The following is a 41,216-nucleotide window of genomic DNA, read 5'->3' as shown; positions in this document are numbered from 1 at the left end:
ATCGAGGATCTGTTCGTCCTCGTAGACTCTATTCTGGGCCCTACCAGAGTCGAACTCGCCGAAGGCGTGCCTTCGGGCGAGTTCGACGATCTTGTTCCCCTGCTTTCGAATGTGTTCGCGTGTTACGGTTGGTTCATCACGGTCTTCTTCGATATCGTCTTCATCTGGGATGAGTGGAACTCGTGCTTCCAAGATGACGCCGCGGTCAACGGCTTCTTGTGCGATACCTGTAGCTGCCGCGTTGAGCGTCAGTTTGGTCTGTTCACTGAACTGCTTCCATGCGTACGAGATTGATTGCTGGCTCGGTGCCTTGTCCAAATCAAGCGTCTTCAGGAGTGATGGGCGATCTTCGAGGCGATCTGCGACCTCGCTCTGGGCGAGGTCGTAGATCTCCTGATAGAGATACACCCGAGCCATCGGTTCGGTGCCGTTTGCGGCCTTGTGTTGCTGGCGGTCGTCGGTAAGTCCGTCAACTGGAATCGATACCTCTCCAAGAACACGCCAGAGATGATCCACTGATTCACAGACTTCCCCAGCGTGATAGACGATCGCCCCCGCGAGCGCGGGGGCGTCGTCATCAACCGCCGACATCCGTTTTGAAGTCATCGTAGTTCTGAGCGCGGCGGCGAGCGGTTTCAAGTCGTCACATTAGTCGCCAGATCAACTGTTTCACATCTCTATTGAACTCATAGCTGTCTTGTCAATCGATACCGCCACGCAAAGAAATTATCAGCAATCTAGTGGTTGGTAGAATTTGAGATCCCGAAAACGTGAACTACACAGTCAAATTTGGATATAGCGCTATACAGTTTATTCCCGTGGTGTATTATTGTGACGAGTATTGTCCGGTTGCCGTTTTCTCACGTGGAAAACAGTAGAGGACAACCTATAAGTAAATCGAACGAAACGCTCTATCCACCGAAACCACCAGACTTAGAATCGCTACTGCACGGAGCACGTCCGCTCCCGCTGGCGATTTCCCTCGCGCTCACATTCGAGTCTCTCACCGACCGCGACGACTACACGAACACTATGACCGAGACGACCGACACTCCACGCTACAGCACGATGGACCTCGAGGACGCCGAGGCCTTCTACCACGACGAGATTACGCCGCAGATGCGCGCCGAGGGACTCGCTCCTGAGCACGAAACCCCCACCTACTCGTGGATCGAATCGCACTTTCCAGGGTTCATCAAACATCTCTCGCGGCGATTCGACCTCTCACCGGGTGACTTCTACGAGAAGATCGACGTTCCGGTTGAGTCCAAGCCGGAGGAGCGACCGTTTGACTTCGTCGACGACGAAGAGACGCGTGCAGCCCTTGAGGACTACCTCGTCGAGCTGCGCGATCGGCAGGGACGGGCGGAGTCGACGGTCGCCACACGCCGCTCTGCGCTCCGTCTGTACGTCCGGACATACAAGGACGTCAATGCCACCGATGATCTGCTCAGACCGCTACACGACGACGCTGCGCGGGCCGACGAGATGGATCGCGTCGCGGATACGTTCGACGTCCTACGTCGCCGCGAGGACACGCTGACAACGCACGCGTCGCGACGGAAGTACGTCCAGGAAGTTCGGCAATTCTACACCCATCAGGTGACGTTCAAAGGCGCACGTCACAACCCGACCGACCAGCTGGAACGTCGCTTTGGGTGGGATTCGACGCCTGAGTGGGACAATCAGGCTCTTGAGGCTGATCAGATACGAACACTCTATCAGACAGCCACCGATCCGGTCGACCGTCTCATCGTGATTGGGGTCTGCGGATGGGGGCTTCGACCGAGCGAGGTTGCGTCGCTACGCGTTGATCAGCTGGTTCTCGACCCACCAGAAGACGACACGGAGACCGGACCGTACATCGAATTCGGGAGTGAGCGGAAGAACGGACCCGGGACGGTCGCACTCCTCACGGGTGTTGAAGATGCAACCGCACGGATCGACACCGTCGTTGAGGAGGCGGGCGACGACTGGATGGGCGCTGTGTTCCCGTCTTCATCTGCGGAGAGCGGGCACCTATCGACGTCGACGGTTCGACGTCGATTCAAGAACCTCGCAGAACGCGCTGGAGTGACTGTCGATGGGGAGGTCCCGACGCCGAAGATGGGGCGACGATATTGGTACACGGCGTACGGAGAGGCGGTGCGTCGTGTGGCCGAGCGGTTTGCAGATGTCGCTGAGGAGCAGGGGTCGAAGTCAGCGGAGGTCGTGTTGGATAACTACCTCTCAGAAGCGGAGAAGCGCCGGCATCGCCGTGAGGAGATCCGAGAGGATCTTGAGGGCTTATTCGGAGAAGAACCCGGTGTCCAGTGACGTAGGGTTCGGATACGCTAAGACCTGAAACAGAGGAATACGAGCTCCTTCTCTCGAATTTTGGGGAATAGATTCGACGAGAGCAGTCAGTCGATCTCGAGTTCTTCTTTCAGCTGAGGGCTCTGAAGCCCAGCCCGAAAGACGGCGTTGAAGAAGTCCTTGTTCTTCGAGAGATCTTCACCGTGTGTGGCGAAATACTCGGTATCGAGTTCCTTGTACTTCACACGCATCTCCTGATAGACGCTCTCGTAGAGGTAGACGTTCACGTTGTGAAGGTCGCGAACAACAAGGCCCTTCGCGTCTGCGTCGAGTGCCATCTGCCGGACGGTCTCTCCGTCGGCTTCAACAGCGGTGTCGTCGATCTCATCTGACGTGTCTGATGTATCTGACGTATATGCTGTGTCTTCGTCGCTACCGCTATCGGACGTAGTGGACGCGGGTTCGTCACCAGATATATCTGAGGTGTCTCCCATTTCTGAGGTATCTGAGATATCTGCGGGTTCTGCGGTGTCGGACGTAGTGGATGCCGATTCTTCGTCGGCTGTATCTGAGGTATCTTCTGTGTCTTTCGTCTCTGTACCGCCGCCTCGAACTTCGTCCATACTCCAAACGTCGCTTTTCCGCTCCTCGAGGTCATCGTCGCCGTCGTTGCTGCTCATGCTTCCACCTCCGTAGTATGACGTTCGAGCATTTTCGCTATCTCGGTGTAGGCTTCGCGTGCGTCCTCGGTCTTCGCGTCGTCCTCGTGGAGGAAGATGGAGACGCCGTTGTTCCATGCACGCCGGATGGCGACGCGCTCAGGCACCTGAAAGACGTCATATGGAGCGTCATTGAAGAACTCGATCATCTGCTTAGTATCGTTGTTCTGGACGCTCTCGACGGCGTTAATGACAATCCCGAGGATATCGATGGTGTCAATTTGGCCCGGGAAACTGTTTGAGAGGTAGGCAATCTCCTCGTTCATCTTCTCGATCGCACGGATGGAACGTCGGGTTGGCTCGACGGGGATGAGGACTTGTTCGGCGGTGAGGAGGGCATTATCAAGGATTTGGCTGAGATCAGGCGGGCAGTCAATGAGGATGAAATCATAGTCGTGGTCAAGCTCGTCGACGGCAATTTTAAGTCGCATTTCGCTGTTTGCGACCTGAGTGACGAGCATATCTTTGAGCCCGTCCATTGCTTTGTTGGACGGAATGACGTCGAATTCGTCGTGATGCTCGATAATCTCATTGATCTCCTCAGTGCGTGTTGGTTCGACCATCACTTGGTGGAGAGATGGGATCTTCTGATCGTAGAGGTCACGGAAGCCCGTGCCTTCGGTGAGGGTTCCCTGCGGGTCGGCATCGATGAGGAGGACATCGTGGCCTTGGTTCGCGAGCGCACCACCGAGGTTGATTGTGGTAGTGGTCTTTCCGACCCCACCTGCTTGATTTGAGATGGCGATTATCTGCGTCATATGACCTATGTATCTGAGGCGTCTGATATAATTGTTTGTCAGACGTACCTGCTGTTTCTGACGTATCTGAGAAGACTGATCGAGGAATAAGACAGGTTGAGAAGTTCTCGAGAGAAACCTAGCTGGTGTATCTGAGATATCTGACGCATCTAATACTATTCCCGTAAACACGCCATCTCACTACGGTATCTGAGATAACTGATTGCTGGTCCGTAAGTAGTGTAACTGAGATAACTGATATATCTGAGGTATCTGAAAATGAGATAGATAGCTCAATGATGGCCGACTTCCCATACTGATATATCTGCTATATCTGAGATTGCTGATGTTCCCAACGTGACGGCTCTGTGGTGACTGCGATATCTGATGTATCTGAGGAGGGAAGAATGGGGTGTGTGAATAGTAGTCGGGTTAGAAATTCCAATTGATTGGAAATTTCTACCGATGGAACAAATAGGTGCATCCCGGGTTAGCATCCACGTATGACTGAACGAGAAGAGCTGCTACAGCAGGGGAATACCGTAGATCAATGGCCCTATAAATGGATATAACGGCGTCTTCAGCTCGGAAACAGCGTTCAAGTCGATATCCTCAAAGAAGTCTATACAACTAACCAAAACAAAGAGAATACACAACTATGTCGAACAGCCGAATTGAGGTCGCTCTTCAAGCATTAGGCAGTGACCGGTTTGAGCGGTTGATGCATGATTTATTGGAGCGGGAAGGGTACACAGTGGATCCAACGGGGACAAGCGGTCCCGATGGCGGTCGCGACGCCTTCCTCCTAGATGGTGACCGAGACGGGATCCTTCATTGCTCTGTGCAGAAAGACAATTGGGTCAGGAAAGCCCACGACGACATCGAAACAGCTGTTGAGAACTTCGATCGTGACTTTGACTTCTACATTTTCGCCACAACACAGGACCCCAGTACGACCAAACGGGATCGGGTTGAAGAGGAGCTCCACGAGGAATGGGGAATCCCCACGACGGTTTGGGACTTCTCAAAAATCCGGAACAGCTTGGTGGGCAATCGTGAGAACAACGATCTGATCCGGGAACACCTCCGTGTCGACCCCAATCGACCGTTCGTAGACATTGAGTCAGAAGTAGATGATCTCTATGAGGATTTGCTGGATCGTGTGAAGCGCCGACAAGCTCCCGATGGGACAATTGTCGAGGACCCTGCCTTAGTTGTCGTCCATGTCATTCCTCAGGAGGCCGTCGACGACCATCACGACCGATATGCAGGCGACCTCCCCCACCCACCTCAGTTCGAAAAACGTGATGCATACGCTGTAACACGACCGAAGGTGAAGATCACCGAAAATAATCGACGCTTCCATGATGGCACCGAGAGGGAGCGATACACTGCTATCCATCGGGACGGGTGGACTGAAGGTATCTTCACAGCTCTGTATCCCAGCAACAATCCCCAACTCCGGACATCTATTGATCGGCTCATAGCGAACTTCGTTCACACTGCTCTCGGGACGTTTGATGAAGCAGACATCTACCCGCCCTACTATGTGTACGTTAGCATACTGGGTGCCGAGGGGTACACACTTTCCCGACCAAGTGGATCAAACCGACCACCCAGCAATGTGCGACCTTTCACCGAGGACGAGATACGGTTGAATCGCGTCCAAATCGACAATCCAGATATCGATGTCCCGGATGTGATGCGGAAGACGTTCGATCAGCTCTGGCGACATGGTGGCTGGGACCACTCAGTCAATTATCAAGCCTCCGAGACAGATGATGGTGAAACTGTCTACGAGTGGAATCCATACCGATAACAGTATCCACAGTAACAGAGCGAGTCGAGCATAATTGCTCTCCTGAATTGGTTTCTCGATCAGTCACGGCATGGTCCCCATCGGAATTACGCCACGATGAAACCTATTGAGGACAGCCGCTGATCCCTTGGAGTAGGACCTTGAACAGATCGATAAGCTAGCTGAAGACTCGCCTTCGTCCGTCAGGATGGTTGTTATTGATGATAGAGACGCCAGAGCCAGCCGGGTGTTGAGGCAGTGATTTCGTCGATAACTGATGTCCACGGGTGGTTGCCGTGGAACGCCCGGGCATAGGGAGCCGAGATGTCCGCTGCCTCACTCACAAGGAGCAATGAGCCGAAAAGGACGTATTCGGGGAGGAATGCAACATCACTCCACAAGTACCGCGGACGAAGATATCCGAGAGGCCGCCACAAACGGTGAGATCGAAGCGCAGCCAGCTCCTCGTCGGTAACACCGAGTTCACGAACAGCTGCCGGTGTGATCCCGCCTCGACGCGTTCCGTGGGCAAGGACGCCCTCCAAGAGCGTCTTCGTATGCTGTCTCTCCGCGAGATGAGTCAAGAAGTCGTACTGTAGCTCAGTGGCGAAATGTGCTTGCGTACGGACTGACACTGCCTGCTCGAAACCTTCCTGCAAGTATGGGTGTTTCCACGTTGGTGAGTCGAACTGGTGCTGATACGCGTGGCACAACTCCGACGCTAAATACGTGTACGCCGTCGTCTCGGGGAGCTGGCGTGGACTCACGCCGATTCTGCCCGTCCGCGCGGAATATCGCCCTTCGATGAACACGAGCGTCAATGAGGCCGGCAGATCGCTCGTAAGGAGTGCGAGACGCTCCCTACGCGAACAGTCGTAAACGAGATGCTTGCGCCACATCTCGCGGTACGGTGTGGAATCGACATCGAGGAGGTCGTCGTAAAATCGCGTGAGTTCATCGAAGCGTTCGTGGAGGTCAGCCTCGCTCGCGAGGGGGGCATCGGAATTCTGTTGGAGTGACTCGGTCAGGGGTGGTGCGTCCGGGTACTCCACCCGGTACGACTCAACAGCATCTGAACAGATTGACCGTAGCTGTTCGAAGAACGTCTTGTCGTCCATCTGAATGGATATAATGGTGGAGGGAAGTAAACTTCGTTCGATAGGTTGGATTGGCTGTTTGAGCGTATCTAGGCAGGAGCTGACTCTGCGGGTTCGACGTACTGGTACTCCCACTCGCGTCGAGCCTCGATTTCACGACGCCCACGACGCGTAAGCGTATAGACATTCGTTCGCCGATCTTTCTCTCCTTTCTCGACAAGCCCTTTCTCAACAAGCGTGTCGAGGTTCGGGTAGAGTCGGCCGTGATGGATCTCTTTCTCGTAGTAGTTTTCGAGTTCTTCCTTGATCGCGAGGCCGTGGGGCTCATCAAGGCCAGCGATCACGTACAGGAGGTCCCGTTGGAATCCAGTCAGATCGTGCATCGTCCTACTACTTGATACGTAGTGCTATTGAATACGTCTGTTGCCCTGAAAGTGGCCGTGAACACTCCTAGAAGAACCGAGTCAGATATCTGTATGTTTATACAGAGGACGAGAGAACAACCCGAGCGTATGGCAGACCTGATTGTCAAATCGGCCGTGAAAGAAGCGCTCAATGACCACAACGTCTCGGCGGATTTCTACGAAGCACTGGACGACGAAGTAACTGAAATGCTCGAAGATGCAGCCCGGCGTGCCGAGGCAAACGATCGGAAAACTGTCCAGCCCCGCGACCTCTAGCTCGGTCAGAAAGTACTACCCCCATCGCTCGAATTCACCCACCTGTTTTTAAGACACTCGTGACTGGTAGATATCTCTATGAGTATGACAACGGAGTCAATTCAAGTCGAGAACGTCGTTGCCTCGTCCGATATCGGTCAAGAACTCGACCTCGAAACGCTCTCTGGGGATTTAGGAGCGACCGACTACGATCCCGATAACTTCCCGGGACTCGTCTATCGGATGCACGATCCCAAAGCTGCAGCACTCATCTTCCGCTCGGGAAAAGTCGTCTGTACGGGAGCGAACAGCGTTGACGACGTGACGACTGCGCTTAACCACGTCTTCGACGAACTCCGCAAGTTGGGGGTCGATGTCGTAGCCTCGCCAGAGATTGAAATCCAGAATATTGTCTCAAGTGGGGATCTCGACTATACCCTCAATTTGAACGCCATCGCGATCGGTCTGGGCCTCGAAAGCGTCGAATACGAACCTGAACAGTTCCCGGGGCTTGTCTACCGACTCGATGACCCGGACGTGGTCGCACTCCTCTTTGGAAGTGGGAAACTCGTCATCACTGGTGGAACACAACTCGATGACGCTGAAAAAGCCCTCGTAAACATCGAAGATCGGCTCAACGATCTTGGGTTACTGAGCTAATCTGAGTTCTCGATAGAATTCATCAAAGCGGTTTGCCGGAGACAGATGAGAATGAAGGCGGTAGATAATAGTGTTCAGACGTCAGCAGGAGATTGGGAGACTTCACTACTACTTGTAGCGTCCCCGCTGTTGTCATCCTCAGTCGCTTCGAAGTCCGTTGTATCGTCGCCTTCTACTCCGAGTGCGTTGCGCGCTACGGTCGAGTCGGTATCCATTTGGATATGATCGAAGCGAAGGGATTCCCTCTCGCAGAGCCAGCAGTCGCACGTCTTGAAGGGAATGTCTTCTTTGCTCGTCGGGTAGCCCTCGCCGATAATTGTGGCGGCGATGTGCTTACCTTTCTCGAGAAGGTCCTGGACACGCCCCGGGTCGGGACCGAAGGCATCAATGCCGGCACTCGCCGGTGGCCACGTCCGAACCTCAAGATCGGACTTCGCGAGGTACACAATCTGACCCTGAGACGCGCCAAGCGCCTTCATATATAGATAGATCTGATCCAGATGGCGCTCGATGGGTGGATTGAACCGATACCAGTTGGCTCGCGACTTGTAGTCGTAGGCAGTGTTGGTGCCGGGCTCGTACAGGTCGGCATGGCCGATGATCGTAAGCCCGTCCACCTCCATCTCGATTGCGACTTCGCGCTGGGTTTCGACGTCGAGGTCTGGGATGACCTCGTTTTCCATAAACTCGTGGATAGTGGTTCCCGTGTGGAAGGTGCCAAGCGCGTCGGTATGGTCGAGAAGACCGAGTTTTGAGTTGTAGCATTGGCGGGGGCACTTCGCGAGCTGACTCGGGTGGAAAGTGTAGGGGTCGAGCTCGGTGTGGCTATGCTCGTCGTTGAGCTGGATGAGTGTTGACTGGATTGCGGACTCGAAGTCGATCATAGTGAATCTCCTCTTCGAACGGCGTCGCAGCGATGGATGCGAGGCCCGTTCGTCGGTATGCGGGCGAAAAACAAGACTAATTCAATATTTTGAACTAGGATTCAAAACAGTAATGGTGCTGGAGATCCGAATACGTGTATGAGCGACTCTGGAACCACAGATCACACGGCAAAGGTCGTCCGGATTCGGGAGGTTGCGATGACGGTTCGTGAACCAAAAAATGCGGGAGAGATAGCTGAGGCTGCTGATGTTGCCCGAAACACGGCTGAAAAGTATCTCACGCAACTGGTCGAAGCGGATAAACTCGCGACGATCCAGCGGGGCCGCGAGACCCGCTACTATCCAGATCCAGTCACCCAGTATTTCGATCAGATCCGTGACCTCGTCAACGACCATCGAAAAGACGAACTCACGGCTGAACTAGATGCAATCCGGGACGATATCGACGAGTGGAAAGAGGAGTACGATGTGGAGTCCGCTGACGAACTTCGGGCGACCGTCGGTGATGATCTTCCGGCATCCGAACGCCAGCAGCGGCGCCACGACGCGGAGGATTGGGACTACTATGAGCACCAAGCGATGCTCATTAAGCAGGCGATTCAGCTCTATGATACGATTGAGGCGACTCGTGAGAGTCGTATTGCCTCCGCCAACTGACTCGGTGACAGTAAAATGGGAAATCCACCGATTTCTGGAGACACGCATCTCCACCGATACGAGGTCCACAAACGAGTCACAAATCGACTTCAACGGGAAGCTGGCGTGACGACCGTAGAAGCCAAACCAAGTCCGATGCGGCCAGTCCGTCTCGTATCGACCCTCGATCGCGCGGTCTTTTTTGACCAGAACACGGACGCTGGCGACGCGACACTTGAATTCGAGTGGCGCCCCAATTCCAAGCGCGATGAGTTCCGCATTCAGTATAATGAACCCGGGACCCCGTGGTCATGTGGCTGGCATCAGGACAAAACCCACGAAAAGCTCGGCCCAAGTCATTTCCAAGTTGACCACGATGCGTGGCCAGCACCGCACCGTGAGTCTGCATCCTTCACAGATTCGAATCCGATGGCAATCCTCGAAACCTGCCTCACTGAGCTTCGTGACCGTGTCCCGAGTCTCCCTGACAGCGTTCGCCCGAGTCCGTAGGTCGCTACGCGATGGGTTCGGCCACGACTATCTCGTGCTTGAGGCGGGGGATTTTACGTTGGCCGTCGGTATCGAACTCGATGATATCAGCCTCGATCAGTATCGCGTGTCGCGCGGTCGCCGCCCGCGAAGGCGGCCCGGTGTCTTCCCTGGCGGCTTCGGCGGCGGCGTGTTACGATCGACATGACTGTCCCAGTGCTCGACCGCGTACCGACCGTCGTGTGTCTCGTAGATGTAGCCTTTGTACGTCCGATAGGTCGGCGAGTAGAAAGTCTCTGTTCGCGTGAATCGGAACTTCGCGTTGGCGTTCGGCTTATCCTCTGGATCCTCGGTGATTCGCTTGTGCTTGTACGCGTAACTGTAGCTGTCTCGTTCGTGCTCGCGACACCACCCGTCGATGAACGCCTCGAGGGCGTCCTTTGGGGTATCGCCGATGAATCTGTCTCGTGGCATCTGTCTGTGTGTGGTTAGGCGGTGATTTGGTGGTCGTCGACGGTCGTCCAAGTGTCCTCCCTGGGCCCGCGGCGCTCGTGAACGACCTCGAAGCCGTCGCCGGGTTCGATAGGGCGAATAACGACCCGATGCTCGGTGTCGCTCCGGTAGCTCGCCATCGCGATCCCTCGGTCGTAGCGTGTTTTCACCCACGTACAGAGCGTAGTCGTGCTTCGGTGGACGAGTGGGTGAACTTCCTCGAGATCCGCTGTCTGCCAGTTGTCGCCTGCGCCAACGCGCTGTTCGTGGACGACGCCGACCTGGGGACGATCAGACCATTCGCAGATGACGACGCGATGGGACTGATCGTTCGAGTCGATGGCGACGTTGGTCGCAGTACCGACCATCGTCGATCAGTAGCAGAGGGTCCTCTTCGAGGGCTGTGTGCACATAGTTTCATCGCACCGGGCGATTCAGTGTGGACGAGGAGAAATCCGAGGAGAGGTGTGTTTTGGCCTACTCATTAATGCAGTTGTGGGGGAGAAACTCGACCATATATTCTCACAATCGGTATCGAGGACGGCCAGAAGTAGCGTCTTCGAGACGGTTGTCAACACGTAATGGATGGCCAGTAAGAGATAGCAACAAGACTCAACCATAATCTTCAGTCCTCTGGGTCTAGATTATAAGGAAGTATATAGTCGAAATCTATCTTCTTTTTGAAAGATTCGTCAATCAGATCCTCAAGCGTCATTCCCTCACTGAGTTCTGATTCAGCTTCCCACAGTTTGTTTCGAACGTGTTCTCCATTGATCATCTGATATTCGAAGAATACCCGATACGCAATTGTCTTGAAGTCTGATTCAACCATTTTGGCAGCAATCGAAGGGAAATCCGACGAGAGAATGTTGTTCGACTTGATTTCTCCGTGGAATAGTAGTTCGCCGGTGAATGGACGTGGTTCGCTATCCGATTGAAGTACACCGGTTTTGATGGCTCCGTTATTAGGGTTCTCTGGGCTCAACCGCACGCTCCCCTCGATAATTGGCTCCTCGGGTGGCCAATTCGCGTACATCACAATACGAGCAACTAGGTTCGTTGCCGGACCATTCCCCACATTTCGTAGATAGAAAGGCATCTCGTTGTCGCGCGCTTGCCATCGTTCGATGGTGACGTGAGGGCGGTAGCCTGCTTCCATCCACTCTTCTTGCTGCTCCATTATCTCCGCCTGCTGCTCTTGAATATCTACAACATCTTCCTGGAGTCCTCTTTGGCTCTTCATTTCATTGAGTTGATCCTGCTGGATTCTACCGAGGCCTTGATAGACGACGATGAGAGCGAACGTCAGGATAAGCGATGCGAAGATACTGGTCGCAGTAAGCCTATTTCCACCAGACTGAATAGGAATAATAGCATAAAAACCTGAGACTGAGACAACCAACCCAAGGAAGCGTGATACAGTCCAATACCTCTGCCACCATCGATCCGGAACGAGTTTCTTTTCGATGCAAAACATAACGGTAGAATAGACACAGGCATCAGGATAGTAATAAAGTTGATTTAGATGCCGAGACATTTTCGCTGTATGACCTCTGAAGAAGGACAAAGCCGGTATATTTTCAACCTGGATCGCGGCGAGGAGTCGGAGATCAGGGCCATAAGAGCGGGAGTCAAGTGGCTTTTACAAGAAATCGAAAATGGTGAATCCGATACTGGGTTTATAGGAATAGACGCGAAAAAGTACATTCAGGATTCAGTAGGCAAGGCACTGGAAGGCATCGGAGATACATTAAGAGAAAACCACTTGGCTGAGATCGACGGTAACAAAGTGTACCTTATTACAGAGCACAAAAACTACTCCACGTCGTATGAGACTGGTCCAGCAGTCGTGATTCGACCATCGGATAATCTTTTAGCAGATATGGAGGCAGACGACCGAATCAATGATATTCTAGTGATCTCGTGGCAGACTGGTGCGTATGACGACTGCGAGGTGTGGCGAGAGAAGTACGAACCACTACATACAGAACTCGCCGGAGGTGAGGATACATAGAATGTATTAGATGCTCGGTTGTAGTGGGGCCCGTCATCTCCGCAGGACCCGCTGATCTCAGTACCGGTTAGATGTTATATTCGCAACTTGTATTCAGTACGTAGTTCTTGAGATCGATCGCTTTTTCATCATACTTGACTTGTCTCGAATAATGCGTAATTTCTCACTTCGGTGGCATAGGGATGGTTCTACTCCACCCTCTGTTCAGAGTAAGAGTGTTAAGTAAGGGGACAGCACTATCTGAATAAGGCTGATGAGTTATGCCACCGGACAGCACGCGGGGAGGGATAGAGTACGATGTCATTACACTGTTCGCGACTGCGGAGGTAGACTCAGAACAGCGACCGGGAATTGCCGAGGCGTTACGCGAATCGCGCACGCAACTATCGAGCCAGACCGGCTATCTGATGCGCTTCGGAGACGCTTCGCATCGTGAACTGACTGTCTTCGACGTCGTTTCGCTCCCGATCAAGAGCTACCCGGTGTCTGAGTCCGCATATGCATCTCTCCCAGATCGCGTTCGCGAGCAGCTCCAAGACGTCGGTGCCGTGCAGATCGTCGCCGATTATGACTCGAAAGCAAGCGTCTTCCGCGATGTCGTGTGGCCGGGTGCGGAGTCACCAGAAGACACCTCGGACCCAGTCGAGACGACAGACGGCTCGTCAAAGGATGGTTCGACCGAACGGTCGGCAACGGCGGGCGATGGAGTGGGTACGGACACGATGGTTGAGGAGTACGACTCGGATGATTCGGCGCAGACGTATCGCCCGATCACACGTCGCGAGTTCGAGACGTTCCTTGAGGGTGTCAGCGTCGATTTTGAGCGGAAAACGTACGGCTGGACGGACGAATGGGTGTACGAATCGATTATGGATGACGGGGAGAAGTGCCTGCGGGTATACTCGTCGATCGACCGCGAAGACAACGCGAGTCGTGAAGCTGGTTCAGACGCGATAAAGTCGGTCCTCCTGCTGAACGTGGCCGACGCCGGCGAGGAGCCGACGTGGCGGCCGCTGCGGAAACCGAAGCGGACGTATCGGATACAGACGTGGCCACAGAATCTCCGTGAGAAACTCGAGAACGCGGTGGCAACGCAGGACGAACTAAAGGTCTGCTCGGATTGTGGTCGGCCCATGGTGCTCCAATCTCCGAAAGGGGAGAACCGCCAGTTCTGGGGGTGCTCAGGGTACTATGAGAAGACGGCAGGTAGTGACCGGGCGTGTGAGAATACCGCGCCCGTTCAGTAGGTCAATGGTTGACCGCGGGGTCAAATGAGCGACAAGCCCAATGTCGCCCATATCTCGGAGAGAATACGATGTATCAGATTTCCACCCGATAAATAACCTAATAACGATGACTTGTAGATGATCGAGTCATTTGGCTACCAACAATCAGGTCTACGGTGATTTCAGCACTCCGTAAACTGATGACCGAGTTGATATGTAGAGGCCAAACCCGAGTACTACGTATCGGTCTAAAGGAAGAATGATGCGGCGGTAATGTTATACCTCAAACTCCGTTTTCTATCTACAATGAGACAAGGGATCGAGCTGGTGGATGAGGATATTTTATCATTTGAACCGAAGCAAGCAGTCAAATTCTTTCGTGATCTAATCTGGGCTTCTGCGCCCGATGCGGGAATTCAATCGGAGACCCACGTGAATCTAAATATCTACACATCAGATGGAGGAATTGACGCTGAGGCAGAAAATGAATTTGAGGTAGAAGTGACCACTGCTGACAAAACAAATCTAATTCCGGAGGGAAGAACCGGATACCAAATAAAAACTGGCAGCAAGCCATCAACGTCAGATTGTCAAAATGAATTATTGAATAGTGATGGTCAGATTAAATCATATGTGAAGGATGTCGTGTCTTCTGGTGGGAATTATGTATTCGTCACGTTCTCTCAACTGACCTCTGAAGAGAGGGATGAACGCATCTCGGCGATTGAAAACCAGCTCAGTGAGAAGGGCTATGACAAGGGGAATGTACAGCTTTTCGCCACCAACCAATTGGTCGAATTTGCCAATCAGTTCCCCGGCCTCATTTTCAAATACACTTCTATTGAGGGGGGCGGTATTGATATTGGGACTTGGTCTGAACGGAGATCTAATCGAGTTCCAGAAACCTTTGTCGAAACCGATGATCGAAGAGAAGCCAAGGAGAAGCTAAGATCCCTTCTCAAAAGAACAGATGAGTTTGAAGACATTGACAAGTGCCCAGTTTGCAGAGTCCGAGGAACCTCTGGGTTGGGGAAAACCCGCTTAGTATACGAGTCTGTAAATCACGAACAATTTTCGAATCGGGTTATCTACGAAGACGCAGATGACTTTGAAGGATGCGAGTTAGCGACGACCCTGGAGATGGATGAGAGTCGGCAAGCAATCATTATCCTCGATAACTGTTCAAGAGAACAGCACCGGGCCTTCAACAATAGGTACGGTTCCTACGATCGATTGGCATTGATCACAATCTCGACTGACCGAAGCAAGGTCGCTTCTGATCTTACTTTGACGATTGATCGGTTGCAAAAGGATGATTTGAGGGAGATTTTAGAAAATGAGTATCCAGAGGTACCAAGCCACACCGTGGACCGCTTCGCAACAATTGCGGACGGGTACCCTGAGATGGCATTGCTTTTAGCGGGGCGGTACACCAGAGATGATACGGAAGAGAGCGTCGTTGAAGTCTCTGATTCGACGATCTTTGACCGTCTACTGGTGGGGGACGAGCAAGATGCGCCTGAGCTCAGAGCTGTAAAGCGGATCTTGACGCCCTTTGCATTCTTTGACCGGATTAATTGGTCAGATAACGAGAACCATCGAGAATGGATTGTCCGAGCGTTTAATCTGAAATCTGATTACTCCGATGAGGTCATTTCTGAAGTTGTTCAGTATGAGAAGAACCGGGGTGTGCTAAGCGGTGACGACGTACTCTCGCTGCGAACGATTCCATTGGCAACCTACCTGATGAGATCTGCGCTTGAAAGGGATGCTTCGATTCTTGATTCAATATTCCATGAGAGTTGTCCGCCGAGGCTGTTGTGGAGCTTTGCTGAGAGAATTCCCTATGCTAACACGATAGACCAAGCGGTAGAGTGGTCCACAATAACACTCCTCAGAACAGAGTGGTTTGGGAGCTCTGGATTCAAAGCGAACATTGGGCCAGTCTTCCGAGGTCTTGCCGAAGTGACTCCGGGAGAAGCTTTAGAGATACTAGAAAGGTTCTTGGGACCGATGGAGCGTGAAGAATTGGAGAATATTGAGGGACGGAGACCTATCCTGGAAAGCCTGCGTCGAATTGCGGTTTGGGAGACGCATTTCTTTGGTGCAGCTCTACTCCTCAAGAAGTTGGCCGAGGCTGAGAATGATGACAAATTTGTAAACAACTCTACAGGATTGTTCGCGGGTTTATTTTCGCCACACTATGGCCCATACGCTCCAACCGAGGTTGCTCCAATGGATCGATACCAGCTTTTGGAGGATTTGCTAACTTCGAGGGACTCCGAAAAACACCGGGTGGGATTAGAGGCAGCCGAGCAAATATTGTCGATTAGAGGCAGTAGAGGTGGTGGAATACCCCACCGACAAGGTGCCAAGCCAGCACCAGACTTGTGGATGCCCGAAAATAATGAACAGAGAATCGAATATTTTAGAGAAGTATGGAAGCTAGTAGAAAGGAACCTCGGACGGTTCCAAGAAAAGCACTTTGAGAAGGCACTAGATATTCTCTTGAACAATTGCCGGAAGTTAGCTGAGAGCGAGGACCTCACCCCCATTATTCAGGATACGTTTCGTAGTTTGCTGGACCACAAGGACGTGGACGCAAACGACGTGATCTCCGCCACAAGTGGGGTTGTCCATTATGACGCAGATGAATATCCGATGGAGCTCCGCGAATCTTGGGAGGAGTTCGAAAAGGAAATCACAAATCGCGATTTCCACACGAAGCTTAAACGATACGTAGCAGGCTATAATTTAGTAGATCGTTCCGAAGAGCGTGAAGAAATAACCGAGAGGAGGATTGCCTCTCTTGCCGAGGAGATCACGGAAAATCCGGCCCTCATCACCGATGAGTTAGAATGGATGCACCAAGCCTCTTCTGAAAATGCGGGAGATCTTGGTCGGGAACTGGCAAAGCGAGACAACGATCTCGAACTTATTGACATCCTCCTATCCGGTTTACATTCGGTCGAGCCAGATGCCTCGTGTAGGCTATTTGGAAGCTACCTATACGAAGTGGTAGATTCCTGCGAGGAAGCCCCCAAGAACGTTTTTGATCGAATGATAAATGATCAACATCTCATCAACTTCTTCCCCTTCTTAGTTCGCAGAGCAGACCCATCGGACGAAGCAGCTGAACTGATTTTAGATTCTGTCCAAAATGGTGATATTCCACTCCGTAAGATCAGCCAGATCGAGACTATTGCGCAAAATGGAGAATTATCTGAAGAAATGTTCTTAGAGATCGGATCTTACTTGATGGATAAAGATTCAGGTGAAGCAGTTGCGATATTGGTCAATTTGGCGGAAGACTTCTATAGGCGGGATGATGCTCCGAGTATCAATGAAGATTTAATTATACAGGCACTCACTCACCCCAGTCTCGTCAATAAGGAATCTGAGGTGGCCGTGGGCGGGCACTGGATTGAGTGGGAACAATTAGCAGAAATGACAATTAAACAAGATATAACTAACGGATATGACATCGCTGGTCCAATCATTGGTTCATTGGGAACGAAGGGAAGCATTGCCGGAATCCGAGATGTCCTTGACATCGTCTTGCGACCATTATTGGAAGAAGATCCGGAGAAGGCCTGGGAGCTGGTTGTGGATGGATTCGACACTGACTCCAGCCGAGTTAGAATAGAAGCTTGGTTAGCGGGAACTGGAATAGATTCAGATGATCCTGCTATTCTGTTAGTTCCTGAATTTGTCTTATGGGATTGGGTTGATGTGAACCCGGAAGAACGTGGTCCACAATTAGCACGTTGTATACCTCCAATGGAACACGACGGATGGTGGGATTTAGCTCACGAAATACTCATTCGTTATGGGGATATCGATGACGTCGTTGAGGATTTGAACGCCATAGAACAAGGAGGCGGGAGGTGGGGGATTGACATATTCCGAAGTCGTCGAGATAAATTACAGCAGTTGCGTTCGAAATCTTCGGACCAAAACGTTCGCCGATGGATATCGCAGGAAATTCGTGAGGTTGAGCGATTTCTATAACCTTTCCGGGAGTCTTCTGTGATGCTAATCCAGCTCGATACCCGATGAAGGATATCCACGATGGATGAAGCGGTGTCGGTGCTCATCGTTAGAGGCCGTCGAACATCACGGCGAACTGGTCTAGGCGGCGGTCGAGGTCGGCGGCGTCGTGGACGTAGAGATGGCGGTCGTAGAACTGCTCGACATCCTTCGCTCGCTCCGGAGCTTGTCCGTGGGGAGTGTCGAGAGCGAGCGTAAGGCCGCAAACAGGCCCGTACGTCTGCTGGAGCTCCTGCTGGTAGTCGTCCGCGGAGCCGGGTTTACCATCAGTGATGATGATGACGAGAGGGGAGTCGCGGCGCTGGTCAAGGAGGCAGCGGGCGAGTCCGAGAGCATCAGTGAGAGGTGTCCCGCCGCCCGTCTCGCCGCTCATCAGACTCGCTTGGACGTGATCGGTTTCGACGCTGAATGGTTTGATGAGGCGGGCGTCCCCGTGGACGAAGTCCATAATGGCGACGTTGATGCCGAGGTCCTCACAGGCGAGGGCGAACCGTGCAACAGCGTCTTCGGCAGTGTCGATGAGATTGCTCATCGAGCTGGAGCGGTCGAGGACGAGGACGAGGTCGTACTGTTTCTCGTCACCCTGCTGGCGGACGCTGAAGGCGTCGACGTCGCCGCGGGCGAGGGCGCCAGCGCGGCGCCGGTCGAAGCTCCCGCTGGTGACACCACTGCGGGTCTGGTCGCGGCGACTCTCTCGGAGCGCCATCCGGAGAGTGCCACCGACGGCGTCAGCACCCGCGGTCGCGGCTTGCCACCTCACGGGAGATGCCTGCTCACCGATCTGCGGGAGGACCGAGAGCGAGTCGAGACTTCCCTTTCCTGCGCCGGGGCCGCCACGACGCCGTGCGGTCGTCGTGTCGGGGCTCTCGCCGCTCTCGTCGGTGTCGCCGTCGCTCGCGAGATCTTCGAGGGCGGCTACGGTTTCTTCGAGGTCGCGTTCGAGCGCGTCCTGATCGGGAGTGGTGCGGTCAGCTTCCTCGTGAGCGGCGTCGTGGTCCGCGCTGAGCGCGTCGGCTCGTTCGTCGATGGAATCATCGTACACTGGCTCGGCGAGCGGCGCTGCGGCTTCCTCGGCCGGCTTGCCAGTGTTGTCCGTCTCGCCGTCTTGCACAGTGGCGTCATCGGTGGGGTCGTCGAGCGTGTCTGAGTCGATGTCCGCTTCATCCTCACCTGCCGCGCCGGTGCTTTCGTTCTCCGTGGCGTCTGTGTCGCCGCCGTCCGTGTCGCCAGCCGCGTCTCCGGCCACTCCATCGTCTCCAGATGGAACGCCGTCAGCGCGGTCGTCGGGCGCTCCTGCGCCATCCGTGTCTCCACCGGGAGTGTCGGACGTATCTGAGGTATCTGAGCCATCTGGGGTCGCCTCCTCGTCGGTACTCGCGGCCTCACCGCTGTCACGTCCGGTGTGGTCACCTCCGAGGAATTCCGAAAGCGACGCCTGCCCGTTCGACGGGCCACTCGACGCATCGGACGCTCCGCTACTGTCTGCGGCGCCCTCGGTGGCCTCTCCGTCTCCCTGCTCCTCGATGCCGCTCTCTTCGGCCGCCGGCTCTCCGACCTCGTCGGACGTGGACTCAAGATTGTCGCCGCTGGACGCTCCAACACCACTGTCACGTTCTCCTTCCACGGAGTCTGCACTATCAGTACCCGTCCCCGACTCGTCCGACGTATCGTCGCTTTCGCCCTCGTCCGGCGAGGCGTCCGTCGACTCGGGCTGGGCGTTAGGCTCGGCATCGGACTCCACATCGGACTCGGACGAGGCTCCGTCGTCGTGTGCAGAGGCCCCGGCGTCGTCGGGCGCGAGCTCGTCAGCGGTGTCTGCCGTCCCGATATCCGGGTAGGCGAGGACGTCTGCGGAGTGCCCATCCTGAGTTTGCTCAAGGGAGACGTTCTCTGGGTCGAAGTCCGCCGGCGGCTCCGCGGAAGCGTCGTCACTCGATGCCTCCGAGGGGTCGCCGTCAGCGGGCGACTCACCCAGTACGCCGTCAGGGGTGTCTCCGGACGTCTTCGGACTGTCGTCGGTTGGCGACTCCGAGACGTCACTCGGATCAGCGTCTGCGGCGCCGTCCCCACTGGGTGCATCCTCTGGCGACTCATCGGGTGCCTCTGCGTCCGTGTCGGGGTCAACGGACGGTTCGCTCGACTCGCCCTGCTCGCACTCGTCGGGCGTCGACGAGTCGGACTGAGAGGGCGACTGGGGCGTGTTCGGACTACTGCCACCCGTTGCGGCGGTGTCTTCGTCTTCTTGACCCTGCTGGTGGTTGTCCTCGTCTATCTGGTCGAGGAGCGGCTTGATAGTCTGTTCCCAGCAGTCGAGCACGGCATCTCCACGCTTCACGGAGTCTGGTTCACTGAGGACGGTCGCGAGGAGGTCATCGAGCGCGTCCTGTGTCTGCGCGAAGGCCGCCGCGTCATCCTGGGACTGGAAGGTGATCCGGAGGTCGTCCGGGTCAAGGAGGACGTCACTCTTCCCAGAGTCATAGATGCCGTAGTCGTAGAGGTAGGACTGGATCGCGTCCCGGTAGGTGAAGGTGATAGTAGCAGTGTCGGGGAGATCGCTCGCCATCTGAGTGAGACTCCGGTTGACGAGCTCGAGGCGGTCGGCGGCGAGCTGACTTTGTGCCGCTCGGAGTTGGTGTTCGATCGCGGCGTCCTCGGCGTAGTTGATGAGGCCGTGGACGAACTCCTGATACTCTTCGTCGACGCGCTCGTCAAGGTGGTCGGCGACCGTCGAGATGTTCGTGTAGCGGATGTGGCCAAGTTCGTGTAGTGAGAGGCCGAACTGCTGGGCGCGGTCGGCCGTGAGCTGGTCGTCGAGCGGGAGGTTATCGAGATTCGCCGGATTGGTGGAGATGAGAACGAGGTAGTCGCCGTCGACGGCATCGACGAGCTGCTGGGCGGCTTGCTGGTCGAAGTCGGTCGCATCGGCGTCGATTAGGCGATCGGCGTCAGCCGGGAGAACGCACGCAGTCTGGACGTGTGATGTGAGGACGACTTCGATGTTTTCGCCGGTATGGGCTTGGATGTACTCGGTCAACCGTCGGGTTCGCTGTTGGGAGCGGCGGGCTTGCGCTGGACGGTCGGGAAGAACGGACCGTGCGGTGTCGGCGCCGCTCGACGCGGCTGTGAGTGATGGCATAACTGGAATCACCTCTGATGAAGACGGTTGGACGCGGCTACGTGCCGTCGCGCGAGAGAAACCCCTGCTGGCGACAGCAGGCCGGGGAGTCAGGTGTCTTCGAGTTTGTCGTAGGTATCGTCGGGGTTCTGGTGGGGTTCGGCGCTCGCCTTCACGACGTGTTTGAGGGCACCGCGAACGCTCGCCCCCAGATCGTACCAGTCGATGGCGTCTTCGAGCTTCCGGGTGGAGAGCGTCGGCCACGTTTCGTTGTCGCGGGTGGCGTTCGCGAACTCGACCATCCGACGGAGGCTGTCTCGGTCGATGCGCTGGCGACTCGTGTTGTACTTTTGATCGAGAAAGTCGATCTCGTCCTGGGGGTCCATATAGTCGAAGAAGATGGTTTGGAAGCGGTCACGAGTCGCGGCGTTCATCGGTTCGCTCCCTCGGTATTCGCGCGTTGGCGGGTTCATCGTGACGACGATTCGAGCGGCCGGGTGCGGGATGATCTCCTCGCCGGATTCCTTGACGGTGAGGACGTTCTGATTAAGGACCTTCTGGAGGGCCATCATCACGCCCGCCGGTGCGGCGTTCACCTCGTTGATGACGATCGTGTAGCCGTGCTTCATCGCTTTCGTGAGGATACCGTCGCGGAAGACAACGATGCGGTCCTCGTTGACAGTAGAGATGCCGAGGAGGTCCTGGGCGAGCATCGAGGCGTCGGCGTCGACGCTGACGAGGACGCGATTCGTCTTGTAGTGGAGGTATTTGAGGAAGTAGTTCTTCCCGGCGCCGTGGGGGCCGACCAGTCGGAGGCCGCGGTTGCCGCGGGCGAGCTTCATCGCGGTCGCTTCAAGCGTGTCGAGCTGGACATCCTCCATCGTCGTCGTCTTCGGTGCGATTACCTCATCGGCCCGCGTGGGCATATCGCGCTTCCGGACGATATGTGGGTGGTCGTTGTCCTCGAGAATAGGGAGCCCGTGGAAGGTTGCCTCTTCGACTGGCATCGAGGAGTCGACGACTGCGAGCGGGTCGCCGACGTCCTGATCGACGTCAGTGATGGAGTAGACGGTCGCCGAGCCGGAGGTGTCATCGCCGAGGCGTTCACGGTAGCGAGCGAGGGCGTCTTCGGCGATCTTTGTCTCGACCTGGACGTGCTGGCCGGCCTGCTGGACGATGAGTTGGGCTTTGCTCCCTGTGAGCGTCGGGATATCCGTGAGGTCCTCGGGGTCTGCACGGTGGAGTTCGCCGAACGTGGTGTACCCCGTGTCGATGAGGTTCTGCTCGACGCTCTCGCCGACGCCGTCCAAGACGGTGAAATCAATACTGTCGGCAGAGGCAGTGAGAGCGTCGACGTGTGCGGCGAGTTCGGTCGGGCAGTCGCCTTCTGGGGTGACGCTCGTGATGCGCTGACCGCCGTCGCTGTCGCGGTCGAGCGTGTAGATTCCGTTGTTAGCCCCGTCCTCGACGAGCTGGGTGACGGTGTCGCCATCGAGGTCGAGATAATCGCTGGCGCGGAGGTGAAGTGTCTCGATTGGGAGATCTCCGCCGGTTTCTTTGATGAGGCCGGCAGCGAGGTGGCTGAGGAACCGTTGCTGGTCGTCGGTACTCATGGACTGTGGGGCTACTTGTGGCATAACTGGTCAATCGCGTTCACGGACTGAGGTGCGGGAAAAACGGACTACAGTGAAGCCGTAGTAGGAAGTGGAGTTGAGAATGGATCGCTCACTAGTCGCAGATAGCACCGCCATACGAGCGTGGGTAGGTAGGAGAGAACCGATTCAGGTGGTATACAAAATCAAACGTCAAAATCATCAAGTAATCTATTTTCTCGAATACAGCACCTTAGAAAGGCTTACTGAATTTCTGCTTCATAAAAGATTGGCTCTAAATCATCTATAGAAACCGCGCGGAAGTCAGATATCTTCGCAGATTGAGCTTCGTTCTCTACCAGATATGATTTTGCAAACAACTGGTTTGGAGATTTGAACGCCCCCCATGCATTTTCAGGAACATTGTTTGAGGTGATGGGGTTTTCAATTGCTACGGTCTCAACACTTGAATCACTAATGGAAATAATAGGTTTCACAACCTCTGTAGCTCGTTCTGGAATATCTGTCACTCTATATCGTTTTGTGTTCACTTCCTCAAGATAGGGGGGTTTCTTCACCGGGCTTGAATCGAAGATCTCGTCGTATCGGTCCACTCCAAACGGTATATCTGGATGGAATATTCGTAATTCAAATCGTTTCACTGAGTCAGTACTACGTCCATAATAATAGACGCCGGTATACAAGACTGAACCATCAGCAAGTCTGGAGTGTGCACGAATGAATGGACGATGGAGTGAGAAGTTCTCCCTGTCTCGGAATACTTCTTCAACCTTTGATGCTATTTCTGGAATGTTTTCTGTCCCGTGCGTCAAGGATTCCACTCCTTCTCCAAAAACCTGGTACGTTGGATCCTCATCTACATCAGACGACCGGCCGAATTGGATAGCGAACATCGGGCTGTCCGGACAAATATTGGATGAGTATATGTCTGCTAGATCAACTTGATCAGACGAGAACGAACCCTTCCAAGACCGGGTTTGGTATTTTGCCTCCTCTAAATCAAGAATGGCATTCGAGGGGATTGGAGATTCGTACCCCCCAGTGGTAACAGCATAAGACTCCCCATCGAGTTCTATTTGCATATCATTTAGTTGAGAAAGGTATAATAAGTATCTTGTGTGGACCCAACCCGAAAGAGTGGTCTCGCAGCACCCTTTGTACACCGTATCGGTCACGCCGATCTTAGCTCATCCAAGGTATGCTACGTAAGAAAACCATGAGAACTTGGGCTAATTTCGATTGGGGGAGAGTATCTCGGGCTACTGATTGAGAGATTCTTGGATGGTGTTCTGGACGCGCTGGGCGTCAGTATCTGAGAGGTCGCGCTCAGAGGCGGCTTCGACGCCGGGAATAGCGAATGCCTCACCGAGAGCATCGCTAAGCGTCTGCTGGTCGGGCGCGATACTCGATTCGTCGTCATCGGCCTGAAGGTCGTGCTCGCGGGCGGCAAGCTGTATAGATTTCCCGGGGGAGAAGAGGATGTCACGGGCGACCTCGTTGTAGGCTTGGAAGGTGTCGGAGGCTCGCGAGCCCTCGAACTCGCCGAGGGCGACGAGAAGCGACAACTGGAGATTCCAGAGTGTCGGACAGGATTCGGGCATCGCGAGGCGCGAGGCGCGCGTACTCGCACTCTCGGCGTACGTGCTGGGGATACCGAGGTAGACGTAGAAGTCGTCGACGTCGAAGGGGAGTTCCTCAAAGTCGATCGCAACCGAGCGGGCGCGAACGAGGACATCGTCGACGGTGGTCGTTCGCGCGTCGAGATCGTCGTAGATGTTTCCCCACCACTCCATAATGGGGACGCGGTCGTGAGCGCGTTCGTGAGCAGCGTTCGTGACATCGCCGACGTGTCGCCGCGAGTACCGCTGGCCGACACCGTACATAACCGTCCCCGATCCCGGAAAGAAGAGGAGGGGCTTCGCCCACATCGTCTGGGAGCCACGGAAGTCGTAGCCGGTCTGGATACCACCGTAGACCGTCACAGTCGCCGTCTCGTCATCTCTATCGTCCTCGTCACTACCGTCGCTCATCGTGGGGTCGACGTCGGCGAGCGCATCGTGTTCGCGAATAGCGGCCTTCGTTGAGCCATCCGACTGGCTCATATCGAGTTCACGGCGGAAGTCTGGGAGAATGACTGTGAGCTTCGCGACGCCGCCCCAGTCCCGCATATCCGCCCATCCAAACGCCTCGTCGGCGCCGTTCTTTTGGAGCGCTCCCATTAGCGGAAGGTAGGCCTCCTCAGGGTTGACGATCGAGTACCTGGAGGTCGAGATCTGCCAGCGGAACTTGACAGAGTAGCCGAGTGCCGCGAGAGCGAGACGACGGCGGTCGATGATATCCTGGTGATCGGTGACGTCGAGGAGACGGTCACTTGGTGCGTTCGCGGCGAGCTCTTCGACGGACTGGCCAGTTGCGGCTTCGAGAAGATCGGCGTTGAGGCCGTCGACGTCACGAATCTCCTCAGGGTCGATCGTTTCGTCCGCTGGATCGACAAACTCGTTGACAGCGCGGAGTTCGCCGCTGCTGGCCTGCGGAAGCGCCTTGATGACGGCTTTGAGTGAGCGGGCTTCACTCGCGTCCGCGTTGAGGAAGCGGCGGCCAGAGGGCTCGATACCGTCCGGATAGTCGATGGTTGTTGCGTCCGCGGGAGTGAGCCCGAGGAAGGGAAGCGTCTGTTCCTTCGCAATAAGTGATCGGACATCGATACTCTCGTCGACCGCGAAATCACGGTCACTTCGTGGCGCATCGCGGTGCTCTGAACTGGGCTGACTTTCAGCTGACATCGTGAATGACCTCTAAGATTGAGTTCGACGTGGGAGGATTGTCGTCCGCCTAGTGTGCGCTGATGGGCGTTTTCACCGCCCTCTACCACTCGATGGGAGGAAGAAATCCGCCTACGCCGTGCGGTGCTGTGCGGGGGGCGGTGGGGGTTCGGTCGGTCGTGGAGCGCCTACGTCCGTTCGGGGTGGTGCTCGACGACCTCGTTGCGCTCCAGGGACCGACAAAGCACGGTGCCGTCCTCGAGGACGGCCGCATTCGGATTGCTGACATCCATAATTCGGTTCTCGAGTGACTTCCGGTTCGCGAGGTTCGTCTTCCGGACGCTCCCCTTCGAAGCGTCCCAGCCTCGGAAGTGCGGGTGGTCGGCTGCCAGCTCGCGAACCGCGGCTTCGCTCTCGCCTTCGATGAAGCACGCAAGCCGCGTCGCGCCTGCGCCGACGTCGGGGAATCGGACTCTGTAGTACATATTTGAATACGCCTCACCTCCCGTAGGTGGAAAGAAAGCCGGGGTGAGAGGTCCGATCTCGATCAGCAGGCGGCTCGATGTTTTCGTAGTCAGGACGGTAAGCCGAATCACCCGATGCTTCGATGTTCGCCACAACCCGTGCAGCGTTGGTCGATCGAACCGGATGGCGTCGTCGAGGAGGAGAGTTCGCCTCCGCAATAGGGACACTCGGCGTCTTCGTCGAGCGTGACGGGGAGGTCGTCACGACTGATATTGTCGGCGATGGCCTGCCGGTAGAGTGCGAAGGCTTCGGCGAGGTTCCCTGCTGCCCACTCGTTCGTGGGGAGGGCGAGACCTTCGCCGAGAGCGCCGTTCCAGAGGTAGACGCGACCATCAAAACCGTAGAGATCGATGGTGAAGACGCGCCACTGGGCGGTCTCCGCGAGCAAGGTGATGTAGTCCTCGTGGAGGGCGTCGACGTGGGTGTCCGGGTCGAGCTGGGAATGGTCTTCGGCGAACGCCGCGACCTCGTCTTCGTCAAGCGGGAGCGGGTGGTCGGTCAAGGCTGTGAAGGTACGTGGGCTGGTGTTGGCCATAGTGAGTCTCCTCGCGGGTCACCTGTAACGGCCGGAAAGAAACCCGATCGAGTGATGGGGAGTTCGCGTCGGGATCACTCACGGGGAGGACGCCGGGTTACGAGCGGACGTCACGGATTCGAGCGGCAAGTTCTCGACGAAGAGTGACGAGTTCGTCTCTGAGCTGGTTTCGCTCGATGGTTTTCACTCTGAGTTTGCGGTGGAGGTCCCGCAGCGACCGGCCAGCTGTTGGGGATGGGGGCGGCGTGGGTTGGTCGGACGCTTCCTTACGGTCGGAGCCGGCTTCGTACTCAGGTATGTCGGCACCGCGAGCGCGGAGTTCCTCGACAGCCTCCCAGAAGTCCTTTCCAGAGGGATACTCGCCGGTAGTTGTGACGATGCCTTCTTCGAGGGCAACAATCTGGAGGGCATCGAGAACGATGAGGCCGTTCCGATAGATCCAGCCGTCGTCCATCTCGGCGAGGCGCGTCCCCGAGTCCGAGTTCGTCCAACAGGGGTTCCGTGATTTCGTGCCGTCACTACGAGTTTCCGTAATTGGCGAGTCGAGGCGGATTTCGGACGGTCGCGTCGTCTCGACCGCCCGGTAGACGTCTTCGATGTTGGTCGTGGACGCTGGCGGTGACCGTTGAGATGGAGGCGACGAGGGGGCCTCAGGCAACGCGTCCGTGGGCGGCTCTGAGACCTCAAATGAGGTATCCGCCTGTGGCTGTGGGGTCGTGAACGCGTCGACAACGTCGTCGATGAACGCTTGCGCCGGGTGCGTTTCGGTGGGCGTCCCGACGAGATGTTGGCCGGACATCGCGACGAAGCGGGCGGAGTCGTAGACTTCGATAGAGGCGTCCGGAAAGGTGTCGTGGGTGGGAAGATCGTCGGCAACAGTCGTGACGTCATCGGGGAGCTGACCGCGGCAGAGGATGTGTACGCCTGTTCCAGAGGGGGAGACGTCGGCGTACGAGTCTGCAGTCTGCAAGTGCTCGTGAACGACAGGATGGATTGCGCCAGTTCCCGGATCACGAGCATCGTCGTAATCGACGACGACGAAGTCTTCGTCGGGGTACTCGTCACGGTTGCGGATGACGTACGCAAGGGCGAAACCGGCGGAGAGCTTCTCGACCCAGTCTTGGGCGGACTCGAAGTCCGTCCAGACCGTGGGGTTCTGAGCATCGACATACCGCTTGGGCCAGTCCGGATAGGCATAGGGCGCTCGTGGGACCTTTCGGTCGTTGTCGGTTGGCTTCCAGGTCAACCACTGGTCGTGGTCACGACAGTCTGCTGGATAAGTGGCCGTCTCAAGCGCAGGGGTCGGGGGACTCGTGAATGGCATAGTGGGATATGAGGAAGGGAGGTGACGATGTTATCTGCGCGTCTATCCCGATCGCGCAGGAGAAACCAGTAAATGAATCGACGAGGATCTACAGGGGCTACGGTTCAGTGATTGCCGTCGAACAACCTAACGCGGTGGCCTAGAGGAGAAAATCATTACGTCGGCAGTCGTGTGGATTAGCCTACGGCAGTATATTTTGAAATGATCCATCTTCTTGATTGTTTGAAATCGATGTGGTCGGCTTGAAATTAGATTCAGAAGCATCCATATTCAGGGAGAACTGTACTTATTTGACCAGTATGCGATGAGGGGAACACCGAGGAGGGTAGGCAACAACCACGCTATAATTCCCAGTTCGGACGTGAGGTTGACAGCTGAAACGGCACTAACCGTAGCAATAAACGCACCAATCATCCGTTGGAGGTGGCTGACCATCCATTCCCCAGAATTCTCACCATAGATTGAATGAATATCCAGTGTTCCGAACGCAATGCCGATTCCACCGAAGACGATCATTACGACCCCGAAAGAATTCCCATCAAGAAACCAGTTGATGCCCCACAGACCAAGTCCCGCACACGCAAGAACGACGCTCCCAGCAGCTCCCCAGTCGACCATATGGGCAGAGCTGGTCGGGCGTTTTCGAGAGAGTACACGGTATCCTGAGAACGCAAGGTATCCACTAAAGATCGCAACGAGGGTGAGGATGATACGGAACGCCACAGGGTCGATAGCTACTAGGACGAACACTGTGGCAACAACAACGCCCATCGATACGAGAAAGACCTTCCCGGCTTGACGATGTCTCATTCCTCCCTTTTTGGTCACGAGTGCGCCGAGGCCAGCGAACAGAGCGACTATGCCTGCAGCAATATGCAGCCACAGTGACCACACCTCAACTGTCGGCATAGCTAAAATTCAGAATATGACTTCATAAAGATTGGTGCGTAATTCGATGTCCTCTGGTTGAATTTGTCGGTGGTCAAAAGGTGGTCGGTCACGTTCGAGAAGTCAGGCTTCGACCATCGGAAAACACGTGTCCTGGATGTCGTGGTAGCGGTTACGAATCGTGACCACACTCACGTTCGCGGCCTCCGCAAGTTCGGATTGCGTACACGAGTCACTGGAAGGCGTATCTGAGTGGTGCGTGGCGACGTAGAGTGCCGCAGCGGCCATCCCGACGGGGTGCTTCCCTGAGTGGATACCGGTCGCCATAACGTCCTTGAGGAGTTCTGTCGTAAACCGCTTGGTCTCTTGGCTGAGATCGAGTTCCGAACAGAGGCGGGAGAGATAGTCCCGTGGATCGGGCGGCGGGACTTCGAGCTCGAGTTCACGGACAAGATACCGGTAGGTGCGCTTGATGCGGATTTTATCGTCGATTCGACTGACCTGCGTGAGGGCTTCGAGATCCTGTGGGAGACCGGCCTGCCGGATAGCGGCGTAGACGGCTGCAGTCGCGACGCCTTCGTAACTCCGACCGGGGAGGAGGTCCTGATTACTGGCCCGGCGGCAGATGACGGCGGCGATGTCGTAGTCATCGTCGGGTAGATCGAGAGCGGCGGCCATACGCTGGATTTCTGAAAGCATCGCCTTGAGGCCGCGTTCCTTCGAGTTCCCGGTCCGGGACCGTTGTTGCCACGTGCGAAGTCGGGTCAGCTGCGCTCGCCGTTGTGAGGAGATGGTGTTCCCGTGGGCATCCTTGTTGCGCCAGTCGATCTCGGTGCTGAGGCCAAAGTCGTGCTGGGTTGGCGTGAGTGGGGTCCCTGTGTGGGACTTCTGTTCGCGTTCGTCCGCAGAGAAGGCCTGCCAGTCGGGGCCGCGGTCGATAGCATTCTCCGTGACGACGAGTCCACAGTCAGCACACCGGGTTTCTCCATGAACGTGGTCGACGTGAAGATCTCCGTCGCACTCGGGACACGTAGCGGTCCTAGCAGCGACGGCGGCGTCAGTGGTCTCGGATGGTCCAGTCGTACGCTCCGAGTCGGGTATCTTGCGAGTCCGAACCCGGTTGCTGTCGGGAGTGGATGAATCGTTCTCGGTCATAGTGGGGGACGGAGAGGGATCGGTGATGACTCCCGCCACCTCACGTCGGGGGCGAAAAACAGGAACCGAGAGGTAAGACGGTGGACGCGGCTCTAAGATAGGGAGGACACCCCTGATACCGAGTGAAAATCACCATGCGCTCAGCGGGAAGTTGAGGACGAGGAGTCCGAGCGAAGGAAGGACTTGAGACTGGCGAGACGTCCACCTGAGTCGTCGGCTGTAGAGAGCTCGAGGTTTCCATCGTCGTCAGCGTGAGTGTCGGCGACATACTCAACGATCGCGACGAGCGTTTGGTCATCGAGGATGTCGACGAGCGTGTCAGTGTCGAGAGCACGGACTTGGACTTCGGCGTCGTTCTCGAGGGCGTCTTCGAGTTGGGAGTTTCGGACGTGGATACGCCGGAGTTTCTTTGTTCGCTCATCGAGTTCGGCTTCGAGATCGTCGATCCGCTCCTCTCGAGCTTCGAGTTCGGCTTCAAGACGGTCGATTTCTGCCTTGTAGAGTGACTCTGCCCCCTCGCCGCGTCGGGGAGAATCGCGGCCACGCGTCCGACCGCTGCTGTGGGATGACCCCAGGTCAGACGGTGATGAACTGCTTGTCGCCTGGGCGTCGGCGCCGCGGTCAGGGGTATGATCGGGGGTAGCGTCGGGAGCGGGCGACCAGTCGCTTGCCGATGGGGCGGCCTCCGACTTGTCTTCCTCGTACCCGGGGATGTGCGCGCCGCGAGCACGAAGCTCGTCGACGGCCTCCCAGAAGTCCTCCCCAGAGGGATAATCTCGTTCGTCAGTAATGATGCCTTCCTCAAGGCCGACGACTTGGAGAGCGTCGAGGCCGATGAGACCATCGCGGTACACCCAGCCTTCATCGAGCTGGGCGAGGCGCGTGCCAGACGAAGAGTTCGCCCAGGATGGATCCAGTGACTGCGTACCGTCAGCGCGCTCCTCGGTGACAGTCGAGCGGAGGCTAATGTCTCTCGGTCGGACGTGCTGGATGGCGTCGAAGACGTCCTGAATGTCGCTCGTGGTCTCGACGTCTTCGATGTCCCCGCGAGTGGTGTCCGGTTCAAAGGCGACTTCATCGGGGGTCGCTGCAGAGACGGTCGCGTAGTCCTCGACGAGCCCATCGAGGAAGGCCCGGCAGTCGCGCGTCTCAGTGGGTGTACCGGCGATGTGTCTGCCGGTCATCGTGATGAAACGCGCGGACTCGTAGACCTCGATTGACGCCTCGGGAAAGGCCTCGTGTTCGGAGAGGTCGTCAGAGATGGTCTTGACGCGCTCGGGGAGCTGACCGCGGCAAAGGATGTGAACACCTGTTCCAGACGGAGAGACATCGGCATAGGAATCGGCGTCAGCAAGGTGATCATGGACGAATGGATGGATTTCACCCGTGTCGGGATCACGGGTGTCGTCGTAGTCGATGACGACGAGGTCGGTCTCGAAGTCGTTGCGGTTGGGAATGACGTACGCAAGTTGGTGATGGAGGAGTTTATCCGCCCACTCTGCTGCGGTCTCGAAGTCCGCCCAGATGGTTGGGTCCTGCGCGGAGACGTACCGATCTGGCTGATTCGAGTTGTGATAGGGTGCGCGGGGAATCTTGCGGCCGTCGTCGGCTTCCTTCCAAGTCAGCCATCGTGAGACCTTCATACGGTCCTCGGGATAGACGCCTGACTCGGTCGGTGGGGCGGGGAGATCGCTCGCCATGAGCAGTCAACTCGCCAGAATATATGCAGTTCTCTGACTTTAGTCCATGGGAGGGTGTCGCGAAGAGGACGATGTAATGGTCAGGCTGCCTGCGTATCATCGAGGAGGAGTTCCGCAAGGAGGCGCGCGCCGACCTTGTTGAGCGTCTGGTTGCTCGAGGCGTCGTGAGGGTGGTGGATACAGGCCGGGCATCCCTCATCACATTCGCAGTCGGCAACACGAGTCTGTGCGAATTCGAGGGCATCCTCGAGGTGCTGGAAGACGCTACGAGCGAGGCCGACACCACCAGGATGGTCGTCGTAGAGGACAATCGTAGGGTGACCGGTTGTGTCGAGACGCGAGATTGCGAGCCCGCGCATATCGCTGCGGTCGCAGAGGACGGTTGCTGGAAGGACGCCCAGCAGTGCGTTCGTGAGGGCGTAGAGGCTCCCCTCGAAGGACGGCGATGGCGCGTCAGGGTCATCGGCGTTGGGATGCTCCTCGGTGAAGGCATCCCGAATGGCGGGCGGGATGGTGATGACGAGACCATCCGAGGAGAGTTCGGTTTCCGGAAGGTCGGTCTCGATCGGAACAGGTCCATTCAAGCTCCCGGACTGGTGGGTGTAGTAGCTGACGACGGTTTCGCTGACGGTCAACTCGGTGAGCTGGACGGCGGGGGGTGCTGTGTCGGCGCTTGCGTCACCGCCGTCAGTCGCAACCTCAGGGTCGGCTGTGCCGGGAAGGCCGCGTGACTCGTCGGCGTCTTGGAGCGTGAGCGTGCGGTCTGTGACCGCGCTAGTCGTGTAGGTCGCGTTTGTAGGCTCAACCCACGCGATTGGCGAGGCAGAACCGGATGCTCCCGGCGGGGTTTCCGGGTTGAGATCGATGTCGATGACGCGGTATCGCTGGCCTTGATGGAAGTAGATCGCACCGGGGTGGGCATCACGAAGACCGGAGGCGAGTGGAAGTTCACCGAGAACGTCGAGCTCGTTACTCGCGGGGATATCCGGGGGGGACTGGTCGTCCGGTGTCACAACGATACGGAGCGAGCGCGAGTTGATCGACCGGAGGGAAACGTGCTGGCTCGGCGGCGGTCCCCCGTCGGGAACGTACGTCCACGTGATATCTGTCGATGTGAGCGAGCGGTCGAGGACGCCGGCATCGGTGAGTGCTGAGACGTACTTCGGGAGGTCATCGCCAAACCAAGTGTTGTCGTCGGTGGAGAGGGGGGCTTCGGCGGCGGCTGCCGGAAGGTGTTCGGTAAGGACACGTGGGTTCTGGGGGTTGCATTCGACGGATTCGACGCTGCCGTCAAGGAGATCGTCCGGATGGTCAAGTGCGTATTGGTCGAGCGGATCTGCGCCGCCGACGAGGCCGACAATGCTCGGGTCGGTCCCCCGGCCGGCACGGCCGGCTTGCTGGAAGAGTTCCATCCGTGTTCCCGGATAGCCGTCGACGAGGACGGCGTCGAGGTTCCCGATGTTGATCCCGACCTCGAGGGCGTTCGTGCTCCAGACGACGCGGATGTCGCCGGAATGCAGCCCGGCTTCAAGTTCTTCTCGCCGCTCGTCCGAGAGTGCGGCCTGATACGCGGCCACGTCGTCGGCGAGGCTGGGATAACCGTCACGCTGGAGGCGGCGAGCGGTGACCTGAGCGTACTGTTCGGCCGCTTGTCGGCTTCGCGTGAAGACGATAGTCTGGAGACCGCGTTCGACGAGCGCCGCTGCGAGACGTGCAGTTGTCCGGTGTGTCGATCGAGCTTGCCCCTGCTGGCCGCGGGGTGGTTGCCAGAAGAGCCAGTGCGTTGAGCCGCCAGCACTTGTGTCCTGGTCGACGACGTGAACGTCGGCTGGGTCGACGCCAGTCAGCTGGACAGTGTGCTGGCGAGGGTTGTCGATGGTGGCTGAGCAGGCGACGATTGTCGGGTCAGCGTCGAAGGTTTTCGCGACCCGACGGAGTCGTCGAAGGACGACGCCGACGTGACTACCAAAGACGCCACGGTACTGATGCTGTTCGTCGATGACGATCAGGTCCAAGTTGGAGAGGAACCAGCCCCAGAGTTTGTGGGCGAACGGGAGGATGGAGTAGTTGATCATATCAGGCGTCGTCGCGAGAACGTGCGGTTGCCGCTCACGGACGCGACGTTTCTGGTGTCGAGAGAGTCCGCCCGTGTAGCGCCCTGCGTCAAGACTGGAGTCGACGTTCTGGAGGAAGTCGTAGAGATCGTCGGCTTGGTTGTTGATGAGAGCGCGCGTCGGTGCGATATAGAGAGTACGGGCGTCGTCGACGAGGGCGCGCTCGGCGGCGAGAATCGAATACGGGAGTGATTTCCCCGACCCGGTCGGGGTCGCGAGGGTGACGTGTTTGCGGAGTCGAGCGTGCCGAATCGCTTCCGCCTGATGGTCGTAGACTTGATCGATGCCCTTCTTGCGGATCGCCTCGGAAAGCTCCGGGCGCAGAGGGACATCCGTAGTCTGCGCTGACCGTCCAGTCATCACGCGGTGGTTCACGAGGGTTCCACCGACGGTGGCCTCGTTCTCGGCAAGCCAGTCGACAGTATCGTGGATCGAGGGGCGTTCGCCGGCTGATCCATCGAAGGCGCGTGTCCCTGTTTTGAGCTCTACGTGCTGGGAGACTGCCGCGTCGGTGCTCGGCTTGGAGCGACTCTTCGAGCCGGCACGCGACACGTCCGACTCTGACGGTGGTGACTCCTTCGTCATAACGTCCTTCACCTCCAGTGGAGGGAGAGAAATGCCGTGCGGGGATGCCGGAGATCAGTGATGGTTCTTCGGATGACGATGCCTCGACGAGCGGAGCGAGATGTTCTCAAGGCCGACTACGGAGTAGCCTCAACGAGTGCACTTGTCTCGTCGTCCGTCGGCGTCGAGCGACGTGCGCGCACCGCCGTCGGGGGAAGGAGTTCGAACGCGATATGGCGGAACTGCACGAGTCCGCACGACTCGTTCGGGCAGACGATAACGTTGGCGTCGGCGTCAATCGCGCTGCCGGGGACGGCGGGAGCGTCCTCAGGGAGGATGCTGTCTTCACCAGGGTCGCGCTCGTCGTCGTAGAGGGCGAGATCGGTGTAGTAGTAGATCCCCTTGTGCTCGCAACGGGGGCAGCTGTACGCGAGGATCTGACCAGCGGGGGCAGCAGCAGAGGGTTTCACGGGCAATCAATCGAAAGTGCGTTGCCCGGACGTTTAACCTCAGGGGTGCAGCCGGGGCCGGGCGGTACGAGAGCGGGGATCAGGGATCGGCTTCCCAGTACTGGATGGCGAGGCGGCCGTTGCCGAGATCGTCGACATCGTAGGCAACGTCGTCGGGGATGTTGAGGTCGACGATGGCTTCACCCTCGACGAGCTGGGAATCATCGAGGCCAGTCTGTTCGGCGCTCGTTTCGAGTTCAGGATCGAGTGGTGGAGTCGAATCGGACGTCATAAATTCTGGAGACATCAGTCACTTTGAATCCGGGGAGCGAGCATCTGAGTGACAGTAGCGGCGCCGTCGGCGTACTCGTAGTTGAACTTCGCGGGGAAGTCCTCGCCGAGGAGAATTTCGACTTCGGCGTCCTTCGGGATGGCCTTGTTGAAATCCTTGAGGTAGTCCAGCGAGAAGAGCGAGTCGGCAGCGCCGACCTCGAGGTCGATGAGGTCGTCGCGACCGAGTTCAAGGTCGACATCGTCGGTATCGCCTTCGGCGTGGACGCGGAAGGCCTCGTCGTCGGGATCGACGATGAGTTCGACGTGGTCGGAGACCATATCGGCGGCCCGAACAGCACGGTCGATGTCGCGACCTTCGAGGACGACGCGTGCTGGGAGGTCGAGGTCGGGGATGTCGGGCTCTTGGCGGATCGTGTCGGGGTCGAGGAGTGCGAGCGTGTACTCGAGACCGCCGAACTCAATGAGGAGCTTGCGGGTCTCCGGGTCGAGCGACATCTGGATGAGGTCGTCGTTATCAGCCATACCGACGACGTCGGCGAGCTTGGTGAGGTCGACGCCGAGGACGCCACCATCGGCTTGGTAAGACTCGAAGGCGGTTTCGGTGATGTTCGTCTCGTCCATCGCGACGTTCGCGGGATCGACAGCGGCGAGGCGAAGGCCGAGATCGTTCAGGTGGACACGGGATTCGTCGACGAGGACGCTAAGCGTGGTGATCGTCTGGTCGAGGCGGTCAGCCGCGATGATCGCCGAGAACGCCTGGGGTGGGCGGGTGTCGGACGGCGACTCCTCATCGCTGCCGTCACTATCGGTCTCTGCGTCATCTGCTTTCTCGACTTCCGTCCCGTCAGCGTCGGGGGCTTCGGCCTCCGTGTCAGAGGCGTCAACCTCAGTATCGGCCTCGACGTCGATGTCGGGCTCTTCATTTGGGTCGGTGTCGGTACCGTTGGGTGATTCGGGTGGGGATTCTGCCATAGGTGTGATGGATTGTGATCGTTGGGGTCGTCGTGATTATCGGTAGACGCGAGTAGACTGTTCTCGAGGGTGGTGTGGGGCGTCTCACTCGAGCTTACATCTCCCGTGGAGTGCGAAAAACGGCCGTACTGGACGGACCTGTGAGTCCTTGGTGGAGGCATCGTAGTCTCGACGGTCAGTCCAAGTGGAGGGTCGTCCAGAGATCGAACGCGGCGTCCTTGTAGAGGACAGTCTCGCAGTCCGCGCACTGATACTCGACGGCGCCGAGCCGGTCACCTCCGCCGAGCGGCGTGACTTTGCCGCCACGATGCCGCGCAATTTCCGTCTCGATGAAGGAGGACACGATCAGTCTCGACCCACAGTGCGGGCACGGCTGCCCCGGCTTCCAGTCCGGACGGCGACTCGTATGCACGTGATGAGCAACGCCATCCGAGCTCGGCGAAGTGACGGCGTACGGTTTGTACTCCGCGAGGGGGTCGTACTCCTCATCGGCGAGCACGGAGTTATCCGAGTGCTGGTTCGGAGACTGTCCGTCACGATTGTCGGTCATAGGAAATCCCTCACTCTCGGCAGGGGAGAACAAACTACTGCCTGTCCGATACGCGAGCGGACGGCTCTAGAGGATTAGAGGTACTCGACGGAGATTGAGTAGTCCACGGTCGGTTCTTTTTCGTCGACAGATGCGAGGGACTGCGCTTCGTCGATGAGCCAGTTGTTCGCGGCGTCGACAGCCGCTTCTACATCGTGACCGAGCTCGGGGTGGGTCGGGAGCGTTTGCGAAAAAATCTTGTCGGGGAGAAACCCCCCGAAGCGTGGATATGGAAGTGCGTGAGACGAGTCGAACGACGGAGGGAGAGACAGCGTCAGCGGGGAGTGCGCCGCCCTACTCGTCGTCCTCTCCTTCGTTGATCTCGCCAGCCTCGAGGTCGTCGAGAGCGTTGCTGACCATCGCCTCGTAGGCATCGATGTCAGGGTCGTAGAGGTCGACCGCCATCGCATCGTAGTTGCGCTCGTCGTCGTTCTCGGTGGGGTCGTCGGGGTCGAACGCCTCGAGCCGTGCCTTCGTCTGCTCGGCGGTTTCCGCGACCCACGCGTCCCGAGCCTCACCGTCGACAATGTTGATCGACTCGGGGCGGATGGAGACGTTGATGTCACCGTCGTCGGTCTCGTAGGTGCGCGCCTTGCCGACCACTGCGACGTACGCCGGGGCTTCCGCATTCCGCAGGACGCTGGCGGCCTCGGGCTGGTACTGCCCAGCATAGGCGAAGAACGTCCCGGTCGGGCCCACGATGCGGGCCTGCCAGTACTCGGAGTCGTTGCCGACGTCCGTCGTCTCGGTCAGCGTTCCGACCACGAAGACACGATTGGCCTTCTCACCCGACGGCAGCAGCGAGTACACGGGCGCACGGTCTTCGTCGGATTCGGTGAAGGTGCTTGTTGCGTTGTTGAACTCCTCGGCGAAGACGCGCTTGGCGACCTCGCGGTCACCATTCGCTGCGCTGCCGGGCGAGACAGCGTCTTCGGAGAGAGTGTTGCCCGCCTCACAGTCGTTGACCACGAGGTAGTTGCCGATGACCGGCCCTGAGACCGTGTAGGAATGTCCGAGGATCTCCTCCTCGACGGCATCGGCGACGACGCTCGTGTCGAGAGCGTCCATCGCCATCTGCTTGGCCTCCTCGATGGTGATGCCGGTGAGATCCTCGGTGGCTTCCTGATTGAAGAGGACGTCGTAGGCCGTCTGGCCGTCGTCGATGACCGCCTTCACGCGGAGATCGAACTCGCCGTCGACCTCGCCGTGTTCGGAGCAGCGCCCGTTCTGGAGAACGCGCGTGCAGTCCTCGCCGGGACATCGCTTGACGAGGCCGCTTCCGGGTTGGACAGCCACGACTGCGCCAGCGGCCTCGACATCGGTCGAGCCGACTTCGAGGTCGGCGGCGTCCTCGTCGTCGACGGGAACGATGTCGGACGCGGAGTTGATCTGGACGCTGAGTCGGTCCTGGTACTCGTCGGAGACGACGTTCTCGAATCGGTACACGCCATCTTCCTCGATGGTCGGTGCGTCGGCGGACTCCCACACGGTCACCTTGATGGTGCCGGTCTCGTCACCGATGAGGCCGACTTGAGCGATGGAGTCGACGTCGTTGTCCCAGAGCTGGACGACCTTCGCCGTGACCGAGAGCCACTCGTTCGGACCCTCGACGGTCGCGATCTCGCGCTCGTCGGCCGGACCGCTGGAACCGCTCTGACCGTCTAAATCGTCGTAGTCGAGTCCGTACGCGTCGAGGAAGTAGTTCCGCGTGGTGCGGACGGCCTCGTCCTTCGGGACGCGGTATTCGTCGACGAGCATCGAGAATCGCTCGGCGATCTCTGCTTCGTCTACTTCGACGTCGTCCGGGAATTGGTCAGCGAGCTCTGCCGCTTCGTCGGGAATGGAATTAGCTACTGCCATCGTTGGTCACTCCGATTCGCGTTCGGGAATCGGCTGGTGGGACGTCTCGAGTCAGGTCGACGCCCTGCGCGCCTTCCTGCTCACGCCCCTGCACCCCAATCCGGGGGAAATAAACCGCCGTTGCGACGGGAACGCGGGTGGTGGGTGTCGCCACGCGCGCCGGGATTCGGCTCATTACCTGCATAGTCGTGAGTCCCCCTTCACCCCCCGCGGGGGGATAAACCGCGTGCGGTGCGTTCGGTCGTTGGTCAGAGGCGATGCTCGGCCAGCCTCCGGCGAGCGGTGCGGATCGTCGAGGCGAGACGGGCGACAATCCGTGTCCTCCAAATGCGTCTGTAGGTAGAGGCGGCGGTGCCGTCATCTGTCTCCCGCGAATCGGCGTCAAGGATATCTGAGTCGTCGGGGCCAGGGTGGGCGCGGTCGGATGTGGACGACCACTCGTGGTCGTCAAGACTGGGGATCGCGGCCGCGACCTCAGCATCGGTTGCACCCGTTGGAACGCCCGTTGCCGAGTCGAGGCCAGAGTCGGGATCGGCCGGGTCCGCGGGGTCGTACTTCCGGCGGACGACAGCAGAGGCGTCCTCAAGAGGGACACTCCAGTTGGCGAGGAATTCGAGATCCTCGACGACCGCGTCACGGGTCGGCGGCGTCTCAGTCGTCCGAGCGAGATGGGTGACGAGGTACTCCGCCACTCCCTCGCGGGACGCAGTGAGGTACTGCCGAGTGGCTGTCTGTGCACGATCTACAGAGAGGCCGTAGTCCGCGACGAGTCGCTGCATATGCTGGTCGACGATGTCCTCGGACGCGACGTCAGCCGGAAGGTCGTTCATCAGCTCGTTGACCGCCCGTTCGATGCGAAGCGTCCGTTCGGTCATCGATCTTCACCTGCCTTCCCAGGCCACCAGTCGTCGTCCTCGATCGTCGGTGGCTCGTAGAGCCCCGGTTCGCGGGGTCGCCGACGGAAGTCGGACAGCTGTGCTTGACGCGGTCGCGATCGCTCACGGGGAGCTGCTGCGCTGGACATCTGTGAAGTCACCTCACCCCCTGTTGGGAGGGACAAACTCACGTCGGTCGCCACGGGTGATGGCGTCGCCGAGCGCCCCCACGGGCCACGCGGTGCTGTCGAGGTTGTGGCTGCGCGCGCAGCGACGCTCGCGTCGCGAGCACGGAGCGGTGGGCGGGGCGGTGGGTAGTGGGTGCCGGGAGCCACACACTAACCAGCCGGTTGCGATGCCTACCTGAGGACTACTCGCGGCACACGCAAAAAAGCGGCCGAGCGATGGCCTACTCGTCGTCCCGCCGTCCGAGCGTGACCTCGATCGCCCGCTCCATATCGATGTGGTTGATCCACGCGTGCTGGTCGCTATCGGCCGACCACGGAGCGATTGTCGGATCATCCGACTGCCGCTTCCGCCGCGTCATCGGGCCGTCACCCCGGTCGAGGATGGTGAGGTCCGTATCACCGACGACTGCCAGGGTCGCATCACCCTTGTAGGCGTTGACACGCACCCGCTCCGCCCGAATCCGGTCGCCCACCGCGAGCGTCGGCTTGTCACCCGCCGCGAACCAGACCGTGAACTTCGCCGTGTCGCCGGCCTCGTCTTGCACCAGTCCCACCTGGTACTGCGACCGATGCTTCGGCGTCCACAGCGTGGTCACCTCCGCCTCGACCGTCGTCTCCCACTGCTCGTAGGGATCGATCGACCCGATGGGCTGCTTGATCTCGAACATCCGCTCGAGTGTCTCCTTGACGGCGATCGTCGCGTTCATCACGTCCGACCCGTCCTGGATGTGCCGGGCGATGCACTTCCCGAACGTCGCTGTGGACATCGCTGCTTCGCCTTGGAAGTGCTCGGCCAGCCGCGCCGCGCCCTTGTTCACCTGGGCGAGCGTTTCCTGGTCAAGTGACGCCCGCGGGTCAGGGCCGTCACTCACGGACGTCGTCGTGACCGGTTCGTCGTCTGCCGGATCAACGCGCTTGACGCCGACCGTCTCTGCCGGCGGGCCCTCCCACGGGTCGTCGCTCTCTGAGACGGAGTGGCGAATCGGCACCCGCGTCCGCATATCGTCTCGCGACCGCGCCGCTCGGTCGATGCCCGCCACCTCTGCCGCGATCGCCTTCGCGCGGTTCCGCTCATCGGCCTCGAACTCGCCGCGCATTCGCTCTTCAGTCGCTAGCGTGTAGTGCTCCGGGGACACCTCCGCGAACGGCGCTTGCAGGTCGCGTCGAGGCTCGGGGATGTCCATTTCCGCGAGTGCCTGCTCCCAGTAGACCCCAGTGGAGACACCACGCACCAGCTCGCCGACATCGCCCTCAACGACGTCGCCCAACTGCTGGCCGTGCATCACTGCCTGAACATCCGCGTAGGTGCCACCTGCGCGGCCGGTCATCTCGCGCCTGTGGGGGAGCCCCGTCTCGTCTTCTTGGTCGTCCTCGTCCGACGTTTCGTGCTGTGAGGCAGCCGCCCGGTACTGCGCGTCCATCCGCGCCGAGCGTTCTCGCGCATAGTTTCCAGGAACGAGTTCCTGTCCCCGGCTGTCCTCGACCGGTTCGTCGTTCGGGGTCGGGGGGCGTTTGTCGATGTCCACACCGACCACGTTATCGCCGTTCTCCAGATGGGGACTGCTGTAGAGCAGATCCATCTCGAGTTCGTCGTACTTGTCAGGCTGTCCAACCGCCGATGGGCTTTTTTGCCCTGAGTTGAAACTAGACATTGCTGTTTCACGGGGAGTGATCCCCTGTTGGGCGCGCTCCACCGCGCCCGCCTTCTGACCGCCGACCGACGGGTGTATTCGTACACCCTTCACCCCGCGGAGGGGCGAACAAACCCACCGCGGGGCGCGCCTGAGCGGCCGACGTTCCGCACGCCGACCGCCCGGCGCCGCCTGCCGACGGCCCGACGCCCTGTCACGGGCTACCTGACTCTATGATTTCAATCCCCCTCAACAGTTGGAAGGGACTGTGCGTCTTGGCCGCTGGCGCGGCCGATTTCGGGAGAAG

General features: G+C 57.8%; 34 protein-coding genes and 2 pseudogenes. 8 read left to right on the top strand and 28 right to left on the bottom strand.

Features of this window, described 5'->3' with window-relative positions; all coding sequences use genetic code 11:
* A pseudogene (locus B4V06_RS01285) lies at nucleotides 1-591 on the bottom strand (ISNCY family transposase); the annotation flags it as partial.
* A 441-nt stretch (nucleotides 592-1,032) separates the two neighbouring features.
* On the opposite strand from B4V06_RS01285, the gene B4V06_RS01280 reads away from it, so the two are divergent.
* Nucleotides 1,033-2,316, top strand: a complete 1,284-nt coding sequence (locus tag B4V06_RS01280; protein WP_498166908.1) for a tyrosine-type recombinase/integrase — start codon at nucleotides 1,033-1,035, stop codon at nucleotides 2,314-2,316.
* Between the two features lie 86 nt (nucleotides 2,317-2,402).
* Here B4V06_RS01280 and B4V06_RS01275 read toward each other — a convergent pair whose 3' ends face one another.
* Nucleotides 2,403-2,975: a DUF8160 family protein gene (locus B4V06_RS01275; RefSeq protein ID WP_498166905.1), complete on the bottom strand. Its 573-nt coding sequence runs from the start codon at nucleotides 2,973-2,975 to the stop codon at nucleotides 2,403-2,405.
* A complete protein-coding gene (locus tag B4V06_RS01270) occupies nucleotides 2,972-3,772 on the bottom strand; it encodes a ParA family protein (protein ID WP_123538933.1) in 801 nt (266 codons plus the stop codon). Before B4V06_RS01270 ends, B4V06_RS01275 begins: the two co-directional genes overlap by 4 nt.
* Before the next feature lie 637 nt (nucleotides 3,773-4,409).
* On the opposite strand from B4V06_RS01270, the gene B4V06_RS01265 reads away from it, so the two are divergent.
* On the top strand, nucleotides 4,410-5,570 hold the full coding sequence (locus tag B4V06_RS01265; RefSeq protein WP_498166901.1) for a restriction endonuclease: 1,161 nt from the start codon (nucleotides 4,410-4,412) through the stop codon (nucleotides 5,568-5,570).
* Nucleotides 5,571-5,764: 194 nt separating this feature from the next.
* Here B4V06_RS01265 and B4V06_RS01260 read toward each other — a convergent pair whose 3' ends face one another.
* The gene (locus tag B4V06_RS01260) at nucleotides 5,765-6,667 is read right to left on the bottom strand and encodes a hypothetical protein (RefSeq protein WP_498166898.1); all 903 of its coding nucleotides are present in this window, start codon (nucleotides 6,665-6,667) and stop codon (nucleotides 5,765-5,767) included.
* A gap of 68 nt (nucleotides 6,668-6,735) precedes the next feature.
* The gene (locus B4V06_RS01255) at nucleotides 6,736-7,029 is read right to left on the bottom strand and encodes a PadR family transcriptional regulator (protein WP_049984640.1); all 294 of its coding nucleotides are present in this window, start codon (nucleotides 7,027-7,029) and stop codon (nucleotides 6,736-6,738) included.
* A gap of 129 nt (nucleotides 7,030-7,158) precedes the next feature.
* Here B4V06_RS01255 and B4V06_RS01250 point away from each other — a divergent pair, with 129 nt between their 5' ends.
* Together B4V06_RS01250 and B4V06_RS01245 are read left to right on the top strand one after the other, a co-directional pair.
* The gene (locus B4V06_RS01250) at nucleotides 7,159-7,326 is read left to right on the top strand and encodes a DUF1931 domain-containing protein (RefSeq protein ID WP_498166896.1); all 168 of its coding nucleotides are present in this window, start codon (nucleotides 7,159-7,161) and stop codon (nucleotides 7,324-7,326) included.
* A gap of 78 nt (nucleotides 7,327-7,404) precedes the next feature.
* The gene (locus tag B4V06_RS01245; protein ID WP_498166893.1) at nucleotides 7,405-7,965 is read left to right on the top strand and encodes a TATA-box-binding protein; all 561 of its coding nucleotides are present in this window, start codon (nucleotides 7,405-7,407) and stop codon (nucleotides 7,963-7,965) included.
* Nucleotides 7,966-8,039: 74 nt separating this feature from the next.
* On the opposite strand, the gene B4V06_RS01240 is transcribed toward B4V06_RS01245, so the two are convergent.
* Nucleotides 8,040-8,849: a PD-(D/E)XK nuclease family protein gene (locus B4V06_RS01240; RefSeq protein WP_498166890.1), complete on the bottom strand. Its 810-nt coding sequence runs from the start codon at nucleotides 8,847-8,849 to the stop codon at nucleotides 8,040-8,042.
* Between the two features lie 138 nt (nucleotides 8,850-8,987).
* Here B4V06_RS01240 and B4V06_RS01235 point away from each other — a divergent pair, with 138 nt between their 5' ends.
* Nucleotides 8,988-9,506 carry an ArsR/SmtB family transcription factor gene (locus B4V06_RS01235; protein ID WP_312620712.1) on the top strand — a complete coding sequence of 173 codons (519 nt, stop codon included), beginning with the start codon at nucleotides 8,988-8,990 and terminating at the stop codon, nucleotides 9,504-9,506.
* Between the two features lie 585 nt (nucleotides 9,507-10,091).
* Here the strand turns inward: B4V06_RS01235 and B4V06_RS01230 are convergent.
* From B4V06_RS01230 to B4V06_RS01220, 3 genes are all read right to left on the bottom strand, one after another.
* Complete coding sequence (locus B4V06_RS01230; protein WP_498166886.1) at nucleotides 10,092-10,448, bottom strand: hypothetical protein; 357 nt, start codon at nucleotides 10,446-10,448, stop codon at nucleotides 10,092-10,094.
* Nucleotides 10,449-10,462: 14 nt separating this feature from the next.
* Nucleotides 10,463-10,834, bottom strand: coding sequence for a hypothetical protein (locus tag B4V06_RS01225; protein ID WP_311173253.1), 372 nt, complete (start codon nucleotides 10,832-10,834; stop codon nucleotides 10,463-10,465).
* Nucleotides 10,835-11,091: 257 nt separating this feature from the next.
* A complete protein-coding gene (locus tag B4V06_RS01220; RefSeq protein WP_498166884.1) occupies nucleotides 11,092-11,943 on the bottom strand; it encodes a hypothetical protein in 852 nt (283 codons plus the stop codon).
* 69 nt (nucleotides 11,944-12,012) lie between these two features.
* On the opposite strand from B4V06_RS01220, the gene B4V06_RS01215 reads away from it, so the two are divergent.
* The 3 genes from B4V06_RS01215 to B4V06_RS01205 all read left to right on the top strand — a co-directional run bounded on the left by B4V06_RS01215 (nucleotide 12,013) and on the right by B4V06_RS01205 (nucleotide 17,717).
* On the top strand, nucleotides 12,013-12,480 hold the full coding sequence (locus B4V06_RS01215; protein WP_311173255.1) for a hypothetical protein: 468 nt from the start codon (nucleotides 12,013-12,015) through the stop codon (nucleotides 12,478-12,480).
* Between the two features lie 260 nt (nucleotides 12,481-12,740).
* On the top strand, nucleotides 12,741-13,727 hold the full coding sequence (locus tag B4V06_RS01210) for a hypothetical protein (protein WP_498166881.1): 987 nt from the start codon (nucleotides 12,741-12,743) through the stop codon (nucleotides 13,725-13,727).
* A gap of 285 nt (nucleotides 13,728-14,012) precedes the next feature.
* On the top strand, nucleotides 14,013-17,717 hold the full coding sequence (locus B4V06_RS01205; RefSeq protein WP_498166879.1) for a hypothetical protein: 3,705 nt from the start codon (nucleotides 14,013-14,015) through the stop codon (nucleotides 17,715-17,717).
* Nucleotides 17,718-17,805: 88 nt separating this feature from the next.
* Here the strand turns inward: B4V06_RS01205 and B4V06_RS01200 are convergent, their stop codons facing one another.
* From B4V06_RS01200 to B4V06_RS01110, 19 genes and pseudogenes are all read right to left on the bottom strand, one after another.
* Entirely contained in the window at nucleotides 17,806-20,892 is a 3,087-nt protein-coding gene (locus tag B4V06_RS01200; protein ID WP_498166876.1) for a VWA domain-containing protein, read from the bottom strand.
* 89 nt (nucleotides 20,893-20,981) lie between these two features.
* Complete coding sequence (locus B4V06_RS01195) at nucleotides 20,982-22,484, bottom strand: AAA family ATPase (protein ID WP_498166874.1); 1,503 nt, start codon at nucleotides 22,482-22,484, stop codon at nucleotides 20,982-20,984.
* Nucleotides 22,485-22,726: 242 nt separating this feature from the next.
* Nucleotides 22,727-23,566 (bottom strand): hypothetical protein, encoded by an 840-nt coding sequence (locus tag B4V06_RS01190; protein ID WP_498166871.1) that lies wholly within the window; start codon nucleotides 23,564-23,566, stop codon nucleotides 22,727-22,729.
* Between the two features lie 177 nt (nucleotides 23,567-23,743).
* A complete protein-coding gene (locus B4V06_RS01185; protein ID WP_498166869.1) occupies nucleotides 23,744-25,267 on the bottom strand; it encodes a hypothetical protein in 1,524 nt (507 codons plus the stop codon).
* Nucleotides 25,268-25,434: 167 nt separating this feature from the next.
* Complete coding sequence (locus B4V06_RS01180) at nucleotides 25,435-25,731, bottom strand: hypothetical protein (RefSeq protein ID WP_498166866.1); 297 nt, start codon at nucleotides 25,729-25,731, stop codon at nucleotides 25,435-25,437.
* 107 nt (nucleotides 25,732-25,838) lie between these two features.
* On the bottom strand, nucleotides 25,839-26,306 hold the full coding sequence (locus B4V06_RS01175; RefSeq protein ID WP_498166864.1) for a hypothetical protein: 468 nt from the start codon (nucleotides 26,304-26,306) through the stop codon (nucleotides 25,839-25,841).
* 97 nt (nucleotides 26,307-26,403) lie between these two features.
* Complete coding sequence (locus B4V06_RS01170; RefSeq protein ID WP_498166863.1) at nucleotides 26,404-27,552, bottom strand: hypothetical protein; 1,149 nt, start codon at nucleotides 27,550-27,552, stop codon at nucleotides 26,404-26,406.
* Nucleotides 27,553-27,900: 348 nt separating this feature from the next.
* Nucleotides 27,901-28,539, bottom strand: coding sequence for a hypothetical protein (locus B4V06_RS01165; RefSeq protein ID WP_498166861.1), 639 nt, complete (start codon nucleotides 28,537-28,539; stop codon nucleotides 27,901-27,903).
* Nucleotides 28,540-28,641: 102 nt separating this feature from the next.
* The gene (locus B4V06_RS01160) at nucleotides 28,642-29,673 is read right to left on the bottom strand and encodes a transcription initiation factor IIB (protein WP_498166858.1); all 1,032 of its coding nucleotides are present in this window, start codon (nucleotides 29,671-29,673) and stop codon (nucleotides 28,642-28,644) included.
* Between the two features lie 140 nt (nucleotides 29,674-29,813).
* Complete coding sequence (locus B4V06_RS01155; protein WP_498166855.1) at nucleotides 29,814-31,373, bottom strand: hypothetical protein; 1,560 nt, start codon at nucleotides 31,371-31,373, stop codon at nucleotides 29,814-29,816.
* Between the two features lie 80 nt (nucleotides 31,374-31,453).
* Nucleotides 31,454-34,072, bottom strand: coding sequence for a DEAD/DEAH box helicase (locus B4V06_RS01150; RefSeq protein WP_498166853.1), 2,619 nt, complete (start codon nucleotides 34,070-34,072; stop codon nucleotides 31,454-31,456).
* A gap of 116 nt (nucleotides 34,073-34,188) precedes the next feature.
* Entirely contained in the window at nucleotides 34,189-34,521 is a 333-nt protein-coding gene (locus tag B4V06_RS01145; RefSeq protein WP_498166850.1) for a hypothetical protein, read from the bottom strand.
* A 79-nt stretch (nucleotides 34,522-34,600) separates the two neighbouring features.
* Nucleotides 34,601-34,792, bottom strand: a complete 192-nt coding sequence (locus B4V06_RS01140; protein ID WP_123538957.1) for a hypothetical protein — start codon at nucleotides 34,790-34,792, stop codon at nucleotides 34,601-34,603.
* 14 nt (nucleotides 34,793-34,806) lie between these two features.
* Nucleotides 34,807-35,538, bottom strand: a complete 732-nt coding sequence (locus tag B4V06_RS01135; RefSeq protein ID WP_498166916.1) for a DNA polymerase sliding clamp — start codon at nucleotides 35,536-35,538, stop codon at nucleotides 34,807-34,809.
* Nucleotides 35,539-35,941: 403 nt separating this feature from the next.
* Entirely contained in the window at nucleotides 35,942-36,109 is a 168-nt protein-coding gene (locus B4V06_RS01130; protein WP_498166848.1) for a hypothetical protein, read from the bottom strand.
* A gap of 540 nt (nucleotides 36,110-36,649) precedes the next feature.
* The gene (locus tag B4V06_RS01125; RefSeq protein WP_434084213.1) at nucleotides 36,650-37,324 is read right to left on the bottom strand and encodes an RPA family protein; all 675 of its coding nucleotides are present in this window, start codon (nucleotides 37,322-37,324) and stop codon (nucleotides 36,650-36,652) included.
* Nucleotides 37,307-38,215 (bottom strand): annotated as a pseudogene (locus B4V06_RS01120) (replication factor A); the annotation flags it as partial. The pseudogene B4V06_RS01120 and the gene B4V06_RS01125, both read right to left, overlap by 18 nt.
* A 248-nt stretch (nucleotides 38,216-38,463) precedes the next feature.
* Complete coding sequence (locus B4V06_RS01115) at nucleotides 38,464-39,090, bottom strand: hypothetical protein (protein ID WP_123623009.1); 627 nt, start codon at nucleotides 39,088-39,090, stop codon at nucleotides 38,464-38,466.
* Nucleotides 39,091-39,499: 409 nt separating this feature from the next.
* A complete protein-coding gene (locus B4V06_RS01110; protein ID WP_498166845.1) occupies nucleotides 39,500-40,858 on the bottom strand; it encodes a hypothetical protein in 1,359 nt (452 codons plus the stop codon).
* Between the last annotated feature and the right edge of the window lie 358 nt (nucleotides 40,859-41,216).

The sequence above is a fragment of the Halorubrum sp. B53 genome, from assembly GCF_059752395.1.
The sequence above is the reverse complement of the archived record's forward strand: the minus strand, read 5'-3'. Positions and strand labels throughout refer to the sequence as shown.

Excerpts from the sequence above, each read along its gene's own strand:
- B4V06_RS01280 (WP_498166908.1), top strand. The coding sequence starts at position 1,033 with ATGACCGAGACGACCGACACTCCACGCTACAGCACGATGGACCTCGAG.
- B4V06_RS01275 (WP_498166905.1), bottom strand. The coding sequence starts at position 2,975 with ATGAGCAGCAACGACGGCGACGATGACCTCGAGGAGCGGAAAAGCGAC.
- B4V06_RS01270 (WP_123538933.1), bottom strand. The coding sequence starts at position 3,772 with ATGACGCAGATAATCGCCATCTCAAATCAAGCAGGTGGGGTCGGAAAG.
- B4V06_RS01265 (WP_498166901.1), top strand. The coding sequence starts at position 4,410 with ATGTCGAACAGCCGAATTGAGGTCGCTCTTCAAGCATTAGGCAGTGAC.
- B4V06_RS01260 (WP_498166898.1), bottom strand. The coding sequence starts at position 6,667 with ATGGACGACAAGACGTTCTTCGAACAGCTACGGTCAATCTGTTCAGAT.
- B4V06_RS01255 (WP_049984640.1), bottom strand. The coding sequence starts at position 7,029 with ATGCACGATCTGACTGGATTCCAACGGGACCTCCTGTACGTGATCGCT.
- B4V06_RS01250 (WP_498166896.1), top strand. The coding sequence starts at position 7,159 with ATGGCAGACCTGATTGTCAAATCGGCCGTGAAAGAAGCGCTCAATGAC.
- B4V06_RS01245 (WP_498166893.1), top strand. The coding sequence starts at position 7,405 with ATGAGTATGACAACGGAGTCAATTCAAGTCGAGAACGTCGTTGCCTCG.
- B4V06_RS01240 (WP_498166890.1), bottom strand. The coding sequence starts at position 8,849 with ATGATCGACTTCGAGTCCGCAATCCAGTCAACACTCATCCAGCTCAAC.
- B4V06_RS01235 (WP_312620712.1), top strand. The coding sequence starts at position 8,988 with ATGAGCGACTCTGGAACCACAGATCACACGGCAAAGGTCGTCCGGATT.
- B4V06_RS01230 (WP_498166886.1), bottom strand. The coding sequence starts at position 10,448 with ATGCCACGAGACAGATTCATCGGCGATACCCCAAAGGACGCCCTCGAG.
- B4V06_RS01225 (WP_311173253.1), bottom strand. The coding sequence starts at position 10,834 with ATGGTCGGTACTGCGACCAACGTCGCCATCGACTCGAACGATCAGTCC.
- B4V06_RS01220 (WP_498166884.1), bottom strand. The coding sequence starts at position 11,943 with ATGTTTTGCATCGAAAAGAAACTCGTTCCGGATCGATGGTGGCAGAGG.
- B4V06_RS01215 (WP_311173255.1), top strand. The coding sequence starts at position 12,013 with ATGACCTCTGAAGAAGGACAAAGCCGGTATATTTTCAACCTGGATCGC.
- B4V06_RS01210 (WP_498166881.1), top strand. The coding sequence starts at position 12,741 with ATGCCACCGGACAGCACGCGGGGAGGGATAGAGTACGATGTCATTACA.
- B4V06_RS01205 (WP_498166879.1), top strand. The coding sequence starts at position 14,013 with ATGAGACAAGGGATCGAGCTGGTGGATGAGGATATTTTATCATTTGAA.
- B4V06_RS01200 (WP_498166876.1), bottom strand. The coding sequence starts at position 20,892 with ATGCCATCACTCACAGCCGCGTCGAGCGGCGCCGACACCGCACGGTCC.
- B4V06_RS01195 (WP_498166874.1), bottom strand. The coding sequence starts at position 22,484 with ATGAGTACCGACGACCAGCAACGGTTCCTCAGCCACCTCGCTGCCGGC.
- B4V06_RS01190 (WP_498166871.1), bottom strand. The coding sequence starts at position 23,566 with ATGCAAATAGAACTCGATGGGGAGTCTTATGCTGTTACCACTGGGGGG.
- B4V06_RS01185 (WP_498166869.1), bottom strand. The coding sequence starts at position 25,267 with ATGTCAGCTGAAAGTCAGCCCAGTTCAGAGCACCGCGATGCGCCACGA.
- B4V06_RS01180 (WP_498166866.1), bottom strand. The coding sequence starts at position 25,731 with ATGTACTACAGAGTCCGATTCCCCGACGTCGGCGCAGGCGCGACGCGG.
- B4V06_RS01175 (WP_498166864.1), bottom strand. The coding sequence starts at position 26,306 with ATGGCCAACACCAGCCCACGTACCTTCACAGCCTTGACCGACCACCCG.
- B4V06_RS01165 (WP_498166861.1), bottom strand. The coding sequence starts at position 28,539 with ATGCCGACAGTTGAGGTGTGGTCACTGTGGCTGCATATTGCTGCAGGC.
- B4V06_RS01160 (WP_498166858.1), bottom strand. The coding sequence starts at position 29,673 with ATGACCGAGAACGATTCATCCACTCCCGACAGCAACCGGGTTCGGACT.
- B4V06_RS01155 (WP_498166855.1), bottom strand. The coding sequence starts at position 31,373 with ATGGCGAGCGATCTCCCCGCCCCACCGACCGAGTCAGGCGTCTATCCC.
- B4V06_RS01150 (WP_498166853.1), bottom strand. The coding sequence starts at position 34,072 with ATGACGAAGGAGTCACCACCGTCAGAGTCGGACGTGTCGCGTGCCGGC.
- B4V06_RS01140 (WP_123538957.1), bottom strand. The coding sequence starts at position 34,792 with ATGACGTCCGATTCGACTCCACCACTCGATCCTGAACTCGAAACGAGC.
- B4V06_RS01115 (WP_123623009.1), bottom strand. The coding sequence starts at position 39,090 with ATGACCGAACGGACGCTTCGCATCGAACGGGCGGTCAACGAGCTGATG.
- B4V06_RS01110 (WP_498166845.1), bottom strand. The coding sequence starts at position 40,858 with ATGGATCTGCTCTACAGCAGTCCCCATCTGGAGAACGGCGATAACGTG.